The sequence below is a fragment of the Rhodopila sp. genome (assembly GCF_965277825.1).
Lineage (GTDB): Bacteria > Pseudomonadota > Alphaproteobacteria > Acetobacterales > Acetobacteraceae > Rhodopila.
Genome location: NZ_OZ255846.1, coordinates 57,672 through 114,952 on the forward strand (window position 1 = coordinate 57,672; position 57,281 = coordinate 114,952).

The window sequence follows — 57,281 nt, forward strand, 5'->3', positions numbered from 1 at the left end:
TTGCAGGTGTTCCGGCGGCTGCCGCAGCGGCTGAAGAACGTGCGCTTCGCCGGCGTGTCGCCGTTGCGCGAAGACCGCGTGCAGGCAGCAATCCGCGACGCCGAGGCCCGCCTGAACGGCACCGGCCGCGTACTGATCCGGGAAAGCGGCACCGAACCGCTGGTGCGGGTGATGGCCGAGGGCGAAGACGGCATCATCGTCGCCGAGGTGGTGGACTCGTTGTGCGAAATGATCGCCGACGTCGCCCGGATCAGGCAAGCCGCGGTTTAGCCATGCTGCCGAAGATCGAGAGCACCACCCCTAGGCCGAGCGGAACCGCCCGCTGATGCGCGGCCGTGTGCTGGTGATCGCCGGCTCCGACTCGGGCGGCGGAGCCGGAATCCAGGCCGATATCAAGGCAATAACCGCGCTCGGGGCGTTTGCCGCGACCGCGGTCACCGCGCTGACTGCGCAGAACACGCTCGGCGTCCACGGCGTTGTCCCGGTGCCCCCCGATTTCATCCGCCAGCAGATCGATGTGGTGCTCAGCGACATCGGCGCCGACGTCATCAAGATCGGCATGCTGGGCGACGTGGCGACGATCGAGACCGTTGCCACCGCATTGCACGATCTCGCCGCGGCGACACCGGTGGTGCTCGACCCGGTCATGGTGGCAAAGGGCGGACATTCCCTGCTGGCGACCGAGGCCGTGGACACCCTGCGCCGTCGGCTGCTGCCGCTGGCGGCGCTGATCACCCCGAACCTGCCGGAGGCCGAAGCGCTGACCGGGCTGAGCATCCGGACCGAGGCCGAGATGCGGTCCGCCGCAACCGCATTGCTCGCCACCGGTGTGCCGGCCGTGCTGTTGAAGGGTGGCCATCTGCCCAGCGACACGGTCATCGATCTGCTGGCCACCGCGGATGGCATCGAGGCGTTCCCCGCCCCCCGGATCGACACCCGCCACACCCACGGCACCGGTTGCACGACGGCCTCGGCCGTGGCGGCCGGGTTGGCGCAGGCTCTGTCCCTGCGCGACTCAGTGCTTCGCGCGCGACTTTATGTCCGGGCCGCTATCAGCTCCGCGCCCGGATTCGGCGGCGGGCATGGTCCGCTGGATCACGCGGTGACCGTGGCGATACCCCCGTCCTGGCCGGGCCAACGGGACTGAATCGCCAACCTCAGGCCAGCATCCCGGAGATGGCATCGGCCAATTCGGCCGTCGCCGAACTCATCGCCGCCACCAGCGCGCGCGTGCTGGCGTCCGCCGGCCGAACCGTGAACCGGACCCCGCGCGATCGGATGCCCTTGCCGTCCACCGCGACCTGCGCCGCCAGCAGCAGGTTGCCGTCCTGGTCCAGATCGAAGCGCAGCAGGTTGATCTCCACCGTTGCCGCCGCCGGCGTGGAAATCGCCCCGCTGTCACCGTACACCGTACTGCCCGGCAGCCGCTGGTTCAGCTCCTGCACCAGGATCCGGCTCAGCATCGCGTCGAGCGGCTCACCCCACCATTGGTTCGACAGCACGTCGATCCGGTAGCCCTCGGACGACCGCACGATCTGCGAGCGTTCCAGATAATGCGCGATGGCGATCGCACGCAGGACAATGACCCGCGGCGCACCGCCATGGGTCACCCCCGGGATCGCCGCCAGCACATACAAATCGGGATTGGGCGAAGCGCACGCCGCCGGCAACGCGGTCAGAGCCAGCAGGGCGGATCGCCTGGACAGTGGCATCGGCCCGGTCATTGAACCCCTTGGTCGGTGCGGCCACGAATCAACGCCTCGGGGTGGCGAGCCAGCAGATCGGCCAGCACCCGGATCGAGCGGGCGGCGTCGGATAACTGGTCCATGGTTCGGCCGACATCGCGGTTGAAGCGGGAATCGCTGCCATATCCGGACTGCAACGACGCCAGCAGCTTGTCGGTGCGCTGCACCGTGCTGTCCAGCCCGTTGGCGATCGATGGAAGACGCTGCATCGCCGGCTTCAGCCCATGATTGAGGTTGTCCACCAACTGCTGCACGCCGGCCAGCGTCGATCGCAGTTCGCTGACCGTCTCGGCAAGCTGCTTGTCGTTGACCAGCGCATTCACTCCGGCCAGGGTGCGATCGAGGTTCTGCCCGATCGATTCGAACGGAATGGCGTTCAACCGATTGACCAGGTTGGTCGCGGCCGTGGCGACGTCATCCGCGCTTCCACCCTCGATCGGGATGACATAGGCATCGCCCTGCTTGCCCAGAGTGCCCGGGCCGGCATTGGGGTACACGTCCATCGCCAGTTGCTTCGACCCGGTCAGGATGCTGCTCGATTCCAGCTTCACCCGCAGGCCCCGATTGACCAGTTCCTGCATCCTCTTGTCCAGGTCCCCACCGGTCGGCAATTCCAGCATCGCGATGCGCTCCGGCTCGACGTTGAAATGCACCGGAACCATGACCGTGTCCGACGCGCGGTCGTAGACCAGCGACAGGCTGGACACTTCGCCGATCTTCAGGCCATGCAAAGTGACCGGCGACCCCGTTCCCAGGCCGGAAACCGAACTGTCGAAGTTGGCGATGAACGGCAAGGTCCGCTTGTAGGTCGAGGCATCGGCGGCATCCTCGTCGTCATACAGCGGGAACGTATGTTCGGCCGCGCTCTCGCCGGAGGTCTTGGGATCGTCCGGAGTCTCGAAAGCAAGCGCGCCAAGCACCACCGCGCGCAGCGATTGCAGCTTGACCTGCAGCCCGTTGGTGCCGAGCGCCACCTTGGCGCCGGATGCGTTCCAGAACCGCGTGTTGTCATCGACATACTTGTCGAAAGGCTGGCGGACGAAAATATGGATCGTGATGTCGCGGGCCATCTCGCCGACGTTCCAGCCCAGCACCTCGCCCACTTCCAGATCGCGGAACAGGATCGGCGAGCCGAGGTTCAGCGACCCGATTCGACTGGCCCGCAGCAGGAAGCTGCGGCCCGGTACGTCCGATTGCAGCACCGGCGGATTTTCCAGGCCGACGAAGTCGCGCTTGGGCTCCCCGCCCTTCGCCGGCAGCAGATCGATATACGACCCCGAGAACAGCGTCTGCAGCCCGCTGATCGCGCCGGCGAAGAACCGCGGCCGTACCACCCAGAACTGGGCACCATCGGTCAGCAGCGGTTCGGCTTCCCGGTTCATCCGAATCGTCACCTGTACCCGCTTCAGATCCGGAGTGAGCCCGATTTTCTGCACCACCCCCATATCGACGTCCTTGTGCCGGACGTGCGACTGGTCCGCCTGCAGCCCCTCGGCGGTCTCGAACGTGACGGTGATCAGCGGGCCGCGCTGCGACAGCGTCGACCAGGCAAGCCAGATGCCGATGATAAGCGTCACCACCGGAATGGCCCAGATCAGCGGCAGCCGGCTCTTATGGTCGATCGGGGCCCGCACGACCGCCGTGGGGTGCCTCTCGCTCACTGCTGCACCTTCGCGCTCATGCGGTTTCCGCTCGGCCCGGACCGATCGGCTGCATCGGTGTCGGCGCCGCTTCAGCTGTTTCGCGAGCGCGGTCCCACATCAGTCTCGGGTCGAAGCTGTGCGCCGCCAGCATGGTCAGGATCACCACCGCGGCGAAGGCGATCGCCCCGGGCCCTGGGTAGACGCTGGCGAGCTTGCCGAACTGCACCACCCCGACCAGGATCGATTCCATGAAGATGTCGATCATCGACCACCGGCCGATGGCATCGACGACCCGGTACAGCACCGTGCGATCGCGCATCGCCCAATTGCTGCCAAGGTGCGTCGGGACCAGCAGTAAGATCAGCCCGATCAACTTCAGCACCGGAACCGCCACGCTGGCGAAGAAGACCAGCGCGGCCAGCGGCCACATCCCAAGCTCCGCCAACTCCTGCACGCCGCCCAGGATGGTACTGGGCTGGCCCGCGCCAAGCCGCACGACGGTCAGCACAGGGTAGATGTTGGCGGGAATGTAAAGCATCATCGCCGCGATCGCGAACGCCCAGGTGCGCGGCATCGAGTTCGGCTTGCGGATCCGCAAGCGGAAGCCGCAGCGCGTGCATCGCATGCCCGGCGCGGCGCGGCTGACCAGGCCGCAGGTGTCACAGCCGATGCGCCAGCGAAGCACGTTGCGACCGGGCCGGTCCGAGGTCATCGGATTGACATCCAGGACCCGCCGCCGCCGCCGGTTGGGCGGCTCCATCGCTTCCCACACCGCCTGACCGTCAAGCATGTAATCGGCCAGCACCATGATCACCATCAGTCCGGCCAGTGCATAGATCGCCGGACCGAGATTGACCGTCGTCATGCCGCTGAGACGGACATAGGCGACGAGCAGGCCAAGCAGATAGATCTCCACCATCGACCACGGCCGCAGGTGCTCAACCCAGGCATAGATCTCTCGCAGCTCCGCCGGCGGTCGCTTCAGGTGCAGGCCGCCCAGCACCGCGAGCATGCACAGCACCCGGGCCAGCGGCGCGGCGACGGTGGTGATCAGGACGACGAGAGAGATTTCCCACAGGCCGTACTGCTCCATCTCGCTCGGCCCGCTGACCAGCCCGGCGATACGCTCCTGGCCGGCGGTGCTGACCGCGATCAGGGTCAGCGTCGCGCCCAGCAGGAACAGGATCAGCGCGCTGATATTCAGTGCCAGAGGCAGTGACAGCGGATTGCGCCTGGTGTGCCGCAGCACCGCGTCGCAACGCTCACAGACCGCCCGCGCGCCCGGCGGCATCGCCGGCAGCACCTGCATCTCCCCGCAATCATGGCACTCGCACAGCCGGGGTGCGGTGACCGCGGATAACCGCCCTGGAAACGCTGACCCTGGCCTGACCGATCCAGCGGGCGCCAGGGCGGCGGGTGACGAGGACGAGGTGTCCATCAGGCGGTGGTCTGAAGGCGAAGCGGCAAGCCCATCGCAATGAAGTAGCACGGAACAGCCTGGGAAAAAGAGGCTTTCACCATGACGCCACGGAAAACCGCACCGCGGCAACCGACGAGCGCCGCCCACGCAGGCCCAGCGGCACTGCAACAGCCACGCCTTTGGCAGGCCGCAAGACCGAAGTCCTTGGCTGGCCGCAAGACCGAACCGTCGCGGCAGGCAAAGTGGCACGCCAACTTGCCAGGTGCCCAGGTAGTCAATAGCGTCGCAGCAAATTCTGGAGCTTTGCAAATGACGGATTCGTCCGATTATACACCGCCGAAGGTCTGGGAATGGAACAAGGAAAACGGCGGCCGGTTCGCTACTATCAACCGTCCGGTCTCGGGCTCCACGCACGACAAGGACCTGCCGGTCGGCCGCCATCCGCTGCAGCTTTACTCGCTGGGCACACCGAACGGCGTGAAGGTCACGGTCATGCTGGAGGAACTGCTGGCGATCGGCCACCGCGGCGCCGAATACGACGCCTGGCTGATCCGCATCAGCGAGGGTGATCAGTTCGGCAGCGGCTTCGTGGCGATCAACCCGAACTCCAAGATACCCGCACTGCTGGATCGCAGTGGCCCGAAGCCGATCCGGGTGTTCGAAACCGGTTCGATCCTGATGTATCTCGCCGAAAAGTTCGCCGCGTTCCTGCCGAACGATCCGGCTTCCCGCGCCGAATGCCTGTCGTGGCTGTTCTGGCAGATGGGCAGCGCGCCTTATCTCGGCGGCGGCTTCGGCCATTTCTACGCCTATGCCCCGATCAAGATCGAATACGCGATCGACCGGTTCGCCATGGAGGCGAAGCGCCAGCTCGACGTGCTCGACAAGCGTCTCGCCGACCACGAATACCTGGCGGGCAGCGCATACACCATCGCCGACATCGCGGTGTGGCCCTGGTATGGCGGACTGGTGAAGGGTTGGCTGTACGGGGCTGCCGAATTCCTGCGGGTGGAGGACTACAAGAACGTGCAGCGCTGGGCCGATACGATCGGCGACCGACCGGCCGCCAAGCGTGGCCGTATGGTCAACCGCATCAACGGCGAGCTCTCAAGTCAATTGCACGAACGCCATGACGCCAGCGATTTCGAGACCCAGACGCAGGACAAGCTCAAATTCGCGAGTTAGGCGTGTTGCGCCGGGTCGAGACGGTCAGCCGTGCCATCAAGGCGGTCTGTCTGACCCAGCGCATGGCGTTGCCTACCAGGGAGGGCTCGATCGGCACCACCAAGCCGAAACCCAGCGGCACCGAGGACGCGTTCGACCCCCTGGGCATTTTCCCGGCCCGATGCAAGCTCCGAACACGGACTTCGCGGGCGATCCGGCCAAGCACTGACGCTGGCCGCAAGACCACGCCGTGAAACGGCTGACGCGGGCGGCAAGACGAAACCGTGAAACCGTCGATGCGGGCGGCAAGATGCCGCCGTGAAACCGCCGATGCGGGCGTACACCGATCGAACCCATTCGACCGGCGCCCCCCGCTTGTGCTCGGCCGTCTACTTCTTGGCCAGCTTGCCGTCGTCGGCATCGATCGACGACGGCAAATAGACCGCTATGCAGCCGCGCGTCGGGCAAGGATTGGTCGGGTCGGTTGACGCCGCGGTGCCCGGGGGAATCAGTCCGATCGGCACGAAGACGTGGTGCGAAACCTTGTCCGCCGCCACCGAATGCGCCGACGTCGACGTCGCCACGCCGCCATCATACATGTTGGTCACCGCATCCACGGTGCCGAGGATCGGTGTCACCTTGCCGTTGACCAGGGTGCCGCGGGCAGACAGGTAGTAATGTTTCGTGCCGCGGTCGAACCAGACCTCATCGTTGCCGCCGGCCGGCGTAATGTTCGCGACGATGTTGCCATTATCCAGATTGATCACCACCGACTGGGTCGTGGCGACGGTGTTTGGAGGCACCGTAAAGGCGCCGCTGCAACCGATCATCGCCTCATCTCGCGGGCCAAGCGTGAGACCGCCCGGCGTGCAGTTCGACACCGGATAGGTCGCCTTGACCGACATCGTGCTGGGGTCGATCACCGAAATCCCGCCCTGTGTTGCATCGCTCGGCACGATTTGCGGCACCGAGACGTAGAACAGACCGGTCTTCTTCGACCATTGCGGCTGCTCGATGCCGGTCTGCGTGGCATCCGGTGTGCCGTTGGTGCCGTCGAACACGATCTTGCCGACAACCGCACGGGTATCGGTATTGATCATCGTCACGAACGGCGGCACGTCGGCATTGTTGGCGACGGCAAGGATGTGGTCGGCCGCGTCCAACGCCATCTCATCGCAACGGAACTTCCCGCCGGTGGAGATTTTATCGACCACCTGGAAACTGGCGATGTCGATCACCTTCACCGAACTGTCGCCGTCCCCGGCCCAGACCTCTTTGTTGTTCACCACCGTCACCCCGTCGGGGCCCGAAATCGTGTTGTCGGCGGTCACACCATCGGCTTTGAATTTCTGGCCGGCAAAGCCGCCAACCCGACCGATGAAGCTGGCATCGGTGGCGTTGAAAAAATCGATCGACGCGTTGGTCCGGTCAGACAGCACGTAGCGGTTGATCTTCGGATCGACGTAACTAATGTCGAAGGTCCCCAATCCATTGCCGCCGACATCGATCGTGCTGACCAGCACCATGTGTTCGTCCGCGCGAACCGGCTTTGCGGATGCGGCTAGAGCCACGAACGGAACCGTCCACAGGACGGAATGTCCAATCTTTCGCACCTTGGAATCCCCCAAAAATTTCATTGCGGCGCAACACAAATTCCTGCATTGCCGAAGACACTGCTGAGTCAGTCAAAAGTCTTCCACAACACACTTTATCGATAGGCGATACGCGATACTATAATAAAGCCGTAACATACACGGCAAGCTTGCAATTATATTGCCCTACACAGCCGAACTCGTTGCTGATCGATCTGAACGCTCGTCGATAAAAGCAAAAAAATTCAATCCAGGCGAGTTCATTTTGTTAGCGATCCGGGTCTGCACGCGTCAAACTTCTCCAGCCTGCAATGATCTACCCCTGATGGCGGTCTGTGCGGGCAGACGCGAGCATCGATTCGCTTTCCGCTATCCTTGCGGTCAAGGTCTAAATCGCACGCGCGTCCCGATCGCCAGCGGACTCCGCGATCTCCGATCCGTCGTGCATAGTCTGCGCCGATCGCCTGCCTTGGGATGTCCGTTTGCACTCATTGAGAACCCGGCTGTTCGGTCTTTGGGGACTGTCCCTCCTCGCCTGTGTCGCGGTCGGCTTCCTGCTGCTGCAACTCTACCGACAATCCACCGCTGCAGGTCGGGCGTGCCGAAGCCGTGATCGCACGCGGCTGCGACCTGATCCGCGACCGCTACGGCTTCTATGCGGCACACGAATCCGCAACCCGATCGCGGCCGCCAGGCTGCAAGGCGAGAACACCCTGGCCGGCGACGACACCCGACGGCGCGGCGCGATCGGCGACATGCTGGACCAGATCGATCGGCTGGACGGGCTGGTCGGCGAGTCGCTGGCGATAACCCAGCGGGTCGAGCCGAACCGGGTCCACGTCGATCTCGCGGGGGTTCTCGCCCAGCAGGTGGCGCGGCACAAGGAAACCGCGCAAACCAGACCCCTCGCCGCCTCCCTCCGCGATCCCGCCGGCACCGCGGCGCTTGATCCTGCCTTGATCGAACGGGTGCTGGACAACCTGATGACCAATGCGAGGCTTCACATCGCCGACCCGCACATCGCCCGCGCCGGCCAGTTCGGCCCCAACCGCAACGGCCGCAAGTGGTGATGGCCGCCGTCCTGGCCTCCCCCTGGACCACCTGGAGCATCGCCGGACTGGCGACCGCCGGGGTCATCATTCGCCCGTTCTCCTGGCCGGAATTCGTCTGGGCCGTCGCCGGCGCGGCACTACTCGTCGGCCTGCGCCTGCTAAACCCCACCGACGCCCTGGCCGGCGTCACCAAGGGCACCGACGTCTATTTGTTCTTGACCGGAATGATGCTGCTGTCCGAGCTGGCCCGCCAGGAAGGCTTGTTCGACTGGCTGGCGGCGGCCGCCGCCGGCATGGCGAAAGGCTCCGCCACCCGCCTGTTCACCCTGGTGTTCGCGGTCGGCACCATCGTCACCGTGTTCCTGTCGAACGACGCAACCGCGGTCGTGCTCACCCCCGCCGTCGCCGCCGTGGCAAAAGCGGTCCAGGCCAAAAACCCGCTACCCTATCTGTTCATCTGCGCCTTCATCGCCAATGCCGCGAGCTTCGTGCTGCCGATCTCGAACCCGGCAAACCTGGTGATCTACGGCAGCCACATGCCGCCGCTGCTGCAATGGCTGCCGCGCTACGCACTGCCCTCCGCGCTGTCTATCCTGGCGACCTACTTCGTCCTGCGTTGGACCCAAATTGCTGATCTGCGCAAGCCTGTCTCGGCCGACATCGATCGCCCTGAGTTGTCCGGCGCCGGTCGGATGGCCGCGGCGGGCATCGCGCTGACCGCGATCGTGCTGCTGGTATCCTCCGGCTTCGATATCCAGCTTGGCCTGCCGACCTTCCTCGCCGGAATCGGCACCGCGATCCTGGTCCTGATCCGGTCCAAATGCGGCGTCGTCAATGTGATGAAAAACATCTCCTGGGGTGTGTTGCCGCTGGTGGCCGGATTGTTCGTCCTGGTCGAAGCGCTGCAGCTCACCGGCGTCACCCAGGATCTGGCTTTCCTGCTGCAAGACCTGGTCCGGCGTTCGGCAACGCTGGCGGCGTGGGCATCCGGCGGGCTGCTCGCCATCGCCTGCAACCTGGTCAACAACCTTCCGGTCGGTCTGGTCTCGGGTCGCGTGGTCGAAATGGCTCGGGTGCCGGATCAGGTGCGCAGTGCGGTGCTGATCGGCGTCGACCTCGGGCCGAATCTGTCGGTCACCGGGTCGCTCGCCACCATCCTCTGGCTGACCGCGCTGCGGCGCGAGGGCTATAGCGTCAGCGCCTGGACCTTCCTCAAGCTGGGCGTGCTGGTGATGCCTCCGGCGCTTGTGCTCGCCATCGCCGGCGCCTTCGCGTTCGGCTGAACCATTCCCGGAGATCCATCATGCAGAATGTCAGCTCGGTCTGGCTCTATCCGATCATCCTGATCGCCGGCGCGCTGCAGGCCTGGGGACCGCCGATGAACGGCGCCTTGCGCAAGTCGCTGGAAAATCCCTGGCTCGCCAGCACCGTCTCGTTCCTGCCGGTGGTTGCGTTCCTGCTGGTGCTGTTCGTCTGCATGCCCAATCCGCTGCCGTCGCTACGAGGCATCTCGGCCATGCCCTGGTGGGCCCCGCTCGGCGGCCTGCTGGGCGCGTTCGCGGTCATCACCGGATTGCTGTTCGTTGACAAGATCGGCGCCGGACCGTTTGCCGGACTGACCATCACGGCGAACATCCTGATGTCGCTGGCAATCGACAATTTCGGCTGGTTCGGCATCGAGCAGCACAGCCTCAACATCTGGCGCATCCTCGGCGGCGTGCTGATGACCGCCGGCATCCTGCTCGTCGCGCTGTTCTGACATGGCCAACTCAGAAGATGGCGTGACCCGGCAGGCACGCGACGCCGGCTTCCGCGCCCGCTCGCTCGACGCGGTCAACTTCCTGCTCGCCGACGTGCGCGGCGCGCTGGGTCCCTACCTCAACGTCTTCCTGATCACCCAGCGGCATTGGAGTCAGACCGAGGTCGGCTGGGTCACCACCATCGGCGGCCTGATCGGGCTTGTCGCCCAGACCCCCGCCGGCGCCGCCATCGATGCCACGCGTCAAAAGCGAGGCGCCGTCGTCCTGGCGCTGATCGTGCTGGCGATCGGCGCGGCGGTCATTTTCGCCGCCCCCACGTTCTGGCCGGTGCTGATTGCCAACACCGGAATGGCCGTCGTCGGTGATGTGTTCGGACCCGCCGTCGCCGCGGTGACGCTCGGGCTATACGCCCGCAAACAGCTTGCCCGCCGCATGGGGCGCAACTCCGCCTTTGACCACGCCGGCAATGTCGCCATTGCCGCCGCGGCGGGCGGCGTGGGGTATCTGTTCTCGCAGCGTGCGGTGTTTCTGATGGTGCCGGTGTTCGCCATTCTGGCCGTGCTGGCAATTCTTTCGATCCCGTCAAAGGCGATCGACCAGAACCGCGCACGCGGGTTCGACGATGCAGACGCGAGGCCAGTGCAGGGAAGCCAGGCACCGTCAGGCTACCTGACGCTGCTGCGCTGCAGACCGCTGGTGGTGTTCGGCCTGTGCGTAATGCTGTTCCATTTCGCCAATGCACCGTTGCTACCGCTGGTGGGTCAGAAACTGGCGCAGTCCCACCCTGCCTTGGCCACCGCCATGATGTCGGCCTGCATCATCGCCGCGCAACTGATCATGCTGCCGGTGGCGCTCGCGGTCGGGCGCACCGCCGACCGCGTCGGGCGCAAGCCGATCCTGTTGTTGGGCTTCGGCGTGCTGCCGGTCCGGGCACTGCTCTACACGTTTTCCAATAGCGCCCCCTGGCTGATCGCGGTGCAGTTGCTGGATGGCGTCGGCGCCGGCATCTACGGAGCGATCACCCCACTGGTGATCGCCGACCTGATGCGCGGCACCGGGCGATACAACCTGGCACAGGGAGCGGTGGCCACAATGCAAGGCGTCGGCGCCTCGCTCAGCGGACTGGCGGCCGGGATCATCGTCGATCACGCGGGATACTCGCCGGCGTTCCTGTCGTTTGGCGTGGCTGCGTGCGTCGCGCTGGCGGCCCTCGTCCTGGCGATGCCGGAGACAGCCGGCGAACCGGTGTCGTTGCGGGCTGCGCGTCGGACCGATTGAAGCAGGTCAGTCAGCGGCCCGGACGTTCGGCACTCACTTGTGCCGATCGTTCGCAGCACACTCAACCCGGCGCGGCGACCGCTGGGTCCGCGAACTCAACGCGAAGTACTTTGGCCGGTCGCACAATCCCGTCCGCCGGAGCAACCTTGGTTCCCCCGTCAGTGGTGAAAAAGGCGACCCGGCCATGCTCGCCCGGCAACCGGCCCCAGGCTCCGCTCGATGGTCCGACCAAAACGTCGTCAAAAGGATCTCCCGCGACCGTCATTCCTCGCTGACCGGTGGACGTGACGCCGTCGCCTGGAGGTTCCGTCGAGACGTTCCTGCCGGGCTCCAGCCAAATCATCTCGATGGTGTTCTCGCGATGTGTGGTGACGTAGGCGACCCCGGCCGCCTCGTCTATACAAAAGTCGTCATACCAGTAACCACTGGCCACCATCTCGGGCTCACCGAGCGCCGCCAACGTGATCGGGTCGACCCGCACCCGCATGAACAGCTTGTGCCAGGTTGACGTGTAATACAGGTGTCCGGAGCGTGCGATGTATTTCAAGCCGTTGATCCCTGGCTGATCGGCCAGCTTGCCGCCATTCGGATCGTGGCCCATGCTGTAATGCTTCAGCCAAACACTCGGAATCGCCCCGCCATCCGGCCGCGGATCGACCCGCCAGATCAACCCGGCGAAGCAGTCCGCCAACAGGATGACGCCGGGCCCGATCACGCAGCCGCCGTTCAGCCCTTGCACGATGCTGGGGAACTCCAACACCAGTTCGGGGCGCACCGACGACCCCGGGGTCCAGCCACGCAGGTCCAGGCGATAGAGGTAGGACTCGTGCGTCGTATAGGCGTTTGACGTCGCCACGATGAAGACGTCCGGATCGGTCTCGATCACGCAGAGCGTCGGCTGCTCGAACAAGGCCAGCCGCACCGGTTGCACCGTCTCGCCCGCGCCGGCCGGCGGCAAATACCACAAACCGTTCCTTGTCAGGTCCGATACGATAAGAGAATCATCACTTCGTACTGCAAGGTTCTCGAGAAAATAATGCGGCGGAAACGACGCGATGGCCGACAGCTTTGCTTTGGCAACCGGCATCATCATCTCCATCGTGACGGCTCGTGGACCGCAAGCGGTTCGGGATGCGCACCCGGCGTCAGGCGAACCCGCTCAAACCCTAGTTCAGCCGCAGGTCGATCAGGTGCTTCGGATCGGCCTGCAACTCCCCCTTCTCCACCCGCTTGACGATATCGGTCAACGCCGCGTTCGCTGGTGTCGGCAGGCCGATCTCGTCGCCCTTGCGCACGATGAAGCCATTGAGGAAATCGATCTCCGTCCGACGCCCCTTCATCATGTCCTGACCCATCGAAGGCCGGTGCTCGCCGCCGCCGGCCTTGCTCACCTCGTCAAGCCGGTGCGCGTCGTATTCCCGCGCCGCCCCCGGATCGCCCTCGCCGGCCCGAGCGATCAATTGTGGATCGATATGATGGATTTCCTCCAGCTCATAGCCCAGCGCCTGACCGACGCGGATCGCCTCGCTGCCAAGCCTGGCGCCGAATCGCCGCAGCGCGTCGTTGCGCAGGATGTCCTTGCTGATCAGCCCAGTGCTGGCGGACATGCCGTTGGCCATCGCGTTGGTCACCAGTTTCGACCACCGCTCACCCCACAGATTGGACGTCACCAGCGCCGAATCCGTCAGCGCGACCAGGCGCTTCACCTCCTGCACCCGATCGGTGATGCGGCCATGCACCTCGCCAGTGCGGAACACCGTGTGCTTGTCCCCGCTCTTGCCCGCCGCCCGCCGTACATGGCCCGGCTCGCACAGATCCACGGTGATCGAACTGGCTATGCAGCCGACGACCTTGCCCCAGCCGACTACCCCGGCGATCGTCTCCTCATTCATACAATTTTGTAATGAAACGATGAAGCCGTTCGGCGCCAGATACTGCGAGATCATGATCGCTGCCCATTCGGTGTCGTACGACTTCATGCAGACGAAAGCGATGTCGAACGGCTTTTCCTTCGCCGCCTGCTGCAATTCGGTCAGGTGCAGCGCGCGAACCGGCGTGGACCACTCCGCCACGTCGCGGATGTGGGACACTTTCAGTCCTTGCGACTTCATCGTCTCAACGTTGGCCGGCCACGGATCGATGAAGGTGACATCCTCGCCGGCCCTGGCCATATGCGCCCCGGCGTAGGCGCCCACCGCGCCGGTGCCCATCATGGCGATCTTGTAACCCATCGGTTTCCCCTCTCGCGGCCTGTCCCGCACAGTCTGCCGACACCCCCGCGAAACGCAACCGGGGGTTTTCCGCCGCGCGCCGCAACGGTCTGTTGCGCTGCGGAAAGTGGTTACGCTGTGTTACGAGTTTCACGATACCGGCAGCGGACTGGTTCGCCCATTCGCGGGCACAATTTCTGCTGTCAACATTGCATCGTGGTTTGAATCGAGTGAAACACCAATGACGACGCGGCGAAGGGTCGGATTGCTGACGGTCACGCTTCCACTGGTCGCCGAACTGCTTGCCTGGCGTGCAATGGCGCCCCGCTCAGCGCAAGCCGCCGACCCGGAACCGCCCGCCACCGTCCCGGTCACCACCGCCGCGTCGCGGATTCAGGACATGCCGGTCTACCTCAACGGTCTCGGCACCGTGCAGCCGCCCAACGTGGTCGAGATCAAGGCCCAGGTAACCGGCACCCTGATCGCCCTGCCGGTGCCGGAGGGTGCCGAAGTCCAGCAAGGCGCCATCGTCGCCGAGATCGATCCGCGCCCCTACAAGGCCGCTCTGGATCAGGCGTTGGCGCAGCGCGACGAGGATACCGCCCTGCTCAAAAGCGCCCAGCTCGACCTGAAGCGCTATCAGAACCTGGCGAAGACCAATTTCGCCCCGGTGCAGCAGGTGGAAGACCAGCAAGGCACCGTCGACAAGCAGATCGGCGCAATCGGCGTCGACAACGCAATGATCGAGACCGCGCGCATCAACCTGGGCTACTGCGTCATCAAGGCGCCATTTGCCGGTCGCGTCAGCTTCTATCAGTTGAACGTCGGCAACCTGGTGCAAGCCGCCAGCCAGACCGGCATCATCTCGATCACCCAGGTCAAGCCGATCCAGGTGGTTTTCACCCTGCCCGAAGCCGATCTCGCGCGCGCCCAGCAGGCCCGAGCCAACGGCTCGGTTCCGGTCACCGTGTTCGACGGCAGCAGCAACAAGCAGTTGGCGACCGGGACCTTGACGACCCCGAACAACACCATCGACGCCGCCACCGGAACGATCGCGCTGAAGGCGACCTTCGCCAACCAGGATGGCCATCTCTGGCCCGGCCAATTCGTCAACACGCGGGTCCAGGTCGGTTTGCTGCGTAACGTCGTCACCGTCCCGACGCTGGCGATCCAGCATGGTCCGGAGGGCACCTTCGTCTACACCGTCAAGCCCGACGGTGCGGTGGCGCAAACCACCGTAGGGGTCGGCGACCAGGTCGCGCAGCGCACCGTCGTCACCAAGGGCCTTGCCGGACAACAGACCGTCGTGGTGTCCGGCCAGTCACGCCTGGCACCCGGCGTCCACGTCCATGCTACCGACATTTCCAACGCTGCCCCGCCTGGCGAAGCATCGCCGACCTGAACCGCACGCCAGGACCGCATTCCGTCCATGAGTATTTCGACCCCGTTCATCAAACGACCGATCGCCACATCCCTGCTGACCGCCGCGGTCTTTCTGGCCGGACTAGTGGCCTATCCGCTATTGCCGGTGGCACCGCTGCCGAACGTGCAATTCCCCACCTTGACGGTGACCGCGCAATACCCCGGCGCCAGCCCCGAAACCATGGGCTCCACCGTCGCGACGCCGCTGGAAACCGAGTTCGGCCAGATGCTGCCCGGCCTGGCCCAGATGACGTCGGCCAGCGTGATGGGATCCACCCAGATCACCCTGCAATTCGGCCTCGGCAACGACCTCGCCAACGACGAAACCCTGGTGCTGGAGGCGATCAACGCCGCCCAGGGCTCGCTGCCCAAGAACATGCCCAGCCCGCCAACCTTCCGAGCGATCAATCCGGCCGACAGCCCGATCATGATCCTGGCGATGCAGTCCGATCAGGCGCCGATCACCGAGGTCGACAACTACGCCGAGAACGTCGTCGAGCAACAACTTTCCCAGCTTCCCGGCGTCGGTCAGGTCCTGGTCGGCGGCCAGCAGACCCCGGCGATCCGCGTCCAGGTCGACCCCGCCCGCCTCGCCAACATGGGCATGACCCTGGAAGACGTGCGCAGCGTGCTGACCAACGTCACGGTGGACGATCCAAAAGGCAGTATCGACGGGCCGCATCAGTCCTACACCATCTACGCCAACGACCAGTTGACCACGGCCGAACCATACAACAACGTCATCATCGGCTACCGCAACGGCGCGCCGATCCACATCCGCGATATAGGCCGCGCCGTGCCAGGGCCGCAGAATCGCGAACTGGCGGCATGGACCAACGGCAAGCCGTCGATCCTGCTGCTGGTGTTCAAGCAACCCAATGCCAACGTCATTTCCACCGCCGACGGCGTCAAGGCCCAGTTGCCGGCCCTGCGCGCCGACTTCCCGCCCGACGTCAGTCTGAATGTGGTGTCCGACCGCACCCAGACCATCCGCGCCTCGGTCTCCGACGTGGAGTTCACCTTGATGCTCGCGGTCGGCCTGGTGGTGATGGTGATATTCCTGTTCCTGCGCAACGTCTGGGCAACCATCATCCCCAGCATTACCATCCCGGTCGCCCTGGTCGCCACGCTGGGCATGATGTACGTCTGCGGCTTCAGCCTCGACAACCTTTCGCTGATGGGCCTCACCATCGCCGTCGGCTTCGTCGTCGACGATGCCATCGTCATGCTGGAAAACATCTTCCGCCACATCGAGGAAGGCATGGACCCGATGACCGCCGCTCTGACCGGCGCCGGAGAAATCGGTTTCACCATCATTTCCATCAGCTTTTCCCTGATCGCCGTGTTCATCCCGCTGCTGTTGATGGGCGGCATCGTCGGACGTCTGTTCCGCGAATTCGCCATCTGCGTCTCGATCACCATCGTGCTGTCGGCGATGGTGTCGCTGACACTGACCCCGATGATGTGCTCACGCTTCCTCTCGCCCCGGACCAAACCGCACGGACGCATCTACAACGCGGTCGAGCGGATGTTCGATGCCCTGTTGCGGTTCTACGAACGCACGCTGGATATCGCGCTGCGCTTCCGCTTCATCACCCTGATGGTCTTCGTTGCCACCGTGACATTGACCGTCGTGCTCTATGTCATCATCCCGAAAGGCTTCTTCCCGACCCAGGATACCGGCATCATCATCGGCATCACCGACGCCGCCCAGGATGCCTCGTTCGACCAGATGTCGGTGCTGCAGCGCGCCGCCAATGCCGTGGTGTCGGCCAATCCGAACGTGTCCTCCGTCGTTTCATCGATCGGCGCCGGATTGGCCGGCCAGACCGCGAACAACGGCCGGATGTATATCTCGCTGAAGCCCTGGGCGGATCGCTCCGCCTCGGCGATGCAGGTGATCGGACAGATCGACGACAAGATGAAGGCGGTCGCCGGAATCAAGCTGTTCCTGCAGCCGGCCCAGGATGTCAGGGTCGGCGCAAGACTCGGCCGCACCTTGTATCAATACACATTGCAGGACGCCAACCAGGACGAACTGAACAAGTGGGCGCCGAAAATCCTCGCCAAGATGCAACAGCTCCCGCTGCTGGCCGATGTCACCTCCGACCAGGAGAATTCCGGCACCACCGAAACCCTGACCTATGATCGCGAACAGGCATCCCGCTTCGGGGTGCAGCCGGCCGCCATCGACGCGGTGCTCTACGACGCCTTCGGCCAACGCGAAGTGGCGCAGTATTTCACTGGCACCAAGGCCTATTACGTCGTGCTGGAAGCATTGCCCGGCGAATACGGCGCGCTGTCCACCCTGGACAAGCTGTATGTACATGCGTCCACCGGTGCCAACGTGCCGCTGTCGACCCTGCTGCACCAGACCACCGTGCCGGTGCAGCCGCTGGCGATCAACCATCAGAGCCAGTTCCCGTCCGTTACGGTCTCGTTCAACCTCAAGGCCGGGGCGTCGCTGGGTGAGGCGGTCACCCAGGTCGACCAGATGCAGGCCTCGATGAACGTGCCTCCGTCGGTGCAAGGCAGCTTCCAGGGCACCGCGCAGGCGTTCCAGGCCTCGCTCAGCACGGAGCCTTACCTGGTCGCCGCGGCGCTGGTGACCGTCTACATCATCCTGGGCATGCTATATGAAAGCTACGTGCTGCCGCTGACCATCCTGTCCACCCTGCCCTCCGCCGGCGTCGGTGCGCTGCTGATGCTGCTGCTGTTCCACTACCAACTGACCGTCATCGCCCTGATCGGGATCATCCTGCTGATCGGCATCGTCAAAAAGAACGGCATCATGATGGTTGATTTCGCCATCACCGCGGAGCGGCGAATGGGAATGACACCGCAACAGGCGATCCGCCAGGCATGCCTGCTGCGGTTCCGGCCGATCCTGATGACAACGATGGCCGCAATGCTGAGCGGATTGCCGCTGATGCTGGAAAACGGTGCCGGTTCAGAACTGCGCAAGCCGCTCGGTTTCGCCATGGTCGGCGGCCTGCTGCTCAGCCAGATCCTGACCCTCTACACCACACCGGTGATCTATCTCTATCTCGATCGGCTGCAACACTGGCTGGCGCCAAACCGTCGTTCCGCACTGCCGCGCCTGGCCGAGAAAATGGGCGCGGCCGCGGCGGACTAACCAGGCGCGCCGCCCTCCAGGTAGGCCGTCCTGATCTCAGGCCGAACCAGCAGTTCGGCGCCGGTCCCGGCCATGGTGATCGCGCCGTTCACCAGCACATAACCCCGATGCGCCAGCCGCAACGCCTGGTAGGCGTTCTGTTCCACCAGCAGCACCGTCAGCCCACTCGCGCGATTCAGTTCCCTTATCGCGGCGAAAATTTGCCGCACCACCAGCGGCGCCAGGCCAAGCGACGGCTCGTCCAGCAACAGCAGGTCCGGCCGCGACATCAGCGCCCGGCCGATTGCCAGCATCTGCTGCTCGCCACCGGACAAGGTGCCCCCGCGCTGCGACAGTCGTTCCTTCAGCCTGGGAAACAGTGTGAACACCTGCTCCAGCAAGCCCGCGGCATCGGACCGCCCGGCCACCTCCGCCCCCATCAGCAGATTCTCATGCACTGTCATGCGATTGAAGATGCGCCGCCCCTCCGGCGCCTGGGCAATCCCGCGCCGCATGATCGCGTGCGTCGGCCATTGCGTGATGTCCTCGCCGGCATGAACGATCCGCCCCGACCGAGCCCGTGGATTGCCGCAGATCGTCATCATCAGGGTCGACTTGCCCGCCCCGTTGGCTCCGATCAAAGTAACGATCTCGCCCTGCTCCACCGTCAGATCGATCCCGCGCAGCGCCTGGATCGAGCCATGGAACGCGGTCACCCCGGACAGCGCCAGCAACGCGGTCACGCCGGCACCTCGTCTTCCTCACCCTCGCCGAGATAAGCCGCGATTACCGCCGGATCGGCGCGCACCTCGGCCGGCACGCCGTCGCTGATCTTCCTGCCGTGGTCCAGCACCACGATATGGTCCGAGATCCGCATCACCACGCCCATGTCATGCTCGATCAGCAACAGTGAACAGCCATCGCCGCGGATCCGCAGCAGCAACCGGTTCATCTCCTCCGACTCCCGTGGATTGAGTCCGGCAGCCGGTTCGTCCAGGCACAGCAAGACCGGATCGATGCACATCGCCCGCGCGATCTCCAGCCGCCGCTGCGCACCGTACGGCAGCCTACCGGCCGCATCGTCCGCCCTGGCGGTCAGGCCAATTGCGTCCAGCCAATGCCGCGCCTTCGCCATCCCAGCGGCTTCCGCGGTCCGATAGCGACCTAGCCCCAGCACCGCCAGGACACCGAAACCGGTCGCCGCCATCAGTGTGTTGTGCTGCGCCACCATCAGGTTCTCCAGCACCGTCATACCCGCGAACAAACGAATATTCTGGAACGTCCGCGCCACTTTCGCAGCCGACGCGATCCGATGCCCGGGCATGCGCTGCAAGGAAAACCCCGCACCGCCCGGATGCGTCAGCAGGATGCTTCCCCCGCTCGGGCGATAGAATCCGGTGATGCAGTTGAACACCGTGGTCTTGCCGGCACCGTTCGGACCTATCACAGCGGTGATCTCCTCGGCCCGGGCCTCGAACGACAGCCCATCGATCGCCCGCAGGCCGCCGAACCGCATGGTCAGATCACACACCGACAGCACTAGCCGCGACTTTCCGCCACGATCTCGGGCGGGATCTCCCGCACCTTAGCCAACGCCACGCTGGGTCGCCGCCCGGTGATCAGGCCGCGTGGACGCAACACCATCATCACCACCAGCGCCAGTCCGAAGATCAGCATCCGGTACAGCGGCAACTCGCTGGCGATACCGGCAAACATCGGGCTGTTCATCTGGTCGCCGAGGAAACTGAGGAAATCGCGCAGCGCCTCCAACCCGCCGACCATGACGATGGCGGCCAGCGCAACCCCAAGCTGGCTGCTCAAGCCTCCCAGCACGACGATCGCCAGCACCGTTGCCGATTCGATGAAAGTAAAGCTCTCCGGGCTGATGAATGCCTGCCGAGTGGCGAAGAACGCGCCGGCGAACCCGCCGAACAAGGCGCCGATCCCGAATGCCGTCAGCTTGGTGTTGCGCACGTTGATGCCCAACGACCGGCATGCGACCTCGTCTTCACGCAGCGCCTCCCAGGCGCGCCCAAGCGGCAGCCGCCGCAGCCGCAACGATACAAAGTTGGTCAGCAGCGCCAGCCCCAGGATGACATAGTAAAGGAAAATGATGCGCTGGATCACCGCCGGCCCGATACCGAAGAAACCGCCGAAGCTGCCGGGGCCGCCGTCCATGCTGAATGCCAGGCCGAACAGTGTCGGTCGAGGAATGCCGCTGATGCCGTTCGGCCCGTTGGTCAGCGACACCCAGTTGTTCAAAACGATGCGGATGATTTCCCCGAACGCCAGCGTCACGATCGCCAGGTAGTCACCACGCAGGCGCAGCACCGGGAAGCCCAGCAAAACCCCCCAGAGCGCGGCCAGGATCCCGGCCAGTGGCAAGCACACCCAGAACCCCAGACCGAACGTCGTCGCCAGCAAGGCGTACGAATAGGCTCCCACCGCATAGAACGCGACGTAGCCAAGATCGAGCAATCCAGCCAACCCGACAACGATGTTCAGCCCCCATCCCAGCATGATGTAGGTCAGCACAAGTGTTGCCAGGTCGATGTAATAGCGCGACCCGGTCAATGGCAGCGCGATCGCCGCCACCAGCAAAATCCCCGCGATATACTTGCCCCAATGTCCGACCCGTGGGGCGACAGCGCGCCCGGTAGAGCTTGCCTCGCGGCGGGTGCGACCACGCCACGACAGGATCAGCAGACGGCCAACGAATACGCTGCCAACCACCACCGCGGTGGCGACCGGCCGCGCCGTCAACGACAAACCGTGCTCACCACTGGTGGTGACCAGCCCAACCAGCGGGGCGAACAGGCCAAGCGCCACGACGGCGGAGATCAGCGCATCGCGCAGCGCGGTCACGCCGACCGAACGCGGCGCGGCCACGCTCATACCTTTTCCACCTCCGCCCGCCCCAATATCCCCGTCGGCATGAAAATCAGCACGATGACCAGGATCGAAAACGCCGCGACGTCCTTGTACTCGATGCTGAAATAGGCCGACCAGAACACCTCGATCAGCCCCAGCAACAGGCCGCCCAACACCGCCCCCGGCAGGCTGCCGATGCCGCCCAGCACCGCCGCGGTGAACGCTTTGATCCCGGCGATGAAGCCAATATAGAAATCGATCACGCCGTAGTACAGCAAGAACATGAAGCCGGCGACCGCGGCCAACCCCGCGCCGATCACGAAGGTCAGGCTGATCGTGCGATCGGTGTCGATGCCCAGCAGGCTGGCCATTTTCAGGTCCTGCTCGCAGGCCCGCATGGTCCGCCCCAGCGGGGTTTTGGTCACCAGCCAGGTGAACCCGCCAAGGATCGCCAGGGTGATCACCACGATGGCGATCTGCATCCAGGAAAGCTCCACCGCGAAGCCGCCTTGGTTCATCACTTGGATGCCGCCCGGAATGATCGCCTCGATCGGCTTGACCCGCGCCCCCTGACTGACCTGGACGAAGTTCTGCAAGGTGATCGACATGCCGATGGCGCTGATCAACGGCGCCAGCCGGAACGACCCGCGCAGCGGTCGATACGCCACCCGCTCGATCGTCCAGCCATACAGCGCCGCGATGGCGGCCGCGAACAGCAACGCCAGCGCCAACGCCAGCGGCACCCAGGTGATGCCCAACGCCGCCAGCCCCAACAAGGCGATCAGCGACAGGAATGACCCCACCATGAACACGTCGCCATGGGCGAAGTTGATCATGCCGATGATGCCATACACCATGGTGTAGCCGACCGCGATCAGGCCATAGATCATCCCCAGGGTGACGCCGTTGATCAGTTGCTGCAGAGCGTAGGCCAAGCGCACTCCGATTCCGGTGGTGCGCCCAATGCAACCATGCCGGCCGCTTCAGGCGCAAGCACGCCGCATGGACGCAGCCGCGATGCCTGGTGTATTTTGTCCGACCGCACGCGGAACCGAACCATGTCGAAGCCCTGCCGCAACCCGATGCCATGGACCTGATCCGCCGCAACACAGCAGGCGATGCGATCCGCCGCGCCGCCCGCCGATTCCGCGACCGCCCGGCCCTGGCGTTCGCCGAACGCGACTGGTCATTCAGCGATCTTGATCGCGCCGCGGATCGGGTCGCGCGACACCTGGCCGATCTCGGCCTGAGCCCCGGCGACCGCATCGCCGCCTACGGCCGCAACTCCGATGCCTATTTCATCGCCTGGCTGGCCTGCCTGCGCGGCGGCTTCGTCCATGTGCCGGTGAACTACGCGCTCACCGGCGAGGAACTGTCCTACATCGTGCGCCAGTCCGGTTCGCGGCTGGTGCTGACCGGCGCCGCGCTGCAGCCCAACCTGGCCGGCATCGACGTCGCCTCCCGCCTGCTCGAAGACCTGATCGCCATCGCCCGGGACGCTGCCGCGCCAACCGCGATCGACCCCGACCTCGAAGACGACAGCCTGGCCCAGATCGTCTATACATCCGGCACCACAGCCGCGCCAAAGGGCGCGATGATGACCCACAAGGCCATGCTGTCGCAGTATTACTCGGTCATCCACGACATGGACTATGCCGAGACCGACACGGCACTCGCCGCGCTGCCGCTGTACCACACCGCCCAACTGCACGCCTTCACCATGCCGCAGCTCCTGGTCGGCGCCCGCACCATCCTAATCGAGGCACCGGCGCCCGACGTCGTACTCCGGCTGATCCAGCAGCACCGCATCACCTCGTTCTTCGCACCGCCCACCGTATGGATCAGCCTGCTGCGCCACCCCGACTTCGCCGCCAGCGACCTGACCTCGCTGGAAAAGGTCTATTATGGCGCCTCCATCATGCCGGTCCCGATACTGCACGAACTGCGCCAGCGCCTGCCCCGCGCTCGGCCCTACAACTGCTACGGCCAGACCGAGATCGCCCCGCTCGCCACCGTGCTGCGCCCCGAGGAACACGACGCCCGCCCCGCCTCCTGCGGCCGCCCGGTGCTGAACATCGAAACCCGCGTCGTCGATCCGGACATGAACGACGTATCACCCGGAACCCACGGCGAAATCGTCCACCGCTCACCGCATCTGCTGACCGGCTACTGGGAAAAGCCCGCGGAAACCGCCGAGGCCTTCGCCGGCGGCTGGTTCCACTCCGGCGATGTCGGCTATTTCGACGAGGCAGGCTACCTCTACATCGTCGACCGCATCCGCGACGTGATCAACACCGGCGGCGTGCTGGTGGCAAGCCGCGAAGTGGAGGAAGTCCTGTTCACCCATCCCAGCGTCTCGGAAGTCGCCGTCGTCGGACTGCCGGATGACAAATGGATCGAGGCCGTCACCGCTTTCGTCGTGCTCCGCCCCGGCCAAAGCGTCGACGAACCCGCATTGCAAGCGCTCGCCCGCCAGCACCTCGCACCCTACAAGGTGCTGTTCGTAGACCATCTGCCGCGCAACACCGCCGGCAAATTGCTCAAGCGCGAACTACGGAAACAGTACAGCGCGGGCAACCCCTGATCACCGCGACAGCACCGCGGCCATGCAGCAGGCCGTTGCGCACTTCGCCGCTCCGCGCGGCAGTGCCAAGCCGTTGCCCGCAAGACAGCTCGCCTCAGAACATCAACGGCTGCTCCATCACCGGCGTCCAGCGCCGGTTCTTCACCACCGACAGGAAGGACTGGCTGGACGCGTGATGATTGGTCGGGCTCAACGACAGCGCCGGACCGCCAAAGATATCCTGCCAGTCCCGCATGCTCTCCAGCGCGCCGATGAAACTGTCCAGCGTCAGGTTCCGGCCCGCTTTCTCCAGCGCCGCGACGCTAAAGCCGGCAGCCGTATAGCCAGCCTCACCCAAATAATTCGGGTCGATGCCAAACCGCTTGCGATATGTCTCAGCAAATGCGTGCACCGCCGGTTTCGGATCGTCCGGATAACGATACAGCGCCGGCGCCATCGAGTAGAACCCCTCCGCCGGCTCGCCCGGAGCCTCCGCCACAGCCGTGGAATAGCTGGCGAACTGGCCGCAGAACTCCACATTCCAGCCCATCTTGTGCGCCGTCTGCAGGATGATCGTGGTGTCCTTGACGATGGTGCCCGCGCATATCAGGTCGCAGCCGGCGTCGTGCTGGCGCGCCAAAGCCGCGTTGAAGTCGGTGTCGGTCGGCCGATGCGCCGTCTCCGCCGCCAGCTTCAGCCCCATCGCCTTAAGCTGAGCCACCACCCCCGCGTGCACGTCGCGGCCAAAATCGGTGTCCTGATACATCGACCCGATGACCTTCTTGCCGCGCTGTTCGACGAAATACTTCACCCCGGCGCGCATCTGATCATAATACGAAGCAAACTGCCCGAACTTCAGCCGGTTGAACGGCTCGTACATCGACCGCGCGCAGGTCGTCGGAAAGACGTTCGGCACGTTCTTCTCGAACATCGACGGCATCACCGCGTCGTTGTGCGGCGTGCCGCCGTTGCCAATCGCGAAAAAGATATTGTCGCGGTTCAGCAGCTTGTTCATCGCCTGCACCGCCTTTGGCACGATGTATTCATTGTCCTCGACGATCCAGCGGATCTTGCGGCCATGGACACCGCCGCGCTGGTTGGCCTCGTCAAACCCCAGCCGCATCCCGTTGGCGTTGTTGACCCCCTGCACAGCGGTCACACCGGAAAGGTCGGCCATCGTGCCGATCACGATCTCGCTGTCGCTCACGCCGCGCAAAGCAGCGGCGGCGCGTCCGATTATCGCTGGTGAGGCAAGGATGCTGGCACTCCCAACCAGCACCAAGCGGCGCGATACCGCGCTGGTTTGTTTCATGGCGAAGTCTCCCTGACGCGGCCGGATTGTCCCGGCCGTCTTGTTGGTCAGCGCAGCATCCGACAATGAGGCGGCGCCGTAAAGCACCGCCTCCGCAATATCTGGTTTACCGCAAACCTCCGCCGGACCCGCCGACACCAGGTCCGGCCACCGCTGGACTCCGCCCGCTAACCCGCCCCCGCGCGCACCAGCCGCCCAGGCGTCGCCCCAGTGAACACGCCGCCCTCGAACGTCGAGACCCCTGACACGAACGTGTTGCGGTAGCCGTCGACCCGCTGCACCAGACGCCGGCCATTCATCGGCAAATCGTAACGGACCTCAGGGATATGCAGCCGCAGCGCCTGGTAATCGATCACATTGACATCGGCCTTCCGCCCCACCGCCGACCGGCCGCGATCGTGCAACCCGAAGAAGTCCGCGGTCTCGCTGGTCTGCCGCTTCACCATCAGCTCCAGCGGCAATTTCGGCCCGCGCGACCGATCCCGCGCCCAATGGATCAGCATCCAGCTCGGCACGCTGGCATCGACGATCGAGGAACAATGCGCCCCGCCATCCGAAAGCCCCAGCAGCGTCGCGTCATCCGTCAGCATGGTATGGATGATGTCCAGGTTGTCCTCGTTATAGCCGACGATCGGGAAGAACAGGAACCGCTCCGCCCCGCCGGCCAGGTAGTCGTACGCTACCTCGTCCGGCGTCCGGTTCGAACGCGCCGCCAGCGCGGCGATGCTGTCCTTTTCCTCCGGCTCGTAGTTCGGCGGATCGCCCATCGGAAACATCCGATTCCACCGCGTCACGATGTGCTGGCGGAACTGCGACAGCCGGTCAAGCAACGCCGGCGACGGCGCCTCCGACAGGATCTGCGCTCGCAGCGCCGGATCCCCCATCCGCCTGATCCGTTCCGCCACCGGAAGTCGCAACAGCGCCTGATAGCTCGGCCGGATGGAGAACGGATTCAGCGCCGTATCGATCCCCAGCATCACCCCCACCGGCCGCCCGGCAACCTGAGCCGTCACCATCGCGCCCGCCGCCCGCGCCTTGTGCACCCCATCCATCAGCCGCCGCCAGCGCACCGTGTCGGTCGGCCGATCGGTCAGCAGGAACCACACCGGGCGCCCGGTCTCCTGGCCGAACTTGGTCATCCATTTCAGCTCTTCCGCCTCGTCGTCGAAGTCGCTGTTCACCCCGAACGCGCCATGCCCCAGATCCTTGAACGCCGACCCGATGCCCAGCAGTTCATCCACTTCCGAGTAACGACCCGGCACCATCTCCCCGCTCGGCGTCTTGTGCGAGTTGGTGCGCGACGTGGTGAAACCGAACGCCCCCGCCTCCAGACCGACCCGCACCGCATCCCGCATCGCCGCGATGTCATCACCGGTCGCCGGCTCACGCTTGATCGCCCGCTCGCCCATGACATAAACCCGCAGCGGATGATGCGGAATCTGCGCCGCGACGTCGATCGCCCGCGGCATCTGGTCCAGCGCGTCGAGATATTGCGGGAACGTCTCCCAGTTCCACTTCAACCCGTCGGCCAGCGCGATGCCGGGAATCTCCTCGATCGATTCCATCATGCCGATCAGCGACGAGTGATCCTCGTTGCGCACCGGAGCAAAACCGACACCGCAATTGCCGAACAGGATCGTGGTGACGCCGTGCCACGACGACGACGCCAGCACCGGGTCCCACGTCGCCTGCCCGTCGTAATGGGTGTGCACATCGACCCAGCCCGGCGTAACCAGCAAACCGCCGGCATCGATCTCCCGCCGGCCCGGCCCAGCCTTGCCGCCGACCTGGGCGATCTTGCCGCCATCCATCGCAATATCGCCGGTAAAGGCCGGCTGCCCGGTCCCATCGACGATACTGCCGCCTCGGATCACCGTATCATGCATCGGTCGCTCCCGTTCTTGTTCTACCGACCGGTAGGGAAAACCCCGAGGCAGCCGCGGTCAAGTTTCGCCCCACAAGCTGCCGCCAAGCCGACATATTGCCGCTCGACCATTTCGGCGATACCCCAACACCAGCCGCGCATAAGCGGACCGAACCGGGAGGCTGTCACCCATGCGTATCGCCGCAACCATCATCGCCGCCAGCATCGCCACCATGCCCATCGCCACCATTCCGCTGGCGCACGCCCAGGCCCCGGCCGCCGCCCCCGCTCCGGTGCCGGAGGCCATGCCATTCGACATTCCCTACGGCCCGCCGATCCATCTCGATCAAGCAACAACGGCGATCACCGCCGCGATGGCCGAAGCGAAAAAGCATAACTGGAAAATGTCGATCACCGTGGTCGATCCGGCCGGCAACCTGGTCGCCGATGTGACGATGGACGGCACCCAATAAGCCTCGATCGCGATCTCCCAGGCCAAGGCCCGCACCGCGGCCTTGTTCCGCCGGCCATCCGGCATGTTCCAGACCGCCGTCAACGGCGGCTCGCCGAACGGTCTCAGCCTGCTGGCGGTGGCCGGCGGCGTCGCCAGCGAAGGCGGCTTCCCGATCGTGATCGACGGCAAACTGATCGGCGCGATCGGCGCCAGCGGCGGCATCTTCACCCAGGACGCGGTCACCGCCAAGGCCGGGCTGGCTGCCGTGATCGCCCAAACAAAGTAGCCGCCGCGCCGTCAATCCGCTTGTCCCCCGCAACCTTGGACGCTACGCAGGGATTGGCGACTGGCAGCGGATCGTCTCGAATTGTTCCAACCTGAGCCACCGCCCGCGCAACCACATCAGCCAGGGCTGGATGCCTCGACCGGAGATATCCTGCCCCGCGCAGTCAGAGGGATGGCAGACCCATGGCGACCCGACCGGTAATGCTGGTGATCCTAGACGGCTTCGGCTGGCGTGACGAAACCGCCGACAACGCCGTGCGCCTCGCCAACACCTCCACCTTCTCCAACCTTTGGGAAACCTGCCCGCATGCCATCCTGCACCCGTCCGGCCGCGACGTCGGACTACCCGAGGGCCAGATGGGCAACTCCGAGGTCGGCCACCTCAACATCGGCGCCGGCCGAGTCCTGAAGCAGGAACTGGTGCGGATCGGCGACGCAGTGGCCGACGGCAGCATCGCCCACGCCCCAGCCTTCACCGCCCTGGTCGACACTCTGAAGCGGACCGGCGGCACTTGTCATCTGATCGGCCTGGTATCGCCGGGCGGCGTGCACGCCCACCAGGACCACGCCGCCGCCTTGGCCGGATACCTGCACGACGCCGGCATCAAAACCGTTGTCCACGCCATCACCGACGGCCGTGACACCCCGCCGCAATCCGCCGCCGAGGACCTGAAACGCCTGCACACCGCACTACCCGATTCCGTGCCGGTCGCCACCGTCGTCGGCCGCTACTTCGCGCTGGACCGCGACCACCGCTGGGACCGCGTCGCCCAGGCCTACGCCGCCATCGCCGATGCCCAGGCACCGCGTTTCCCCACCCCCAAGGCCGCCATCGAAGCCGCCTACGCCAGCGGAAAATTCGACGAATTCGTCCCCGCCTCGGTGATCGGCAATTACGCCGGGATGCGCGACGGCGACGCCATCCTATGCTTCAACTTCCGCGCCGACCGGGTCCGCGAAATCCTCGCCGCACTGCTCGACCCGGCGTTCGACGGTTTCCCCCGCCCCAATCCGCACACCTTCGCCGCCGCCGTCGGCATGACCCGCTATTCCGACGCACTGGCTCCCTTCCTCGGCGTTCTGTTCGCTCCCGAAACGCCGCGCAACATCCTGGGCGAGGTCGTCGCCAACGCCGGCAAAACCCAGCTCCGCATGGCCGAGACGGAAAAATTCCCCCACGTCACCTACTTCCTCAACGGCGGCCAGGAAACGCCCTTCACCGGCGAAGACCGCATCATGGTCCCCTCCCCCAAGGTCGCCACCTACGATCTGCAACCCGAAATGTCCGCCCCCGAACTGACCGACAAGGCGGTGCAGGCAATCGACAGCAAAAAATACGACCTGATCGTGCTGAATTTCGCCAACCCCGACATGGTCGGCCACACCGGCGTCCTGGCCGCCGCCATCAAGGCGGTGGAGACCGTCGACACCGGCCTCGGGCGCATCGCCGAGGCGATCCGGCGCCAGCACGGCGCGCTGCTGGTCACCGCCGATCACGGCAATTGCGAACTGATGAAGGACCCCGAAACCGGAGGCCCGCACACCGCCCATACCACCAACCCGGTCCCCGTGGTGCTGATCGGCGACAGCGACCGGACAATCCACGCAGGCCGCCTCGCCGACCTCGCACCGACCTTGCTGGACCTGATGGGCATCCCCCAGCCGACCGAAATGACCGGCCAATCGCTGATCTCGCACCACGCCGCCGCGACGGACCCAGCCCGATGAACGCAACCGATCTGGAAACCGCTGCCCTGCAGTTCATGACCGAGATCGATGCGCTCAAGACCGAAATCGATCCGAAGTTCCCCTGGTACCCCTACGGCAGCCTCAACAACTTCGTTCACCTCAAGCCGCTGTTCGAGCAGTTCCCGCTGCACCAACTGCTCGGCGACCGCCCGGCGCTCGACATCGGCGCCGCCGACGGCGACCTGGCTTTCTTCCTCGAACGCCTGGGCCACGCGGTCGAGGTCATCGACCATGCGCCGACCAACTTCAACGGTCTGCGCGGCGCCCGCCTGCTAGCCGAACGCCTGAACTCCGCCGTCGTCATCCATGATGTCGACCTCGATAGCTACTTCGCCTTGCCCGCGACACGCTACGACCTGGTGTTCTTCCTCGGCATCCTCTACCACCTGAAGAGCCCCTTCCTGGTGCTGGAAAGTCTCTCCAAAGTAACAAAATACCTGTTGCTCAGCACCCGCATCGCGCGCTTCACGCCGCAAGCCGACCCGATCAGGCACCTGCCGGTCGCCTACCTGCTCGACCCGACCGAGGCCAACAACGACTCGACCAACTATTGGATCTTCAGCGAAACCGGCTTGCTCCGCCTGTTCGACCGCTCCGGCTGGGACGTGCTCGCCCACCGCAGCGTCGGCGACACCAAATCCTCCGACCCGGCCCGGCCCGGCCACGACGAGCGTTGCTTCGCACTACTGGCAAGCCGTGCTCCGTTCCCCGGGTGAACCCTCCGACCGGAACCGCGAACACCTTCCAGGAGAACACAATGTCCGCCGACCGACCGCCGCTGCCGCCATTCAACCTGGAAACCGCGCGACAAAAGGTGCGCGGCGCCGAGGATGCCTGGAACAGTCGCGACCCAGACCGCGTCTGCGTTGCCTACACTGAACACAGCCGTTGGCGGAACCGCAGCGAGGTCTTCCAGGGCCGCCCGGCCATCACCGCGTTCCTGACGCGCAAGTGGACCCGCGAACTCGACTACCGCCTGATCAAACAACTCTGGGCATTCACCGACGCCCGCATCGCGGTTCGCTTCGCCTATGAATATCATGACGACTCCGGAACATGGTTCCGCGCCTACGGCAACGAGAACTGGGAGTTCGACGCCCACGGCCTGATGCACACCCGCCACGCCAGCATCAACGACCTGCCGATTGCCGCCTCCGCCCGCCTGTTCCACTGGGACCACACGAGCCCGCGTCCCGCCGACTACCCGAGCCTGACCGATCTCGGCCTCTGATCCGTCCGCGGCCTGCCTCAAAACCCTTGAGCGGTGGCCGACGCCACCGCCGCCTGGATCAACTGCAGGCAGCCCGCGCGATCGCCCGCCGCCAGCGCCTGCCGAGCCTGCGAAATCTGCCCAACCGTCGGATTGTCGCTCGGGTCGTTGGTTCGCCCTAGCGCCACTGAGCGGTCCAGCATCCGCGTCTGCGCCCGTTCCAGCGCCTCCTCGACCTCGCCGGTTCGACCCGCCGCCAGCGCGCCTTCCGCCGCGCGCAGCTCATCCGATGGTTTCGCGCCCTCCGGCACGTTCGGCGACGGCAACGGCGAGAGCACTGATTCGCGGGCCTGCTGGGCCAGCGCGGTACCGGAACCGGCGATCAGTAGCGAAACGAATAGAACAACAGCACGCATCGATTTCGGTTTCCTCAGCATATGATTTTCGGCGCTACATCGAACGCGTGGCAAAATAGCGGCGGCGGCCCGGTCCGCCATCCACAACGCCACAACGCCACAAACGCCACAACGCCACAACGCCACAACGCCACAACGCCACAACGCCACAACGCCACAACGCCACAACGCCACAACGCCACAACGCCACAACGCCACAACGCCACAACGCCACAACGCCACAACGCCACAGGGCTATGGACAGCCGGCGCCCCGGTCAACGCCATCGACGGTGGAACCAAAGATATTGCCCGGGATGGTCGCGAACCCAACCCTCGACGATCGAGGTGATCATCTGCGTCGCCGCGACCACGTCGATCTCTCCGTCGTCCCCCCTTGGCAGCTCGTACGGACCGAACCCCTCGATCCGGAATCCATGCGCCGGCAGGCGGATCACCCGCACCCCGATCACCGGACAATCGAATCGCCTAGCCAGCCGCGCGACCGAGGGGTTGGCCTTGCACCGCCGGCCAAAAAAATCCACCTCCACGCCACGGGAAAAATGCTGGTCCACCAGCATGCCCAGATGCTCGCCCGCGTTCAGCGCCGCCGCCATCTCCAGCGCCGCCTGCGCCCGGGTGCGGATCAGCCGCCCCATCAGCGGCGCTCGGATGCGGATGATCTCCTTGGCCACCGCCTTGTTGTTCGGCATCCGGTAGACCACCGCCGAGGGCAACCCGTGCGCCGCCGCGGCAATGGCCGGCAATTCCCAGTTTGCCAGATGCGCGGCGAAACACAGCGCCGGCTTGCCGTCGTCGCGCAACAGATCGAACAACGGCACGCTGTCGGTCTGGATGCGGCCAATGTTCGGACGCTGCATATCGAAGTCCCAGATCCGCGCCATGTGAACATACTCGCCGCCGACCCGGCCAAGATTCTCCCACGCCTCGGCCAGCGTGGCCTCGATCCAGGCAGTGTCCTTCTCCGGAAACGCCGCGCGGAGATTAGCCCGGCCAACCCGGTGTGCCGGCAGAAACGGGCCAACCCGCCTGGCCACCGCGCCGCAGAAATCCGACGCCCGATCAGGTTCGGCGCGCCGCAGCAGCCGGATCAGCCATTTCACCACGCGGCCCAGGATACGTTCCGCGTACAGTCCGATTCGACGGCGCACGTCGCTCAGAGTTCGATCAGGATCTTGCCGAACACGTCCCGTGTCTCCAGCCGTTCCACCCCGGCGCGGAAATCAGCCAGGCCATAGACGGTGTCGATCACCGGCCTGACCCCGGATGCGATCCGCTGCAACCCGCGCGCCAGCGCCGTCATCGGGGCGCCAAACGACCCGATGATCCGGTACTGCTGCTGAAACAACTGCATCAGGTTCAGGCTGCCGACCGGCCCCGAGGTCGCGCCGCAGGTCACCAACCGCCCACCCCGCTTCAGCGACAACAGCGACCCCGCCCAGGTGTCCGCGCCGGTGTGCTCGAACACCACATCGACGCCCTTTTTCCGGGTCAGCTTGCGCACCACGCCCTCGAACCGGTCCTCGCGGTAGTTGATCACGTGGTCCGCCCCCAACGCCCTGGCCTGCTCGGCCTTGGCCTGCGAACCCACCGTGGTGATGACGCCGCAGCCGATCGATTTGGCGATCCGGATGGCGATGCTACCGATCCCGGACCCGCCCGCCTGCACCAGCACCCACTCGCCGGGCCGCAACTGCGCGTTGTCGAACAGCATATGCTCCACCGTCCCATACGCCACGGCGACGCACGCGGCATCCTGCATCGACACGCCATCAGGAATCTTCACCAGCAACCGAGCCGGGTGATTGGTCAGGTCCTGGGCAAACCCGTCGACATGGAAGCCACGCACCCCGGCGACATTCTCGCACAGATTGTCGCGTCCGCTCAGGCAGGCCGCGCAGGTGCCGCATGTCAAAGCCGAGTACGGCACAACGCGATCCCCCGGCCTGAATCCGGTGACGCCGTCGCCGACCGAGGCAACCTCGCACGACGTCTCCGCACCCACCGTCAGCGGATAGGTCCGCTTGGCGAACGCCATCCCACGGAAGCCCCAAACGTCGATGTGATTGAGTCCGACCGCGCGAACCCGAAGCTGCACCTCGTTCACGCCAGGACCCGTCGGGGCGTCACGCTCGGTCAGCGCAACTTGCCGGTCGGCAACCAGCCGCAACGCTCGGATCATCGCCATCGCGCTGGGGTCGATAATGATTTCATCGCCCCCAGTAATCAGCCTTCACCGCCAGGGCAATCCCCGACCGGGACAAACCCCCTGTTAAACAAACCCCCTGTTAACGGCTAATTCAGCCATTCCACCTAATATTATATCCCGGCCCATAACGCCCGGTTCGCGGTGAAGGCTGAGCAGGAGGGATCTGCGTTTGTCGCGATTCCCGGTGTCGATCTCAGCGAAATCCTGTGCATCCAGGAAGATCGCCAGGTTGCCAACGACAATACGTGGCGTTCCACAGTCTTCATCTGCAAATCCCGCCCAGTCCGCTGCGGGCGCACCTCGTGCATGCCCGTGTCAAGGTGCGCCAATATCCTGATGGCTGCCACGTGGTGTTCCACGGACAGCGCTGCCTCACGCGCTACGACCGTGCAGGCCTGTTGCAGGAGGGCTGTTCTGACGACGCTGGGATGAGCGCGGCCAGCAAGAGCCCCGCTGGTGGATTTATGGAAAACCCAAGCAGGTTACCCACAACTCCCCAGCCGCAGCATCAGGTCAAGCGAGGCGATGAAACTGTCTTTGTAGCAGAAGATGTCATCGAGAAATGCGACGACGATTGGCCGCCTGACCTGCCGCCAGAGCAAGCCCTGTCCCGTTCAACAAACACCAAGAACGAGATGGCAACAAGCGGACAATTGATGTGCTACCTACACCGGACAAGTTAACTAGCTATCGACAGATAAAGCTGGGCGTCTTGCCGCGGGCCGCTGTTCTGTCCACTGTGCCGCCAGCCTGGAAAGGGACGCGCATGTCGATCGAACTGTATACCTGGAACACCCCGAATGGCCGCAAGATCAGCGTGGCGCTCGAGGAAATGGGGCTGCCGTACAACGTGCATGCGGTCAACATCTCAAAGAACGAGCAGTTCGCGCCGGACTTCCTCAAGATCAGCCCGAACAACCGGATCCCCGCGATCATCGATCCGGAGGGGCCGGGCGGGGCACCGATCAGTGTGTTCGAGTCCGGTGCGATTTTGATTTACTTGGGGCAGAAAACCGGAAAGTTCTATCCGACAGACCCGCGAGCCCAGGTACCGGTGCTGGAGTGGCTGATGTGGCAGATGGGCGGGTTTGGTCCGATGCCCGGTCAGGTGCATCACTTCTTGCAGGTGGAAAGTCCGCAGGACCAGCGCTATGGGCTGGAGCGCTATTCGAAAGAGACCGCGAGGCTTTACGGCGTGCTCGACCGCAGATTGGCGGAGCATGAGTTTGTCGCCGATACGATCTCGATCGCCGATTTCGCCATCCTGGGATGGGCGTGGCGGCACGAGCGGCACAAGACTGATTTGGCCGCATTCCGCAACGTCAAGCGGTGGTATGAGGCGATAATGGACCGCCCCGCGGTCAAGCGGGGCTTTGAGGTGGCACTGAGCTAAACCGGGATCGGGGCCAGACCGGGATCGTGCCGTTTCAGGTTTGACGCTGAGGCGCCGTTTCCCTACAACATGCTGGCAAACGCCGTGTCCGGGCTTGCCGTGCGAGCGGGTGGCTTGGGGATGTTGCCCCGGCGGAGGGGTGGCCGAGTGGCTGAAGGCGGCGGTTTGCTAAACCGTTGTACGGTGTCAAGCCGTACCGTGAGTTCGAATCTCATCCCCTCCGCCAAGCGACGTCCCACGGCGTCTCATCGCATTCCAAACTAGGCGACTTATCAATCACATAACCGAGCCATTGTCCCCAGGGGTCATCGGTCGGCTCCGAGAATCCCAACTAGCCTTGTGGGTTGAATTGTGGGTAAAGAAACCCCAGTCTGCCGGATGAGCAATAAGGTAGGGATGACGATGGCGATGGGTTCGCGGCTTTCTGCATTGAAGGTCAAGTCATTGACCAAGAGCGGTCGCTACGCCGACGGCAACGGTCTCTATCTCCAGGTTTCCCAATCCGGCACGAAGGCGTGGCTCTTCCGGTTTATGCGGGCAGGCTCCGCTCGGCAGATGGGGTTGGGTTCGGCTGTGGTGGTCTCCCTTGCGGAAGCGCGGTCGCGGGCAATCGAATGTCGCCGGTTGGTGTCCGACGGACATGATCCCATCGTACAACGCGACGCCGAGCGCAGCGCACAGGCGACCGGGCGCACGTTCGGAGACGTAATGACCCTCTATCTCGCGTCGCATGAAGGCGGTTGGCGCAACGCGAAGCACAGGCAACAGTGGCGGAATACGCTCGACACATATGCCCTCCCCGTTCTGGGTGCCACGTCCGTCGCCGCAATCACGGCTGGCGATGTGCTGCGCGTCCTGACGCCGATCTGGAAGGACAAGACCGAGACCGCATCGCGGCTCCGTGGTCGGATCGAAGCCATCCTGTCCTATGCGAAGGCCCTGGGCTGGCGGCAGGGCGAAAATCCGGCGGCGTGGAAAGACAACCTTGCCCAACTGTTGCCCGCCAAGGCGCGGATATCCAAGGTGGAGCATCACGCGGCACTGCTTTGGCGCGAGGTTCCGATTTTCATGCGCGACCTTCGCCAGCGGGACGGCGCAGCCGCCCAAGCGCTCCGCCTGTTGATCCTGACCGCCACCCGAACCTCGGAAACCCTTGCCGCGCGATGGTGCGAGTTCGACCTGGCACGCTCACTATGGATCATTCCCGCCGACCGGATGAAGGGCGGGAGGGAGCATCGCGTGCCGTTGTCGCCTGACGCATTGGCGATCATCGGACGCTTGGGCAGCGTGGACACGCAACCCGACGCCTTCGTGTTTCCTGGCGCAAAGGAAGGCAAGCCGCTGTCCAATATGGCGCTGTTGATGCTCCTCCGGCGAATGGAGCGCGGCGACCTCACCGCGCACGGATTTAGGTCGGCGTTCCGAGACTGGGCATCCGAGGCGACCGACCATCCAAACGAGGCGGCGGAAATGGCGTTGGCGCATGTGGTCGGGGACAAGGTGGAAGCCGCTTACCGGCGGGGCGACCTGTTCGGCAAGCGGATAGCGCTGATGGCTGACTGGGCGATATTTTGTGGATCCCGTGCGGATTCAATTTTGACATCTGAATCCCCGACCGTTTAGGTTCTGCTCTACCGATCCTCGGTTTCGAGGCGGCGCATTCACATTTTAGCAGGCAGAACATGAACCGTCCCAATTTGGCGACCGCCGAAGCGTCTCCAGTTCCCATCGCAATGTCCATTCCCGATGCCGTCAAATGGTCGGGCTTGTCGCGTTCCGAGGTCTACCGTCGCCTTAAGGTTGGCGACCTTCGGGCTAAGAATATGCGCTCCCGCACACTGATCTTGACCGAGAGTCTACGTGAGTGCGTTGACGCCCTGCCCGATATGGCGTAGCCGCGACCCAGCAGCCAATCAGTAATAATTCGATATAATTCGTGATGAATGGCGCGAGGTAGCGCCCCATCCATCAAGTCATCATCAGATTAAATAGAGAAAGCCCCCACAACGGCACTTGCAGGGGCTTTCGATATACACATTGAACAGCGATGTTCTAGGTGTATTTACTCAACATTGCAAGTGCCATCTTAGCAAGAGGCATTTTATTACGATGACCAGCGATATTCTTGATTTAACACACGCGATCCGCGAAGCAGCGTGGCGTAAAGGCTATCGACCCGTTCCGATCATCAATCCGGGTATCGACGTAAAGGGTGCTGGGAAGCGCCCAGCCGGTTCCGGTCTGCACTGGTCACACTGGGAGCAGGATGCACGCCAAGACCCTCCCTTTGCCGTTTCCAGCCAACCCAGCGCTCGCGCAACAAACACGGGCATTCTGTGTGATGGACTCCAAGCCGTTGATATCGACGTGGATGATGCCGATCTCGCTGATGCGGTTGACCGCTTGTGCGTCGAGATGTTGGGCGACGCGCCGATGCGTTATCGAGATGACAGCGCTCGCCGGTTGCGCTTGTTTCGGGCAGCGGACGGTGAACCATCCCACGTCGAGGTGATGGAAGATGAAGCGGTTGCCGCTGGCGCCAATCGCAAGCCGTACGGAGTCGAGGTGCTTGGTAAGGGAAACCAGTTCCTCGCTGTCGGATTTCATCCTGACGGCGCATTTTTGGACTGGCGCGACGGTCGCAATCCGACAACCGTTCCGCGTGACGACCTTCCGGCTGTCACCGAAGACCAGGTAGCCGAATTCCTGTCGCTCGCGGGCGAATTGATCGGCGCCAAACCACCCCGACAAAACCGCCAAAACCGGCAAAACCCCGCAGTGGTCGGGCATGACGCTGATGGCGAGGGAAGTTTTGGTAGTTTTGTCATGGCTGATCGAGATGCAGCACTCGCGGACGTGTTGGCTGCGCTCACAGTCGTTGCAGGTGACGGTGGCTCGTACAAGGTCTGGATTCGGGTGGGTATGGCGATTTTCACCGCGACCAATGGAAGCCTTGATGGTCTCACTGCGTTCGATGAGTGGTCGCGCAGGTCGCCCAGGTATGACGCCGCCGCGGTCGAGAGAGCATGGCGGACATTCCGGCCCAATTCGCTTACATTCGGCACGCTCGTCCACATGGTGCGGGAGGTTGATCCGGCATGGCGTGCGCCATCATGGGATCCGCGCGGCCGCGATCCCGACATTGGAGCCGATATCCCGCCGACACGGATCGCGGTGGATATTCTTAACCGCACCGTTGCACCGCCACCGACTCTGCCGCTTGCCACTTTCGGATGCGATTGGGGCGGATGGCTGCAACAAGCGGCGGTGGTGGCGAACGCTCCCGTCGATTACGTCGCCACATCGTTGCTGGCAGTCATGGGGTCGCTAATCGGTAATGCACGCTGGGGTCAGGCGTGGCAGGGCTGGGCGGAGCCGTCCGTGCTTTGGTGTGCGCTCGTTGGGGAGCCGTCCTCGTCAAAGACACCAGCCGCCAAGATGGTGCTGAATCTGCTTCGGCAGGTGGAAAACGATACGGCGGAAGGCTTCGATGAGATCTATGCCGCTTGGGAGGAAAGCGCAGCCCGTGCCAAGGCGGCGCGAAAGCAGTGGGAGGCATCCGTAGCGTCAGACAATACAGCGCCGATGCCCCGCACCATCGTTCCGCCGGAGCCAATGCGTCCGTTGGCATCGACCGGTAGCGTGACCATCGAGAAGGTTGCAAAGATGATGCAGGCGCAGCCGAAGGGCTTTCTCATTAACAACGACGAACTTGCTGGGTGGCTCGGCAACCTCCAGCGTTATTCCGGTGGCAATGACCGTCCGTTTTGGCTGACGGCATGGACGGGCAGTTCATATCGGGTTGACCGAGTGACCTCTGCGACGACGATCATTCTTCACCTCTCGCTTGGTATCTTTGGCACGATCCAACCGGACAAATTAGCGGCTACACTAAAGGGCGCCGACGATGGGCTGCCCGCGCGGTTTCTGTTTTGTTGGGCGAATGCCCGACCGTTCGCCCGACCAAGTGGTACGGTCAGTGTGTCTCGGGTGACGGAAGCGCTTTGCCGATTGGCGCGGCTTCAGATGGCAGGATCGGAGGATGGCTCAGTGGTTCCCGTCTTCAATCCAGCCACCAACGGAGCCGCCGACGCCCTGACTGCGTTTGCGTCGGAAATGCAGGCACAGGAACGGCAAGCCGGTGGTCTGATGATCGGCGTGCTGGGCAAGGCCCGGGGGTATGCGCTTCGGTTGGCAGTCGCGCTAGAGTACCTGCAATGGGCGTGGACGGGTGACCGGTCAGAGCCGACGGAAATTTCAGCCAAGGCGATGCGGGCGGCGGTCGAACTGATGCGCGATTACTTTCTGCCGATGGCTTCTCGCGTGCTGGGCGATGCCGCGATCACTCAGCAGGAACGTGATGCGCGAACGCTGGCGAAATGGATTGCCGCCGAGCGACCGAACAAGGTCAACATTCGTGGTCTGTCACGCGGCGAGACCGGCGGTACGGCGATGCACGGACTGCGCGACCGGAAGCGGCTGGAGGCTGCTGCCGACTGGCTTAAGGACTGTGGTTGGCTCCAGCATGGCGCGGTCGGTAAAACCGATGGACGACCGCGTTCTGACCACCTGATTGCCGATGGGCTTTGGTCGGCACTCGATGACTATGCCTGCCAAAACCAAGAAAACTGCCACAAGTCGGCGGATGTCAAAACGGAAGAGGCTTCTGGCGGTTTTGGCGGTTTTGTCAGCACGGATACGCCCGCCGATCAGCCGGAGGTATCTGACCTGGTGGCGGACACCGTCGGTGATGATAATGCAGAACACATCACGGAGAGCAGCGGTCTACCGCCTCTGGCACCCGTTCCAATCATCCTGCCCCCGTTCCGCAACGGATCCCAGCCCGATGTTCCAGCCGGTGATGGCGTGTCAACGTTGCTGGATCGGATGATTGCCGAACGGCGGGCTTCCGACTGCGAATTTTGACCAATGCGATGGCACGGGTTGGGCAACCACTCTGTGTCGTCGCCCGTCGTTTGAGTAGAGGCGGATCGTCTAAATATCAGCATGAGATACCGAGACATCATGGAAGCCGCGCGCGACGCCCAAGCATCTGCCGACACCCAGCGAACGCAACGGGAAAAGTTGGCGGCGGCAAACGACAAGGTTGCCCAGGCATCGCGGACCTACCAGAGGACGGTGGCGACGGCGCACGCCAACGCGACGGCGGCGAAACGGAAACTAGCGGCACCATCAAAGCCACCTCCGAAGCCACAAAGACTATTGGCGCCGATTGTAGGGGCGACGCTGCCCTAGTGGTCGCTTTGTGATCAATCTCGCCCCATCATCTTGCGGATGGCGATAGCATTCGACGGGGGCTTTCCTTGACCGGCGTTCACTACACCATGTATCACAGTTCTATAAATCCTAGACTTTCGTTGATTACGGATGTCTGGATTTTGCCCACCACATTCTTCGACAAGCATTGTCTCTAGTTTGTCGATTGCCTTTTTGTTGATGGCTCCCCGCGCCTTCGGCAACAATACAAAGAAAACAACTGGCTTCCCAGTATTTGCCAGAGCCAGTGCCTCACAGTACTTTTTGCAGTTGCTATCGTTAAACACCTCCTGAGCAAAACTTTTGGTGGCTTTGCCTACATACCAAGGCTCATGCCTTTGCCCTTTCTGAATCGCAAAGATATAACATCCAATGCGAGTGCCGAGAGCCGACTCGCCTAGAGCCTTTCGAGCCGCCGACGAGTCGATAACTCGCGGCGCACCTTGCAATGTTGGAGCCGACAACTTCGTGCTGCCAACATGGAAGGTGGGTGAATCGACAAAGGCAATCGGCATATTCCGCTCCCGAAAGAATAATTCGTCTTGGTATTTTCTACAGTCAAACGCTTTCGAGCATCCGGTAGACGCTGCTGCGAGCAACACCCAACTGGCGAGCGATATGGGCGGGCTTCACGCCGGTTGCGTGCATCGTCCTGATGGTATCCACCTGTACAGCGACGGTCGGCTTACGACCCTTGTACTTGCCGTCAGCCTTCGCCTTGGCGATACCCTCGCGCTGGCGTTCCAACATAATCTCACGTTCCCAGGCGGCAACGCCAGAGAGGATCACCAGCATCAACTTACTCGTCGGGTTCCTGGTATCCAGCCGCTCGCCGCCCATGCTCAGGATCACCAGCCCGATCCCACGCTTCGTCAAATCGAATTCGATAGTGAGCAATTCGGCAGTCGATCGGGCGAGACGGTCGGGCTTCGTCACCACCAGAACGTCACCCTCTCGAACGAACTCCAGGCACGCCTTCAACGAGGAACGCTGCACCATGCTAGAAACCTGTTCGCTGAATATCTTGTCAGCACCCGCCGCGCGAAGGTCGCGCTCTTGTGCCGCAAGACCGGCGAATTGTTCGGCGGTAGAAGTGCGGGCGTATCCAATCAGCATGATGATTCTTTCTCGCAGGTGTTTAGACTCTATAGGACACTCTGTCCGGAAAACCTAATGCCATCTCCGTGAGACAGTTCTACTACGGCAACGGAGACGCCGGCTACGTCCTGCTGGGGCTTGCCCCAATGAGACCGCGCGACTTGCTGCCACCTCTCGGAGACTCCTCCTATGAGACATGCTAGACAATTCGAACGTGCGTTTGCCTGCGTTCGAATGGCTTCCAAGACGGATCGAAACGGGATAGGTAATCCAATGACCCTGCGCTTTGTCCGCACCGATCACCGTGAACCCTTCAGCAAGCAGGCGGCGGAGGAATTGCCTGATCTAAAAAGGTTGGTCGCGGCACTACGCAGGTATGCTGCTAAGAGGAGCCTCCCACGCAACGTGAGCGCGGGCGATTTGCTTTTTGACGCGACGAAATATAACCACGTATCTTAGAGTCTGTCCGGAAAGTTTAGGCCGGATTGCTTAGCTTTCTCAGCATCAGTCGGATCGAAGCAAGTTTGATGAAGGTGAGGGCGTTACGGCTCAGGTTCTCGAAATCCTTGGCCAGGCGTCGGCATCGGTTGAGCCAAGCAAGGGTCCGTTCCACGACCCAGCGTCTGGGTAAAATCTCGAAGCTGCTGGCAGTATCGGAGCGTTTGACGATTTCCACCGAGAGCCGTGGCAGCAGCTTGGCCAGTTGCTGGCGGAATTGCGGGCCCTGGTAGCCGGCATCAGCGAACAGCTTCTTCAGGAACGGGAACAGCCCGAACAATGTCGCCAACACCAGCACGCCGCCATCGCGATCCTGGAGGTCGGCCGGGTGAACCACGGCGTGCATCAACAAGCCCTCGGTATCGACCAGGATATGTCGCTTCTTGCCACTGACTTTCTTCCCCGCATCATCCCCTTGGGATCGATGCAGGCCCCCCTTTTTCGGCGCTCTTGACGCTCTGGCTGTCGATCATGCAGGCGGTCGGACTGGCCTGGCGGTCCACCAAGGCGCGGCATCTTTGGTAGAGTTCGTAGTGGATTTTTCCCAACGTCCCATCGTAGTCCCAGCGTTGCATGTAGTCATACAGCGTGCTTCGCGGCGGCAGGTCCTTGGGGATGTAACGCCACGGACAACCGGTGCTGAGGACATACATGATGCCATTCAACACTTCCCGCACATCAACCTCCCGCCGCCGCCCGCCGCGCTTGGCCGGCGGGATCATCGGTTTCACCTGCGCCCATTCTTCGTCGGTCAGGTCACACGGGTAACGCAGCTTGTCCCGCTCGTAGCGATGACGGTTCTCGGTCGTCCACATCAGCCACCTCGCGAATCGAACCCGCCGATCGAATCACAGAAGATTCAATGAATTCAACCCCCCCTGGCTAACCGACTCTAAAGACTCAAAAAGCTTCCGGACGGACACTTACCAGTATGGTGATTACACAGTAGCCGCCGATCAACTGCAAAAACGGATAGACTTCATAGAAACAAACAGAAAAACACCCAATGAGTTCTAAGTCCGAACTCGCACTCCATCGGCGGACTTCTGCCGTAAGGGGCGACTTTACTTGGTTGGTTGGCGCTGCCGGGCGGCGAATCTTCTAAGAAATCGCTGGGTCATCATCGGAGCGTATGCCTCCTGCATAATTGCCGGAGGCGGCAAATTTGGCAGTTTCGGATCAATCGAAAATCTTTGCCACGCCCGAAGGGCGATGGCGACCCGGTCGGTCTTCGACATAGAAGTCTTCCTGTGCAGCAGGCGGCTAAATACAACTGCAACGAAATGGGGGATTGCCACCATGATGCTAGTGCGCTGACGATGTTTTGATAGATCGGCGGCGTGCCTCAGTGCAGCCGCCAACCACCAACGGCTCCTTGCACGCGCGACCAACCGTAATCGTAGCCTCGCCTTTCAGGCATCCCCATTCGTGTCGGAGCGAACTGAGCATGCTTGTGGGTCTGATTGTGGATAGGTCGGAGTGACCTTTATTTATGTCCATTTAAACCAATGTATTATGACGCTTGAGGAAGGACATCCCCTCCGCCAAGTCCCCGAACTAAAGCGCTACCCACTCAATAACGCGTCCAGCCGGCCCAGCAATTTGATCACCAGCCGGTTCCATCCTATGCTCGCGCTTCAGACCAATCCAAGCGACGAGGATCGAGCATGGAGTATGTCTGCGACGCACCACGAAACCGGACCTGGTTCCGCGTCCTCACCGAAGGCGAGGCGGTGGCTGAATCGCTCGAGATGCATCACGCGGTGGAAAAGCACTACCGCCGCGAACGCGAACGCGCGATCGATGCCTTCCATCCGACAACCTCGGTCTTCATCGAACAGGACATAAACAAGGAAGCCCATATCAGGCGGGCGATGCCGCTGTTCCTGACATTGCGAGACCAGGATGGCGCCGCGCTGGCGACCGCCATGTTACCACCGCACGGCAAACCCAGCGGCGGGTGCATCATCGTCGGACCCGGCAATGCCGACCCGTACCCCGAGCATGCCGACGCCATCGCGGCGCTCGGTGCCCATTTCGGCATCACCCTCGATCGCGGCAGTTGCTACCCATATCGTCGATAATTGCAGGAGGATCCGCCATTGGCCATCACACTGGAAAAATTCGCCGCCGACTGCCATGCCGCATTGAAGCACCAGCCCGGAACGCCAGGACGGGAACAGGTGCGCAAACTGGTCGAACAAGCCCTGGCCGATCCGGCTTTCGTGGCGACCTACATCCCGCCCGGCACGCCCGAACGGCATCTGCTGCACGAAGACGCCGAGCTGGGGTTCGTCATTCTGGCCCACGGCTATATCGGGGCGAAGGGCAGCAAGCCACATGATCATGGTCCGTCCTGGGCGATCTACGGTCAAGCCGCTGGCGAGACGATCATGACTGACTGGGACTGTGTCGCTCGTCCCACCGACGGCAGGCCAGGCAAGGCGGTAGCACACCATGACTACGTCATGAAGCCCGGTGACGCCTATCTCTACGATATCGGGGTGCTGCACTCGCCGGAGCGCAAGAGCGACACTCGACTGCTGCGGATCGAAGGCCTGAACATGGCGAAGGTGAAGCGCTTCCCGTACGATGCGGTCACGCTCAGTCAGGCAGCGGAATGATCTGCCGTTCCTCGATCAGATAGGTCTTTATCCGGCCGATGAACAGCGCCCCGTCATCGGTCAGGGCCTTCATTTCGGACGTTTTGCTCGCGCGCTCGAAACTCTCCAGGCTGTCGTACCAAAGTTCGGCGATACCATCGACCTCGACGTCGGTATCCGGGATGTCGGGGCGCGAGCGGCTATCGGTGATATGCGACTGGACATAACGGCGGATGCCGGGAACGTGCTCCGCCAGCGGCCCATGAACATCGAACCAATGGCGTACGAACTCAGCGTGAGTGATCCCCTGCTTCCGTGTCAGCAGGCTCAACAGCTTGATCATCCGCTTTTCCCTCCGAGACTGACCACATGCCGCGCCGGGTCCCATCGTTCGGCCGCAACCGCGCAGCGCGCCACATCTTCTTCCAGCATCAGGTCGGCGACGACCAGTTCTTCGGCGGCTCGGGTGATGGCCTCGACATAGGTGTGCCAGTCAGGATAACGCTCCGCGACTGACAGTCGCGGGTCGCCCGTCGCCAGTCGTTCGGCCGGCGTGTCCGGAAATGGTATGTAACTGCCCTCGAACTTCCACTGCATGCCGTGCCCGTGACCGCGGCTGCGCGGATTCCATCCGGTATAGGTCCCCAGCGGCGCGCTCACCATCGGGGCTCGGACGCCGGCGATGTCGTTGCCGTCCTTGTCGACCGAAGGCACCAGAACTGTATAGCGCAGCCCCGGCCCGCCATCCAGGTCGTTCCGACCGCGCACCATAACCGGTGGTTCGCGCAGTATCCCGCGCTCGGCGTCGGGTCCAAAGTCCAGCAGCGGCAGTGCATTCGGTTCGGCCAGAACCATCACCCCCGGGATGGTCGGAAATTGTCGGCGCCACCGGGCATATTCCACCAGCGTACCGTCCGCGCGGGTGGGCACCCTGCTGTCGGGCGGCTTGATGCCATCCGTTGCCCATCGATCCATCGCATCGAGCAGCGCCCTGAACAACATCGACGTGGCGACCGTGTTGGACAGGTTCTGCCCGATCCCCTTGGCGGGCGCCTTCAGCAATGGGTTGGCTGAGTGTTGCGAACTGGACCAGCAATACACCCGCACCGTTGCGGGCTGCGGCAGATCGTGGCCCATTGTATCAGTATGCACCAATGAGCCGCGCCGGACCCAGTATTCCGTCGCGGCCTGAGTATGGAACACTAGCGGATCGGTCTCCGGCCGTTTCAAAATCGCGTCCTCCCGGCCGGTGAGGTGATCGACCGACCACGCATAGGAGAACGGAAATGAATCGGCGATATTGAAATGATCCTCGTATTGCTGACCGCCGGAAACGATCGGGCTGGCGAACCGATGGTTCAGCCACTTTCGCCCCGCCCCCGCGACATGCGGCATGACCCCATCGAACACGCGGCGCCCAGCGGCGTCCGCGTTGTAGCCGCGATAGACGAAATCCCTCAGGCAGCGTCCGGTTTGCGAGCGGCCCCAGGCGTACGCCAGCCGGGTTCCGCCCAGCGGGTTGCCGTTGCCATCCGCGTATTTCACGCAACTGACAAAGTCGCGCACCGCAATGTGGCCCAGGCCCATCAATTTCGGATCGCGCGCGGTGTAGATCAGTTCGTAGATCCAGCCAGGCTCGAAGCCCGGCCGGTAATGGATGAAACTGTCGGCGGGAACCGTCGCACGTTCCGGCGTTGTCGCCTCGGCGCTCGCACCCGTCATCTCCAGCGCGAAATCCCATGCCGAGGTCGGAACCGGCTCAGGTGTGTCGTAGGGATAACGCCGCCTTGTCAGTATCGCATCACGCTTGTCGCGAGAGGCGGCCGGATAGGAGTGCGCCGCCAACCGCCCGCTCAGCGGCATGGTCGGGCCCCAGGGCTGGTCGACGATGATCTCGGTGCGTACCCGCCCGGTGATTGCCGCGCCATTATCGGTTGCCACCGGCACATCCAGAACCATGCGTCCGTCTCCGGGCAGGATATCGCCCTCCCACGCCAACCAGGCGACCGCGTAGCCGCGCCGCATCAGGAAGCCGTTGCCGGCATGGTTCGGCGTCAGCGGCTGGTTGCTGTGCACTGCATCGTTGAAGAATTGCAGCGCCCGCTTGTTGCCGCGATTGCCATAGTCGAACAGCAGCCGTCGGTTGCCGCCATTCATCGGCTTCAGCAGCATGAAGTCCGCCTCGAACCGCACCATTCCGTTCGGATCGCGCGGCGCCCGGTCGATGTCGATGACATCCGCCTGGGCTTGGGCCAGGGGATCGACGGCGAACAGCACGCGGCCGGTCAGTCTCTCATAGGCCCCGCCTTCGTCGAACGCGTGCCCGCCGGCGAATGGACGCCGATCGTCGATGCGAATCTCAAGCGTGCCTGCCATGCCGGGTCTCCTCAACCCGGCCAGTCTGCGCGACCGATCGCGGCGGCTCAAGCGTTGGAGGAAACGCGCTGCCGCTCCCCAAGCGCCGCCTCGACGGTGCGATAGAGGTCGGCGGCGGCAAACGGCTTGCGGATCACCCGATCGCCAGGCTCCAGCGCACTCTCGATCTCATCGGCGTAACCCGAGATGAAGACGACCGAAAGATCCGGCAGTCGTGCTCTCGCCAACGCGGCAAGCCGGGATCCGTTCATTCCGGGCATGACCAGGTCGGTCAGCAAGATGTCGATCGCGGCGTCCTGAGCCAGCACCATCAAGGCCGCTTCGCCGCAGTCGACATGGCGCACGTTGTATCCAAGGTCCTCCAGCATCGCGGCCGTCACCGCTCGCACTTGATCATCATCATCGACCAGCAAGATGGTGGCGCTTGTGCCGGTCAGCGAGTCCTGGCGCGAATCGGATGGCTGTCGCGAGGGCATGGTGCCAGCGCGCGGCAGATCGACGGTTACCGCCGTGCCGCGTCCGAGCGCCGACTCGATTTGCACCTCGCCGCCTGACTGCCGGGTGGTGCCGAACACCTGGGAAAGTCCGAGGCCGGATCCGACGCCAAACGGCTTGGTGGTAAAGAACGGCTCGAACACACGGCTGATGAGTTCGGGCGGAATGCCGTTGCCGGTATCCCTGATGATGACCCTGACGTAATCGCCGGCCGGAGGTCCATCGGCACACCTGGCTCGATCAAGGATATGATTGGTCGTTTCAATAGATATGATACCGCCGTCAGGCATGGCGTCGCGCGCGTTCAATACAAGGTTCAGGATGACCAACTCGATCTGGCTTTGATCCGCCATGGCCGGCCACAGATCGTCGGCGAGGCGCAGGCTGATCTGCGTCCCCATGCCCAAGGCGCTATCCAGCAGGTCTCGCATGCCGTGGATGGCCGCGTTCAGGTCGATTGCCCTGGGCAACAGCGGCTGCCGACGCGCGAACGCCAGCAAGTGGCCGGTCAATGTGGCGCCCCGTTCCGCCGCCGCGCGTATCGCCGCCAGCCGATCCGGCAGCCCGGACGTATCGTGCCGCATTGCTCGTCGCTGCAGGATCTCGACATTGCCCAGCACCACGGTCAGCAGGTTGTTGAAATCGTGCGCGACGCCGCCGGTCAATTGACCGATCGCCTCGATGCGTTGTGCCTGGCGCAACTCCCCCTCGGCCCGCTCCCGTTCGGCGATCTGCTCCAGTAGCCGATCCTTGGTCTGTTCCGCCCTGTCGTGCGCCGCGTGGGTCTCGGCCAGCAATTGCTCGACCTCGTGCGATCTGCGCGACAGCGACAGCAGCAGCACGACGACGGCACCGCCGAGCGACAGTGCACCGGCGACCAGGGCCAGGGCCTCGCGTCGCCAGTCGGACAGAATGCGTCCTTGCTCCACCGAAACCATCACCACCAACGGGAACGCTCGCAGCGCCCTGATCGCGGTAATCCGGGTGCTGCCATCGACGGGACTGTGCATGACCAGGGTTCCCGCCAAGCCATGTGCCAATACTCTGGTGAACGGCGGCATGTTACCGAAACTGGTGCCGATCGTCGCATCTACGTGGGGAAACCGGGCAAGCACCGTTCCATCGCGCAGAGTAAGGACGATCGCCCCATTCTCGTTCAATTCGACGGCGCGGTAGAAATCCTCGAAGTAAGCCAGGTTGATCGAACCGATCGCGACGCCGCTCAGCGTCCCATCGGCCGCACAGATCGGATGCGCGAGCAATGCGTTCCACCGGTCATCGGCGATACGAAACGGCGGGCTGATCAGCATTGCGGCACGCGGATTCGCGCGGTATTGGGTCAATAATGCCGTAACGCGATCCGGCGGGGTCGTCACTCGGTCCGGATCAGTGGACGCGATCGGTCGGCCCGCGGCGTCGACGATCAGAATGGCGGCGAGTTGCCGCACGCCCCGGATCCGGCGCCGGAGCATTTCATCGACGCCTTGCAGATGCGGCTGCTGGGCCTGCACGGTTTCCTGCGCGCCCATCACCAGCAAGTTCATCGCCTCGACCGCGCGGCCGGTCTGCTCGGCGAAGACCATGTCCAGCCGAGCCATTTGTCGCTCCGTGTCCGAAATGAGCGCCTTGCGACTTGCGTCTACTTCATGGCAGGCAGCGCCGGCCACCAGCAGTAATATCACCCCGGACACGACCCGAAGCGCCACGCTCACCGGCGTCAGGGGACGGAAGAGCGGCCACGCGGCCAGCCTGCTCATGTGCTGTCTTCCGAGCCCTTCGATCAAAATCGAGTTGAGCGATATCACAAACACGCGGGCTGAGAATATATCCTCGCTGTTTCGTGATCGCGGCGGTAAAAATTCGTCAAATTCAGTTGGCCACTCGCAACGGTAATCCGCCGGCAAAAGCCAGTATCTGCTCGAAGCATTCGCCGAAGTAGAGCTCGAAGTTGTCCCATTCGGCCCAGCCGAGATGTGGAGTGCATACCACGTTGGGCATCGACAGAAACGGATGCCCGCCGTTGCGAACAGGCTCTTTCTCGTAAACGTCGACCGCGGCGTAGCCGGGGCGGCCGTTGCGCAGGCCCCTCAGCAGCGCGTCCGGCTGGATCAGTTCGGCACGGGATGTGTTGACCAGCAGCGAGGTAGGTTTCATCCGTGCCAAATCGTCCGGCCCGACGATGCCACGCGTGTCGACACGAAGACGGACGTGCAACGAAAGCACGTCGGAGCGTTCGAACAAACCGGCTTGGCTGGCGGCAAACTCATACCCGGCGGCCTTGGCTTTGGCGGCCGACCCGTTGCGCCCCCAGACCAAGGGGTGCATGCCCATGCCGGCCCCCGCGCGCGCGACGATCGATCCGATCGCGCCGAGGCCGAAAATGCCAAGCCTGCTGCCCGACAATCGATGCGAAAGCGTGCAAGGCCAGTCACCCCTACGCATCCGTTCCGCTTCCAAGGCGACGTTGCGGCGCGCCGCGAGGATCAACGCGATCGTCAGTTCCGCCGGAGCGGTCGGCGAATTACTGGCGCCGTGCGACACCAGGATATTGCGCTCCCGACAGGCAGCATGATCGATCGTTGTCGCCGCTCGCCCGACCAACGCGATCAGGCGCAAGTTTGGCAAACACTCGATCAACGTTCGGGAAAAGCTGACCCGCTCGCGAATCGCGACGATGACCTCGGCCGGGTAAAGCCGCTCGACAAGTTGGTCCGGATCGGCCGCCGGTTCGCGGTAACGAACCACGTCATGGCCGGTGAGCAGCGAGAAACAGGACAATCGGTGGACGACATCCTGATAATCGTCCGGAATGACTATTTTCATCACCGCTCCAGAAAGAAACCGGGATAGATCCGAACGTCACTGATCAGGCGATATGTTCCCGTAGCAGGCGACCCCAGCCAAACACCGGTGCATGATAGCCAGCCAGAATAAGCGCGGCCCAAAGGCTGACCTGATTGGTCGTCAGCACCGGCTTGCCGATCGCGGATTCCAGGCGATCCACAATGCCCAGCGTCAGCCAGTTCCCGCATGCCAGCAACACCGCCTCCGCGTCCGGCTGATCGACCGCGACGCCCATGTCGAAGGCGGTCTGTTCTTCCAGCAGGCCGATCTCCAGGTTGCTGAGATGACCCATCGCCTGCTGGGCAAGCACCCGAAATCCGCTGGCCTCGATGAACGCCGCCGTGGTGACGTTGGTCTCGTCGCTCCATGGCGCCGCGATCACCAGGCGGTTCACATCCAAGACCCCCAGGGCCTGGATCAACCCGGTCGAGGCGGTTGTCGCCTTGCGGCCCGAAGCGGACTCGATCCGCTGGATCAGTTCTTTATCGTATCCGATTCCGTTGCGGCAACTCGGCGCGGTCGCTGCCAGCACGATGGCATCGACGTCGGCATCCGCCAGTTTCCGGCTTTCGATCTCGATGTCCTCGACGATCCGTTCGGTGGACGATGCGTCGACGGTGCGTAATGGCAGCCGAGCGATGTGCAAGGTGACGCTGTCGGGCAGGATACGGGCGAATTCCGGCTCCTGCGTGGTGTTTGATGAAGGCAGCAGCAACCCAATCCGTCGCCGGTTGCTTTCGGGCCGGTCCTGGCACGCTGGCATGACCTTTTCCCTCCCTGCTTATCGAGGGATTTTTCGCCAACACCTCGTCCGGTGTCAAACCGGCCTTTCCATCCAGCGCCGTTCCGTTAGCATGTCAACGAATGGAAGAAACGCCTGAGAACCACGGAGAGCAGCACCACCCCAAGATCAATACAGGCGACGGAGGCTGGCAGCGCACGCTATGGGCGATGGTCGGTATCCAGTTCGTCATGACGGCATCGATCAGCTTTCTCAGTCCGATCATCCCGTTGATGCTGCCGCAACTTGGCGTCACCACCACGCAAGGCGTCGATCTCTGGGCCGGAGTGATCACCGGCGCGACCTCTTTCGTTGCGGCATTCGCCTCGCCGATCTGGGGCCGCGTGGCCGACAAGCACGGACGCAAACTGTCGCTGATCCGATCCAGCGCGGCGATCGGAATTTTCACCGCGGCGATGGGACTGGCCACCAATGTGTGGTGGTTCTTCGGTGCGCGCGCGGTGATGGGCGCCTTCGCGGGATTCTCATCCGCTGCCATCGCCCTGGTTGCCAGCCAGGTGCCGGAGCGCCGGCTGGGCTACGCGCTTGGCTGGCTGAGCACTGGCCAACTGGTCGGATCGCTGATCGGCCCGGTGCTAGGCGGCGGCCTGGCCGACATCACCGGCAGCTACCGCGTGCCGTTCTTCTGCACCGGGGCGGTCACGCTCGCTGCACTTGCTCTGGTCTGGGCGACGGTGCACGAGGACTTCACCCCGCCAAAGCATACCGGCCCGTCGAAGTCCATCATCTCCGGCTTGGGGCTATTGACCGGTTCGGCGGGGCTGCTCGCCTTGTTCGTGGTGCTGCTGATGGCGCAATTCAGCGTTCGCACCGTGCAGCCGGTGGTGACGCTTTTCGTGCAGCATCTGATCGGGTCGCCGCCCGAGATTGCCACGCTATCGGGGATAGCGTTTTCGGTGACCGGCCTGGCCGACCTGGTGTCGTCGCCGTTCCTGGGCAAGCGCAGCGACATAATCGGCTATCGCAAGGTGCTGCTTATCTGTCTGCTGGGCGCCACGCTGACCAGCGCGCCGCAGATCTTCGTGGCCAACTACTGGACCTTCGTGGCCGAACGATTTGCCGTGGGACTGTTCATCGGCGGTATCCTGCCCACCGCGAACGCATTGATCGGCCGCAGCGTATCGCGCGAAAATCGCGGCACGATCTACGGCATGACGTCGTCAGCGACGTTCCTGGGCAATTCTCTGGGCCCGCTGACCGGCGGCGGCGTCGCGGCGAGTTTGGGCATCCGCTACGTGTTCGTGGTGACGACGGTGCTGCTGGCGGCAAACCTTGTGTGGGTCTGGTTCACGGTGCCGGAACTGCGCGAGGAAACGTCGGCCCGATGATGCAGTCACGCCACGCGGAAATTGCCGAACTGCCACGGGCAAGCGACATCGACCGGTTCCGGGAACAGCCGACCCCGGTCCAGCAACGGCGTCCAGTCGCTGTAGGCGCCGACCATATCGCCCAGATAGGGTTCAGCAACCTGCAACACCCGCGAATGATCGAGATTATCGGCTTCGACGACGCCGGAGCGCGGATGCTCCATTGCCCAGACCAGTCCACCCAGCACCGCAGCGGTGACCTGCAGGCTGGTGGCGTTGTTGTGCGGCGCTAGAGCTCGGGCCTGCTCGATCGACAGGCGGGACCCGTACCAGTACGCCCCGCGTGAATGCCCCATCAGCAGCACGCCCAATTCGTCGACGCCGCCATCGATCTCATCCATCATCAGTCGCTGCCTGGGTTGTAACTGCCAGTTCCGTCCGGCGAATTCATGCACCGACAAAACAGCGTCGTCGCAAGGGTGGTAGGCGTAGTGCACCGTCGGGCGGTAACGCACGGCGCCGGCTTCGACCACGGTGTAGTAATCGGCGATCGAGATCGATTCATTGTGCGTGATCAGAAACCCGTGCTGCGGCCCCGCCATCGGCGTCCAGCTTCGCACCCGGGTCGAGGCGCCGGGGCGCATCAGATAGATTGCCGCGCCGCCGCCGAAATCGTGCTGACGCCCATCCGCGGGCAGCGTCTTCTCGTGCGTGCCCCAGCCAAGCTCAGCCGGTTGGCAGCCTTCGCCGGCAAAGCCGTCGATCGACCAGGTGTTGACGAATTCGCCGGGGCGTTTGGCGAAGGACGCGGTCTGGGTATCGCGTTCGGCGATATGGATCACCTTCACATCAAGGCTGTGCGACAACGCCGCCCAATCCTGGCGGGTCGCAGGGACGGGTGTCGTTACACGCGTATCGCGGGCGAGATTCAGCAGCGCCTGTTTGACGAAATGGGACACCAGGCCCGGGTTGGCGCCGTGCGTCAGCACCGCCGTCGGCCCATCCCCGCCGGCGAGCGCCAGGGCGCTTTCCCGCAACGCATAATTCGATCGTTGCGACGGCGTCAGCGACGGATCGGTGTAGCCCCCGGCCCACGGCTCGATGCAGGTGTCCAGATACAGCGCGCCTCGCTGCTGGCAGAATGCGATCAGCGCGACGGATGAGACATCGACGCTCAGGTTCAGCAGCAAGTCGCCCGGCCGCAGCAACGGCGTCAGCACGCCGCGGAAATTATCGCGGGTCAGCGGTGTGACGGTGAAGCTGACATCGTTTTCCGCCGCGATTTCCTGCCCGCGCGGGTCGCCGGAGACGATGCTGATGCGCTCGCGCGGCATGTCGATGTGACGCAGGATCAGGGGCAGCACGCCCTGGCCGATGCTGCCAAAGCCCAGCATCACCAGGCGGCCGTCGAAGCCGACGTGTCGCATCGTTTGCTTCTCCTATACGCTCAGGCTGCAACCTCGAACGGGTCTGGCCGATAAGTTGGCGCGCCCAGCATCGGCTTGTCATCCACTTCCACGATCCTGGCCCGGTCAAATCCATTGAATGCCGTGCGCAGACAGGCGCCGTAGGCTCCGAGCTGGCCGATTTCGATCCAATCTCCCTCCGCCGTGTCCGCCGGCAGCAGGAACGGGCCACGCATGACGTCGGCGCTGTCGCAGGTCGGGCCAAACAGCGAGAAGCTGCTGGTTGCGGCGGCCGGGCTGCGGTCCGGGCGGATCAGCCGCACCGGGAAGCGGAAACCGAGTGTCCCGGCGTCCGCCAGACTGCCGTAGACGCCGTCGTTGACGTACAATGCTGAGCCTCGCCGCGCCTGCACCTGCACGACCACTGAGGTCCCGGCCGCGACCAGTGCTCGTCCCGGCTCCGCCCAAAGTCGAGCGTCGGGAAGACCCAGCGCCTCGAATCCGGCCTCGATCTCGGCGAAGCAGGCGCCCAGCGGCGGCGGCTCCTGATCCGGATATGCAACGGGAAATCCGCCGCCTACGTCGACGATATCGACCTTGACGCCAGCGGCGCGGATCACCTGTCCGGTCAGTGCCAGCGCCTGACGCCAGGCGAGCGGGTCGAGACACTGCGACCCGACATGGAAGCTGACCCCAAGCACCCCGGCGCTTCCGCGCGCGGCGCGCAGCAGAGCCGCGGCGGCATCGGCCTCGGCGCCGAATTTGCCCGATAGATCCAGCATCGCGGCGCCCTTCGGCAGCGCGATCCGCACGATCAGGCCGGGTGCGCCGGGCACCCCGGTGGCGGCGATTTCGGCCAATATCTTTGCCAGTTCATCGGCACTGTCCAGCACGAAGTCGCGCACCGCATGACGCGCCCAGACTTCGCGGATCGCGCTGCGCGCCTTGATCGGATGCATGAAGTGGATCGCCGCGTCGGGCAGCATGTCGCGCACCAGCCGGACCTCGGGGAGTGATGCACAATCGAAGTGCCGCACGCCGCCATCCCACAGCGCACGCAGCACCGCCGGGTCGGGGTTGCACTTCACCGCATACAGTACGTCGCCAGGAAACGACTGAAGGAACGCGCGCGCGGTCGCCGCGACCGCGGCGGGGCGCAGGCAGTGGATCGGCTCCTCGGGACGATCGGCGGCCACGACCTCGTCCACCGTGGGACGGCGGACCGGGTAGTCGACGAGCATACGGCGGAGCGGCGAAACGGCGGCGCGGGTTCGCGCCGCGAACGGCTGAGCGAAAACAGACATCGTGGTCATCCTCGCGGACAAACGGGCGCAATTATCGCCCATCCGGACAAACGGACGCGCAAGCGTCCGAAACGAAACGGGGACTTGGGCCGAAACCGCGCGAAAACGCCGCGGTTTCGGGATCAGACGATGCTGGTGGTACTTCGCATCGCGGCGGTGCGTTCGGACATAGGCGTGTTCCTAAACGACCCCGGCCCACGGTTGGCCGGGTCAATCGAAAAGGACGCGTTTACGTCGTTGCTGTGCCCTTGCGGGCTCGCGGCACGTGCGGATGCGTCACCGCTTCCGAAGAACGAAAGCGAGAGGCGTTATATAGGGGCCGTTGCCCCTCGATGCTATGCATTTTTGGGCGGCGCGCAGACCCTCAGCGCATGGCCCGCGATCCGGCAAGCGCCAGATATTCCCAGACCATTGTTGCAGCCGCGAGCGCGGTGATTTCAGCTACGTCGAACGCCGGTGCAACCTCGACCACATCCATGCCGACGAAACGAACGGCCTTCAGTTGCCGCAGCATTGCCTGCGCCTGCCACGACGCCAGACCGCCAATCTCCGGCGTGCCGGTGCCGGGCGCGAAAGCCGGATCGAGCACGTCGATGTCGAAGCTCAGATAGGCGGGCTCCGCGCCCACCACCTCGGCGATCCGTGCGGCGACCGCGGCGGGGGTCGACGCCTGCACGGTCTGGGCGGACAGCACGGTCACCCCTTGGGCCAGCGTCCAATCCATCACCGCTTTCTCGACCGGGGACCGGATACCGACCTGGATCATCCGACGTGGATCGACCAGGCCCTCGTTGATGGCGTGATAGAACGGCGATCCATGGGCATAGGTTTGGCCAAAATTGTTTGGCCAGGTGTCGACATGGGCGTCGAAATGCACCAGGCCGATGGGCCGCCCCAGCCGCTTTGTCAGCGCGCGCAACAGGGCCAGGGTGATGCCGTGCTCGCCGCCCAGCGCGATCAGGTGTCCGATCGCGGCGGCCTGCGCCTCGATCATCGCCAGACTGGCCCCGATGTCGCCCAGTGCCAGGGCGAAATCGCCGATGTCGGCCAGGGACCCGCGGGCCGGCTCGACCCAGTGCTCCGGATGGTCGCCATCGGTCAGCATCCGGCTGGCTCGGCGGATTGCCGCGGGGCCATCGCGCGTGCCGGAGCGGTTGGTGGTGCCGATATCGATCGGGACGCCGGCAACCACGTAGTCCGCCGCTGGGTCACGGCTGGATACGCCCAGGAAAGTTGGCGGAACGGCGTAGGTGGGGGTGCCGGCCATCGAGGATTGGGGAGTCTCCCACTGGTGACGCTGCGTCGAGATGTTGCCACACCGCGTGTAACACGGCGGACGACCGGGCGCCACGAGACACGCCGGACACGGCGTATCAGCACCTCAATTTGTCGGTTGCGCATCGGGTCGACCATGCACTTCGTCCCGCGGCTTTTAACCTTGAACCGCCGGCGTTTCAGTTGCGCCGCTGGCAAGACAAGATTGGCCGGATTGCCCGCTATTACACACCGATTGCTATTCTGGACTGTTTCCATTCTTGATCAATTCAGTCATCCTAAAACGGACTGGCAATAAAAAAGCACGGCGATACGTCAAATTACACGACCTCTTGTTTATCTCTCGCGCGCTTTGCCCGCTAGATTCGGCCGATCAATTCAAGGTCGGGCGCTGTGCTGAATTTTGAAATGGCTTATTTTCTCGCGGCAGCCGCCGCATCAGGCGTCTTCATCGCCGCAGGCTGGCGCGGCAAGACCGATCTGGCACTCGTCCCGGTGCGTGGCCGGCCAGGGCCTGTGAACGATCCTGGACGGGGCGACGTCGAGGCGAATTTATATGCGCCGGAAGCGCGCGCCGACGTAGGGGTCGCCATACGTCTTGCCTTGAAACGGCTATCGCCGATCATGACAAACCAGCTCGTCCAGGCGGATGTCGCCGCGCTGCCCGGATTGCGCGTGCGGATGCGATGCGCCCCCCTGGCAGACCTTTTGGAAGAGATGTTGGCTGCCGCCATCCATGGTGCCCCCGCCAGTCGGCTGTTGCTGACGGCCACCGCCCACGGCAGCCGAATCGATGTCGGTATCACCGACGACATGCCTGGTGCCGACCCTGTGGTGCGCCTGGGAAGTCTTCGCGGCCTGATGGAACGGGTCGCCAGGCGCGGCGGACTATTGGAGGTCAAGGTTCGCCCATTTGAAGGGACTACTCTGACCCTGCGGCTGGTCGCCGCCGACGCATAGCCAAACCATCCAACTGGATCGGCCCGAACCAGCCGAACCGAAGTCGAGTAGATTTCGCCAACGTCGGTTATATCGAAGCGCGCGGCGCGGTCCGTCGTCCATCATTGGACCCGGCGCATGACGTATGCTACGCGCCTCAGATCATGCATCTATTCCGGCGCGAAACCGTTGGCAGCGAAACGCCAGGCCATCTGCCGGCGACCGCCGAGAGTCTGGAGGAAGCCCGTTGACCCGTATTCCCATCGATCCGGACGCGATTCGCGCCCTGGCGGCCGTGCTGGTTGAAACCGGCTTGACCGAGATCGAAATC

At 63.8% G+C, this 57,281-nt stretch carries 50 protein-coding genes, 1 tRNA gene and 1 pseudogene (2 of these 52 cut by a window edge); 25 read left to right on the forward strand and 27 right to left on the reverse strand.

Annotated features, from left to right (window positions below; translation table 11 throughout):
- Nucleotides 1-270, forward strand: partial view of a phosphoglucosamine mutase gene (gene glmM, locus ACQY4T_RS00805; protein ID WP_428536362.1) — the final stretch only. Its footprint begins 1,101 nt before the window's first position; the window shows 270 of its 1,371 coding nt (coding positions 1,102-1,371); the start codon falls outside the window, past its left edge; the stop codon is at nucleotides 268-270.
- A gap of 55 nt (nucleotides 271-325) precedes the next feature.
- Nucleotides 326-1,147: a bifunctional hydroxymethylpyrimidine kinase/phosphomethylpyrimidine kinase gene (thiD, locus tag ACQY4T_RS00810; protein ID WP_428536364.1), complete on the forward strand. Its 822-nt coding sequence runs from the start codon at nucleotides 326-328 to the stop codon at nucleotides 1,145-1,147.
- Between the two features lie 10 nt (nucleotides 1,148-1,157).
- On the opposite strand, the gene ACQY4T_RS00815 is transcribed toward thiD, so the two are convergent.
- The 3 genes from ACQY4T_RS00815 to ACQY4T_RS00825 are packed head-to-tail and all read right to left on the reverse strand — an operon-like array spanning nucleotide 1,158 to nucleotide 4,826.
- Nucleotides 1,158-1,712: a PqiC family protein gene (locus ACQY4T_RS00815; RefSeq protein ID WP_428536366.1), complete on the reverse strand. Its 555-nt coding sequence runs from the start codon at nucleotides 1,710-1,712 to the stop codon at nucleotides 1,158-1,160.
- Between the two features lie 8 nt (nucleotides 1,713-1,720).
- A complete protein-coding gene (locus tag ACQY4T_RS00820) occupies nucleotides 1,721-3,406 on the reverse strand; it encodes an intermembrane transport protein PqiB (RefSeq protein ID WP_428536368.1) in 1,686 nt (561 codons plus the stop codon).
- Between the two features lie 16 nt (nucleotides 3,407-3,422).
- Entirely contained in the window at nucleotides 3,423-4,826 is a 1,404-nt protein-coding gene (locus ACQY4T_RS00825; protein ID WP_428536370.1) for a paraquat-inducible protein A, read from the reverse strand.
- 291 nt (nucleotides 4,827-5,117) lie between these two features.
- Between ACQY4T_RS00825 and yghU the strand changes: the two genes are divergently transcribed.
- Entirely contained in the window at nucleotides 5,118-5,993 is an 876-nt protein-coding gene (gene yghU / locus ACQY4T_RS00830; RefSeq protein ID WP_428536372.1) for a glutathione-dependent disulfide-bond oxidoreductase, read from the forward strand.
- Between the two features lie 2 nt (nucleotides 5,994-5,995).
- Nucleotides 5,996-6,226 carry a hypothetical protein gene (locus tag ACQY4T_RS00835; RefSeq protein ID WP_428536374.1) on the forward strand — a complete coding sequence of 77 codons (231 nt, stop codon included), beginning with the start codon at nucleotides 5,996-5,998 and terminating at the stop codon, nucleotides 6,224-6,226.
- A gap of 135 nt (nucleotides 6,227-6,361) precedes the next feature.
- Here the strand turns inward: ACQY4T_RS00835 and ACQY4T_RS00840 are convergent, their stop codons facing one another.
- On the reverse strand, nucleotides 6,362-7,498 hold the full coding sequence (locus tag ACQY4T_RS00840) for a YncE family protein (RefSeq protein ID WP_428536376.1): 1,137 nt from the start codon (nucleotides 7,496-7,498) through the stop codon (nucleotides 6,362-6,364).
- 548 nt (nucleotides 7,499-8,046) lie between these two features.
- On the opposite strand from ACQY4T_RS00840, the gene ACQY4T_RS00845 reads away from it, so the two are divergent.
- From ACQY4T_RS00845 to ACQY4T_RS00860, 4 genes are read left to right on the forward strand one after another with little or no spacing between them, the layout of a single operon-like run.
- Entirely contained in the window at nucleotides 8,047-8,634 is a 588-nt protein-coding gene (locus tag ACQY4T_RS00845) for a sensor histidine kinase (protein WP_428536378.1), read from the forward strand.
- Entirely contained in the window at nucleotides 8,634-9,899 is a 1,266-nt protein-coding gene (locus tag ACQY4T_RS00850; protein WP_428536380.1) for an arsenic transporter, read from the forward strand. The genes ACQY4T_RS00845 and ACQY4T_RS00850 overlap by 1 nt, the downstream gene beginning before the upstream one ends.
- Before the next feature lie 20 nt (nucleotides 9,900-9,919).
- Nucleotides 9,920-10,375: a DMT family transporter gene (locus ACQY4T_RS00855; RefSeq protein ID WP_428536382.1), complete on the forward strand. Its 456-nt coding sequence runs from the start codon at nucleotides 9,920-9,922 to the stop codon at nucleotides 10,373-10,375.
- 1 nt (nucleotide 10,376) lies between these two features.
- Complete coding sequence (locus ACQY4T_RS00860; protein WP_428536384.1) at nucleotides 10,377-11,654, forward strand: MFS transporter; 1,278 nt, start codon at nucleotides 10,377-10,379, stop codon at nucleotides 11,652-11,654.
- A gap of 61 nt (nucleotides 11,655-11,715) precedes the next feature.
- Here ACQY4T_RS00860 and ACQY4T_RS00865 read toward each other — a convergent pair whose 3' ends face one another.
- Nucleotides 11,716-12,741, reverse strand: coding sequence for a hypothetical protein (locus ACQY4T_RS00865; RefSeq protein ID WP_428536386.1), 1,026 nt, complete (start codon nucleotides 12,739-12,741; stop codon nucleotides 11,716-11,718).
- A gap of 79 nt (nucleotides 12,742-12,820) precedes the next feature.
- A complete protein-coding gene (locus ACQY4T_RS00870; protein ID WP_428536388.1) occupies nucleotides 12,821-13,885 on the reverse strand; it encodes a ketopantoate reductase family protein in 1,065 nt (354 codons plus the stop codon).
- Nucleotides 13,886-14,105: 220 nt separating this feature from the next.
- Here ACQY4T_RS00870 and ACQY4T_RS00875 point away from each other — a divergent pair, with 220 nt between their 5' ends.
- Entirely contained in the window at nucleotides 14,106-15,266 is a 1,161-nt protein-coding gene (locus tag ACQY4T_RS00875; protein ID WP_428536390.1) for an efflux RND transporter periplasmic adaptor subunit, read from the forward strand.
- A gap of 27 nt (nucleotides 15,267-15,293) precedes the next feature.
- Nucleotides 15,294-18,422, forward strand: coding sequence for an efflux RND transporter permease subunit (locus ACQY4T_RS00880; RefSeq protein ID WP_428536392.1), 3,129 nt, complete (start codon nucleotides 15,294-15,296; stop codon nucleotides 18,420-18,422).
- Here the strand turns inward: ACQY4T_RS00880 and ACQY4T_RS00885 are convergent.
- Genes ACQY4T_RS00885 through ACQY4T_RS00900 form a run of 4 tightly spaced genes read right to left on the reverse strand, consistent with a single transcriptional unit; the run spans nucleotide 18,419 to nucleotide 22,207 of the window.
- Nucleotides 18,419-19,144 carry an ABC transporter ATP-binding protein gene (locus ACQY4T_RS00885; protein ID WP_428536394.1) on the reverse strand — a complete coding sequence of 242 codons (726 nt, stop codon included), beginning with the start codon at nucleotides 19,142-19,144 and terminating at the stop codon, nucleotides 18,419-18,421. The two genes, ACQY4T_RS00880 and ACQY4T_RS00885, sit on opposite strands and share 4 nt — an antisense overlap.
- Nucleotides 19,141-19,917, reverse strand: a complete 777-nt coding sequence (locus ACQY4T_RS00890) for an ABC transporter ATP-binding protein (protein WP_428536396.1) — start codon at nucleotides 19,915-19,917, stop codon at nucleotides 19,141-19,143. Before ACQY4T_RS00890 ends, ACQY4T_RS00885 begins: the two co-directional genes overlap by 4 nt.
- Before the next feature lie 23 nt (nucleotides 19,918-19,940).
- A complete protein-coding gene (gene livM, locus ACQY4T_RS00895; protein WP_428536398.1) occupies nucleotides 19,941-21,296 on the reverse strand; it encodes a high-affinity branched-chain amino acid ABC transporter permease LivM in 1,356 nt (451 codons plus the stop codon).
- Complete coding sequence (locus ACQY4T_RS00900; RefSeq protein ID WP_428536400.1) at nucleotides 21,293-22,207, reverse strand: ABC transporter permease subunit; 915 nt, start codon at nucleotides 22,205-22,207, stop codon at nucleotides 21,293-21,295. The genes livM and ACQY4T_RS00900 overlap by 4 nt, the downstream gene beginning before the upstream one ends.
- An 89-nt stretch (nucleotides 22,208-22,296) precedes the next feature.
- Here ACQY4T_RS00900 and ACQY4T_RS00905 point away from each other — a divergent pair, with 89 nt between their 5' ends.
- Nucleotides 22,297-23,856 carry a fatty acyl-CoA synthetase gene (locus ACQY4T_RS00905; protein ID WP_428536402.1) on the forward strand — a complete coding sequence of 520 codons (1,560 nt, stop codon included), beginning with the start codon at nucleotides 22,297-22,299 and terminating at the stop codon, nucleotides 23,854-23,856.
- A 94-nt stretch (nucleotides 23,857-23,950) separates the two neighbouring features.
- Here ACQY4T_RS00905 and ACQY4T_RS00910 read toward each other — a convergent pair whose 3' ends face one another.
- A complete protein-coding gene (locus ACQY4T_RS00910) occupies nucleotides 23,951-25,147 on the reverse strand; it encodes an ABC transporter substrate-binding protein (protein ID WP_428536404.1) in 1,197 nt (398 codons plus the stop codon).
- Nucleotides 25,148-25,314: 167 nt separating this feature from the next.
- On the reverse strand, nucleotides 25,315-27,033 hold the full coding sequence (locus ACQY4T_RS00915) for an N-acyl-D-amino-acid deacylase family protein (RefSeq protein WP_428536406.1): 1,719 nt from the start codon (nucleotides 27,031-27,033) through the stop codon (nucleotides 25,315-25,317).
- Nucleotides 27,034-27,316: 283 nt separating this feature from the next.
- On the opposite strand from ACQY4T_RS00915, the pseudogene ACQY4T_RS00920 reads away from it, so the two are divergent.
- From ACQY4T_RS00920 to ACQY4T_RS00935, 4 genes and pseudogenes are all read left to right on the forward strand, one after another.
- Nucleotides 27,317-27,751, forward strand: a pseudogene (locus tag ACQY4T_RS00920) (GlcG/HbpS family heme-binding protein).
- Between the two features lie 182 nt (nucleotides 27,752-27,933).
- The gene (gene gpmI, locus ACQY4T_RS00925; protein ID WP_428536408.1) at nucleotides 27,934-29,478 is read left to right on the forward strand and encodes a 2,3-bisphosphoglycerate-independent phosphoglycerate mutase; all 1,545 of its coding nucleotides are present in this window, start codon (nucleotides 27,934-27,936) and stop codon (nucleotides 29,476-29,478) included.
- Nucleotides 29,475-30,215 carry a class I SAM-dependent methyltransferase gene (locus ACQY4T_RS00930; protein WP_428536410.1) on the forward strand — a complete coding sequence of 247 codons (741 nt, stop codon included), beginning with the start codon at nucleotides 29,475-29,477 and terminating at the stop codon, nucleotides 30,213-30,215. The genes gpmI and ACQY4T_RS00930 overlap by 4 nt, the downstream gene beginning before the upstream one ends.
- A gap of 41 nt (nucleotides 30,216-30,256) precedes the next feature.
- On the forward strand, nucleotides 30,257-30,730 hold the full coding sequence (locus ACQY4T_RS00935; protein WP_428536412.1) for a DUF1348 family protein: 474 nt from the start codon (nucleotides 30,257-30,259) through the stop codon (nucleotides 30,728-30,730).
- Nucleotides 30,731-30,747: 17 nt separating this feature from the next.
- On the opposite strand, the gene ACQY4T_RS00940 is transcribed toward ACQY4T_RS00935, so the two are convergent.
- From ACQY4T_RS00940 to ACQY4T_RS00950, 3 genes are all read right to left on the reverse strand, one after another.
- Nucleotides 30,748-31,125: a hypothetical protein gene (locus tag ACQY4T_RS00940; protein ID WP_428536414.1), complete on the reverse strand. Its 378-nt coding sequence runs from the start codon at nucleotides 31,123-31,125 to the stop codon at nucleotides 30,748-30,750.
- 256 nt (nucleotides 31,126-31,381) lie between these two features.
- Nucleotides 31,382-32,275, reverse strand: coding sequence for a lipid A biosynthesis lauroyl acyltransferase (locus tag ACQY4T_RS00945; RefSeq protein WP_428536416.1), 894 nt, complete (start codon nucleotides 32,273-32,275; stop codon nucleotides 31,382-31,384).
- A 5-nt stretch (nucleotides 32,276-32,280) separates the two neighbouring features.
- Nucleotides 32,281-33,312: a zinc-binding dehydrogenase gene (locus tag ACQY4T_RS00950; RefSeq protein WP_428536418.1), complete on the reverse strand. Its 1,032-nt coding sequence runs from the start codon at nucleotides 33,310-33,312 to the stop codon at nucleotides 32,281-32,283.
- Between the two features lie 266 nt (nucleotides 33,313-33,578).
- On the opposite strand from ACQY4T_RS00950, the gene ACQY4T_RS00955 reads away from it, so the two are divergent.
- The 5 genes from ACQY4T_RS00955 (at nucleotide 33,579) to ACQY4T_RS00975 (ending at nucleotide 39,652) form a co-directional block, all read left to right on the forward strand.
- On the forward strand, nucleotides 33,579-34,016 hold the full coding sequence (locus ACQY4T_RS00955) for a hypothetical protein (protein ID WP_428536420.1): 438 nt from the start codon (nucleotides 33,579-33,581) through the stop codon (nucleotides 34,014-34,016).
- 83 nt (nucleotides 34,017-34,099) lie between these two features.
- Entirely contained in the window at nucleotides 34,100-34,726 is a 627-nt protein-coding gene (locus ACQY4T_RS00960; RefSeq protein WP_428536422.1) for a glutathione S-transferase family protein, read from the forward strand.
- A 133-nt stretch (nucleotides 34,727-34,859) separates the two neighbouring features.
- Nucleotides 34,860-34,952, forward strand: a tRNA-Ser gene (locus tag ACQY4T_RS00965).
- Nucleotides 34,953-35,122: 170 nt separating this feature from the next.
- Nucleotides 35,123-36,349, forward strand: a complete 1,227-nt coding sequence (locus tag ACQY4T_RS00970) for a tyrosine-type recombinase/integrase (RefSeq protein ID WP_428536424.1) — start codon at nucleotides 35,123-35,125, stop codon at nucleotides 36,347-36,349.
- A 486-nt stretch (nucleotides 36,350-36,835) separates the two neighbouring features.
- Nucleotides 36,836-39,652, forward strand: a complete 2,817-nt coding sequence (locus ACQY4T_RS00975; RefSeq protein WP_428536426.1) for a DUF3987 domain-containing protein — start codon at nucleotides 36,836-36,838, stop codon at nucleotides 39,650-39,652.
- 344 nt (nucleotides 39,653-39,996) lie between these two features.
- On the opposite strand, the gene ACQY4T_RS00980 is transcribed toward ACQY4T_RS00975, so the two are convergent.
- The 4 genes from ACQY4T_RS00980 to ACQY4T_RS00995 form a co-directional block, all read right to left on the reverse strand.
- Nucleotides 39,997-40,518, reverse strand: coding sequence for a hypothetical protein (locus tag ACQY4T_RS00980; protein WP_428536428.1), 522 nt, complete (start codon nucleotides 40,516-40,518; stop codon nucleotides 39,997-39,999).
- A gap of 43 nt (nucleotides 40,519-40,561) precedes the next feature.
- Nucleotides 40,562-41,119, reverse strand: coding sequence for a recombinase family protein (locus tag ACQY4T_RS00985; RefSeq protein WP_428536430.1), 558 nt, complete (start codon nucleotides 41,117-41,119; stop codon nucleotides 40,562-40,564).
- A gap of 457 nt (nucleotides 41,120-41,576) precedes the next feature.
- A protein-coding gene (locus tag ACQY4T_RS00990; protein ID WP_428536432.1) for an IS5 family transposase occupies nucleotides 41,577-42,414 on the reverse strand; the annotation gives its coding sequence in 2 pieces (ribosomal slippage) (nucleotides 41,577-42,009 and nucleotides 42,008-42,414; 840 coding nt in all).
- A 249-nt stretch (nucleotides 42,415-42,663) separates the two neighbouring features.
- Nucleotides 42,664-42,960 carry a hypothetical protein gene (locus ACQY4T_RS00995; protein WP_428536434.1) on the reverse strand — a complete coding sequence of 99 codons (297 nt, stop codon included), beginning with the start codon at nucleotides 42,958-42,960 and terminating at the stop codon, nucleotides 42,664-42,666.
- 306 nt (nucleotides 42,961-43,266) lie between these two features.
- On the opposite strand from ACQY4T_RS00995, the gene ACQY4T_RS01000 reads away from it, so the two are divergent.
- On the forward strand, nucleotides 43,267-43,683 hold the full coding sequence (locus tag ACQY4T_RS01000) for a hypothetical protein (RefSeq protein WP_428536436.1): 417 nt from the start codon (nucleotides 43,267-43,269) through the stop codon (nucleotides 43,681-43,683).
- A gap of 18 nt (nucleotides 43,684-43,701) precedes the next feature.
- A complete protein-coding gene (locus ACQY4T_RS01005) occupies nucleotides 43,702-44,223 on the forward strand; it encodes a hypothetical protein (RefSeq protein ID WP_428536437.1) in 522 nt (173 codons plus the stop codon).
- On the opposite strand, the gene ACQY4T_RS01010 is transcribed toward ACQY4T_RS01005, so the two are convergent.
- From ACQY4T_RS01010 to ACQY4T_RS01030, 5 genes are all read right to left on the reverse strand, one after another.
- Nucleotides 44,204-44,545 carry an EthD family reductase gene (locus ACQY4T_RS01010; protein ID WP_428536439.1) on the reverse strand — a complete coding sequence of 114 codons (342 nt, stop codon included), beginning with the start codon at nucleotides 44,543-44,545 and terminating at the stop codon, nucleotides 44,204-44,206. The genes ACQY4T_RS01005 and ACQY4T_RS01010 overlap by 20 nt on opposite strands.
- Entirely contained in the window at nucleotides 44,542-46,578 is a 2,037-nt protein-coding gene (locus ACQY4T_RS01015; RefSeq protein WP_428536441.1) for an alpha/beta hydrolase domain-containing protein, read from the reverse strand. The genes ACQY4T_RS01010 and ACQY4T_RS01015 overlap by 4 nt, the downstream gene beginning before the upstream one ends.
- Nucleotides 46,579-46,625: 47 nt before the next feature.
- On the reverse strand, nucleotides 46,626-48,830 hold the full coding sequence (locus tag ACQY4T_RS01020) for an ATP-binding protein (protein WP_428536443.1): 2,205 nt from the start codon (nucleotides 48,828-48,830) through the stop codon (nucleotides 46,626-46,628).
- A 112-nt stretch (nucleotides 48,831-48,942) separates the two neighbouring features.
- Complete coding sequence (locus ACQY4T_RS01025) at nucleotides 48,943-49,896, reverse strand: D-2-hydroxyacid dehydrogenase family protein (protein ID WP_428536445.1); 954 nt, start codon at nucleotides 49,894-49,896, stop codon at nucleotides 48,943-48,945.
- 43 nt (nucleotides 49,897-49,939) lie between these two features.
- Nucleotides 49,940-50,680, reverse strand: a complete 741-nt coding sequence (locus ACQY4T_RS01030) for a maleate cis-trans isomerase family protein (protein WP_428536447.1) — start codon at nucleotides 50,678-50,680, stop codon at nucleotides 49,940-49,942.
- Between the two features lie 101 nt (nucleotides 50,681-50,781).
- Between ACQY4T_RS01030 and ACQY4T_RS01035 the strand changes: the two genes are divergently transcribed.
- The gene (locus ACQY4T_RS01035; protein WP_428536449.1) at nucleotides 50,782-52,047 is read left to right on the forward strand and encodes an MFS transporter; all 1,266 of its coding nucleotides are present in this window, start codon (nucleotides 50,782-50,784) and stop codon (nucleotides 52,045-52,047) included.
- 5 nt (nucleotides 52,048-52,052) lie between these two features.
- On the opposite strand, the gene ACQY4T_RS01040 is transcribed toward ACQY4T_RS01035, so the two are convergent.
- From ACQY4T_RS01040 to speB, 3 genes are all read right to left on the reverse strand, one after another.
- Nucleotides 52,053-53,453 carry a homospermidine synthase gene (locus tag ACQY4T_RS01040; protein WP_428536451.1) on the reverse strand — a complete coding sequence of 467 codons (1,401 nt, stop codon included), beginning with the start codon at nucleotides 53,451-53,453 and terminating at the stop codon, nucleotides 52,053-52,055.
- Between the two features lie 20 nt (nucleotides 53,454-53,473).
- Entirely contained in the window at nucleotides 53,474-54,736 is a 1,263-nt protein-coding gene (locus ACQY4T_RS01045; protein WP_428536453.1) for a type III PLP-dependent enzyme, read from the reverse strand.
- 364 nt (nucleotides 54,737-55,100) lie between these two features.
- Complete coding sequence (speB, locus tag ACQY4T_RS01050) at nucleotides 55,101-56,003, reverse strand: agmatinase (protein WP_428536455.1); 903 nt, start codon at nucleotides 56,001-56,003, stop codon at nucleotides 55,101-55,103.
- Between the two features lie 416 nt (nucleotides 56,004-56,419).
- Between speB and ACQY4T_RS01055 the strand changes: the two genes are divergently transcribed.
- Together ACQY4T_RS01055 and ACQY4T_RS01060 are read left to right on the forward strand one after the other, a co-directional pair.
- Nucleotides 56,420-56,971 (forward strand): hypothetical protein, encoded by a 552-nt coding sequence (locus tag ACQY4T_RS01055; RefSeq protein ID WP_428536457.1) that lies wholly within the window; start codon nucleotides 56,420-56,422, stop codon nucleotides 56,969-56,971.
- 226 nt (nucleotides 56,972-57,197) lie between these two features.
- Nucleotides 57,198-57,281 carry the 5' portion of an acetyl-CoA carboxylase biotin carboxyl carrier protein gene (locus ACQY4T_RS01060; protein ID WP_428536459.1) on the forward strand. The gene runs 360 nt beyond the window's last position, so the window shows 84 of its 444 coding nt (coding positions 1-84); it begins with the start codon at nucleotides 57,198-57,200; its stop codon lies beyond the right edge, outside the window.

What these genes read in the sequence shown, in the direction of transcription:
- thiD (WP_428536364.1), top strand. Translation starts at nt 326, where the DNA reads ATGCGCGGCCGTGTGCTGGTGATCGCCGGCTCCGACTCGGGCGGCGGA.
- ACQY4T_RS00815 (WP_428536366.1), bottom strand. Translation starts at nt 1,712, where the DNA reads ATGCCACTGTCCAGGCGATCCGCCCTGCTGGCTCTGACCGCGTTGCCG.
- ACQY4T_RS00825 (WP_428536370.1), bottom strand. Translation starts at nt 4,826, where the DNA reads ATGGACACCTCGTCCTCGTCACCCGCCGCCCTGGCGCCCGCTGGATCG.
- yghU (WP_428536372.1), top strand. Translation starts at nt 5,118, where the DNA reads ATGACGGATTCGTCCGATTATACACCGCCGAAGGTCTGGGAATGGAAC.
- ACQY4T_RS00840 (WP_428536376.1), bottom strand. Translation starts at nt 7,498, where the DNA reads ATGGTGCTGGTCAGCACGATCGATGTCGGCGGCAATGGATTGGGGACC.
- ACQY4T_RS00850 (WP_428536380.1), top strand. Translation starts at nt 8,634, where the DNA reads ATGGCCGCCGTCCTGGCCTCCCCCTGGACCACCTGGAGCATCGCCGGA.
- ACQY4T_RS00855 (WP_428536382.1), top strand. Translation starts at nt 9,920, where the DNA reads ATGCAGAATGTCAGCTCGGTCTGGCTCTATCCGATCATCCTGATCGCC.
- ACQY4T_RS00860 (WP_428536384.1), top strand. Translation starts at nt 10,377, where the DNA reads ATGGCCAACTCAGAAGATGGCGTGACCCGGCAGGCACGCGACGCCGGC.
- ACQY4T_RS00865 (WP_428536386.1), bottom strand. Translation starts at nt 12,741, where the DNA reads ATGCCGGTTGCCAAAGCAAAGCTGTCGGCCATCGCGTCGTTTCCGCCG.
- ACQY4T_RS00870 (WP_428536388.1), bottom strand. Translation starts at nt 13,885, where the DNA reads ATGGGTTACAAGATCGCCATGATGGGCACCGGCGCGGTGGGCGCCTAC.
- ACQY4T_RS00875 (WP_428536390.1), top strand. Translation starts at nt 14,106, where the DNA reads ATGACGACGCGGCGAAGGGTCGGATTGCTGACGGTCACGCTTCCACTG.
- ACQY4T_RS00880 (WP_428536392.1), top strand. Translation starts at nt 15,294, where the DNA reads ATGAGTATTTCGACCCCGTTCATCAAACGACCGATCGCCACATCCCTG.
- ACQY4T_RS00890 (WP_428536396.1), bottom strand. Translation starts at nt 19,917, where the DNA reads ATGCGGTTCGGCGGCCTGCGGGCGATCGATGGGCTGTCGTTCGAGGCC.
- livM (WP_428536398.1), bottom strand. Translation starts at nt 21,296, where the DNA reads ATGAGCGTGGCCGCGCCGCGTTCGGTCGGCGTGACCGCGCTGCGCGAT.
- ACQY4T_RS00910 (WP_428536404.1), bottom strand. Translation starts at nt 25,147, where the DNA reads ATGAAACAAACCAGCGCGGTATCGCGCCGCTTGGTGCTGGTTGGGAGT.
- ACQY4T_RS00915 (WP_428536406.1), bottom strand. Translation starts at nt 27,033, where the DNA reads ATGCATGATACGGTGATCCGAGGCGGCAGTATCGTCGATGGGACCGGG.
- gpmI (WP_428536408.1), top strand. Translation starts at nt 27,934, where the DNA reads ATGGCGACCCGACCGGTAATGCTGGTGATCCTAGACGGCTTCGGCTGG.
- ACQY4T_RS00930 (WP_428536410.1), top strand. Translation starts at nt 29,475, where the DNA reads ATGAACGCAACCGATCTGGAAACCGCTGCCCTGCAGTTCATGACCGAG.
- ACQY4T_RS00935 (WP_428536412.1), top strand. Translation starts at nt 30,257, where the DNA reads ATGTCCGCCGACCGACCGCCGCTGCCGCCATTCAACCTGGAAACCGCG.
- ACQY4T_RS00940 (WP_428536414.1), bottom strand. Translation starts at nt 31,125, where the DNA reads ATGCGTGCTGTTGTTCTATTCGTTTCGCTACTGATCGCCGGTTCCGGT.
- ACQY4T_RS00950 (WP_428536418.1), bottom strand. Translation starts at nt 33,312, where the DNA reads ATGGCGATGATCCGAGCGTTGCGGCTGGTTGCCGACCGGCAAGTTGCG.
- ACQY4T_RS00960 (WP_428536422.1), top strand. Translation starts at nt 34,100, where the DNA reads ATGTCGATCGAACTGTATACCTGGAACACCCCGAATGGCCGCAAGATC.
- ACQY4T_RS00970 (WP_428536424.1), top strand. Translation starts at nt 35,123, where the DNA reads ATGACGATGGCGATGGGTTCGCGGCTTTCTGCATTGAAGGTCAAGTCA.
- ACQY4T_RS00975 (WP_428536426.1), top strand. Translation starts at nt 36,836, where the DNA reads ATGACCAGCGATATTCTTGATTTAACACACGCGATCCGCGAAGCAGCG.
- ACQY4T_RS00980 (WP_428536428.1), bottom strand. Translation starts at nt 40,518, where the DNA reads ATGCCGATTGCCTTTGTCGATTCACCCACCTTCCATGTTGGCAGCACG.
- ACQY4T_RS00985 (WP_428536430.1), bottom strand. Translation starts at nt 41,119, where the DNA reads ATGCTGATTGGATACGCCCGCACTTCTACCGCCGAACAATTCGCCGGT.
- ACQY4T_RS01000 (WP_428536436.1), top strand. Translation starts at nt 43,267, where the DNA reads ATGGAGTATGTCTGCGACGCACCACGAAACCGGACCTGGTTCCGCGTC.
- ACQY4T_RS01010 (WP_428536439.1), bottom strand. Translation starts at nt 44,545, where the DNA reads ATGATCAAGCTGTTGAGCCTGCTGACACGGAAGCAGGGGATCACTCAC.
- ACQY4T_RS01015 (WP_428536441.1), bottom strand. Translation starts at nt 46,578, where the DNA reads ATGGCAGGCACGCTTGAGATTCGCATCGACGATCGGCGTCCATTCGCC.
- ACQY4T_RS01020 (WP_428536443.1), bottom strand. Translation starts at nt 48,830, where the DNA reads ATGAGCAGGCTGGCCGCGTGGCCGCTCTTCCGTCCCCTGACGCCGGTG.
- ACQY4T_RS01025 (WP_428536445.1), bottom strand. Translation starts at nt 49,896, where the DNA reads ATGAAAATAGTCATTCCGGACGATTATCAGGATGTCGTCCACCGATTG.
- ACQY4T_RS01030 (WP_428536447.1), bottom strand. Translation starts at nt 50,680, where the DNA reads ATGCCAGCGTGCCAGGACCGGCCCGAAAGCAACCGGCGACGGATTGGG.
- ACQY4T_RS01035 (WP_428536449.1), top strand. Translation starts at nt 50,782, where the DNA reads ATGGAAGAAACGCCTGAGAACCACGGAGAGCAGCACCACCCCAAGATC.
- ACQY4T_RS01040 (WP_428536451.1), bottom strand. Translation starts at nt 53,453, where the DNA reads ATGCGACACGTCGGCTTCGACGGCCGCCTGGTGATGCTGGGCTTTGGC.
- ACQY4T_RS01045 (WP_428536453.1), bottom strand. Translation starts at nt 54,736, where the DNA reads ATGTCTGTTTTCGCTCAGCCGTTCGCGGCGCGAACCCGCGCCGCCGTT.
- speB (WP_428536455.1), bottom strand. Translation starts at nt 56,003, where the DNA reads ATGGCCGGCACCCCCACCTACGCCGTTCCGCCAACTTTCCTGGGCGTA.
- ACQY4T_RS01055 (WP_428536457.1), top strand. Translation starts at nt 56,420, where the DNA reads ATGGCTTATTTTCTCGCGGCAGCCGCCGCATCAGGCGTCTTCATCGCC.